We start from the raw sequence: 57,671 nt of genomic DNA on the forward strand, positions 1-57,671 counted from the left end.
GTAAGTATGATCTTCTTCCGTATCCGACATTTGCTGGCGCAGCATGTCACGGGTCACATAATCGCCCTTCTCTTCACAAAGTTTGACCCCTTGAGCCAGCTTTTCACGGACATGATACTCAAGCTTCAGGTCAGCTTTCAGGCAGGTCACCACATCTTCACCAACTTCGATGTCATCACGCTGCATATTTGGCGTACCTTCAAGAAAAAGGACACGACGGATCAGGGCATCTGCATGCTGTGCTTCTTCCTGCATTTCATGGTCGATGCGTTCAAAGATTTTCGTCAGACCCCAATCTTCATACATACGAGAGTGAATCAGGTATTGATCACGAGCAGCCAGTTCGCCACCGATCAGCATATTTAAATAATCTACGACTTCTGGATTACCGCGCATTTGAATTACTCCCTGCTTTTATCATCTTATTATGGAGAAAAGATGTTTGATTTGCAAAAGCAAAATTATGGTAAATGTCTGATTTTTATATAATTAAAATGAGAAGCACTTGCATTTACGCTCTCTGTTCGGCCAAATCCCATTTATAAAACAACATCTTGCATTTTTCGTTCCGTTTTTATTCATTCTAGCAAGCTGGAATATTCAAACGTTAATTTTTGTAAATATTAATAAGCACTTATCTTGTTGCTTATTTTTATCTTGGACTCACCTGTTTGGCCTGGTTCATGCATAATTGTGCCTACGATGAAAGAAGTCAAAACAACAACGGTTTAAATATGACATTACAACATAGCACAGCACCTGTTCTGGTCACCGGCGCATCTGGCTATATCGCCAGTTGGGTGATCCAGAAACTTTTAAAACAAGGTTATACCGTACACGCCACTGTACGTGACCTGAATAAAACCCAGAGTTATACACACCTTGAACAAATTGCAGACAGCAGCCCGGGGACCTTAAAGCTGTTTGAAGCTAACCTGCTCAAGCCCGGTTCTTTTGATGCGGCCATGGAAGGTTGTGAAATTGTCTTTCATATGGCCTCGCCTTTTGTGGTCACCAATTATAAAGATGCGCTCAAAGACATTATTGAACCGGCAATTCTGGGTACGCAAAATGTGCTGAATAGCGTCAATAAAACTGAATCTGTCAAACGTGTGATTGTCACCTCAAGTATTGCCTCAACGTATGGCGATGCGATTGATATTTTGCAAACCGAGCACACCAGTTTTGATGAATCTCACTGGAATACCACCAGTTCAGAAACCCATCAGCCTTATCCATATTCCAAAGTCATGGCAGAACGCAAAGCTTGGGAAATGGCGGAAGCGCAGGATCGCTGGGATCTGATCTGTATCAATCCGGCACTGGTCTTTGGGGAATCCTTAACGCCTAATACTCAATCAGGCAGTGTGGAAGTTCTGCAACAGTTTGCCAATGGCATGACCTTGCTGGGTGTTCCACCAATGTGGAATGGTGTGGTGGATGTTCAAGATGTTGCGGAAGCCCATATCCGTGCTGCATTTAATCCGGAAGCGCATGGCCGTTATATTATCTGTAGTGAGACTTTGAGCCTGCTAGAAATGGGTAAAATCCTGCGTGAAGCGTTTGGTCCTAAATTCCCGTTTCCACGCAACCAGTTGCCAAAAACGGCCTTCAAGATTTTTGGTCCTCTGGCAGGCTTTAGCCGTAAATTTGTTGAACTCAATATGGGTTATCCAATTTTCTTTAATGCCCAAAAAAGTAAGGATGAACTCGGTCTGGAATATCGTCCAGTAAAAGAAAGCTTGGTCGAACATTTCCAGCAATTGCTGGATGACGGTGTGGTGAAGAAATATATTCCTTAATTGTACGAGCTCAAACCTGATCTGACAGTGACCGATTTTTTATGGTGTCTGTCAGATTAAATTTGAGCTACTACACCGACTTATGCGCCCACAAGCTCACTATTCCTGCATAAAAACAAGCTAAGCAGAAGTCCAACGCGCATTTTTCCACGCTTGCTGTTGCTTTGTATCTAGAAAAGTCCAAGCCACAAAACGACTCTCTTTTTGCCCCTGCGTCATTTTAATAGTTTTTACATCCACTGCACCGCACTTACGCAAGGTATTTAACAGCATAGGCAATGTGGTTTTCTTAGAAACCAGTGTACTAAACCAAAGACATTGCTCAGCAAACTGTGTGCTCTCTTGTACCATTTGGCAAACAAAGCGTTCTTCTCCACCGTCACACCACAGCTCGTTCTTTTGTCCACCAAAGTTTAACACCACTTTAGACCGATCAACCGGTTTGCCAAGTTTGCGTAATTTTTGCGTTGCTGTGGCATTTGCCTCATCTTGTGAAGCATGAAATGGTGGGTTACACAGGGTCAAATCAAAACGATCTGAAGGTTTAATCACACCTTTGAAAATATTGCTCGGTGTCTTTTGCAATCGAATCTGAATCCCCTTCCTGAGATTTGGATTTGCCTCCACAATAAATTGAGCACTTTTAACCGATGCCGAATGAATGTCTGAGCCAACAAATTTCCAACCATAACTACGATGCCCAATGATCGGATAAATACAGTTCGCCCCTACCCCAATATCTAATACGTGAACGGCGTGTCCTGTTGGAATCTGACCGTTATTATTGAGACTTAACAGGTCAGCCAAATAGTGAATATAGTCGGCTCTACCCGGAATCGGTGGGCAAAGATAATCTTGAGGAATATCCCAATATTGAATGCCGTAAAAATGCTTGAGCAATGCTTTATTGAGCATTTTCACAGCCAGTGGATCAGAAAAATTGACTGAAAGATCGTTGTATTGATTCGGGCTGACAAAAGGTGCTAGTTCCGGACAACTCAGGATGAGCTGAGGAAAATCGTAACGACTGCGATGCAGATTTCGTGCATGTAATTGCGATTTTTGTTGCGGAAAAGATTTCTTTGCTTGCGCCATGTGTATGCCAATCATCAAAGGGAGAACAGAATCAATCAGGCAGGATCTATACCTGCAAATGAATCTATTGTACGTGAATTCAACTTACATTACCGAACCCGTCCTTGTATTTGTCTATCCTCCCCTCTCATTCACCTATAGTTTTGAACTAGCAATAAAAAAGACACCTTAAGATTCATCATCCTGGGTGTCTTTTTTATTTGAGTCATTGTTTAGAGCTAATTATTCTTCGATTTGCCCATGCTCCTTCATCAAAGCAATAAATTGCGCTTCATTGATCACGGGCACACCGAGTTTTTCTGCTTTATCGAGCTTAGAACCGGCTTTTTCACCCGCCACCACGCATTTGGTCTTGCTAGAGACACTGCCACTGACCCGTGCACCTAATGCTTGCAGTAATTGCGTCGCTTCATCACGTCCCATAGAACTTAAAGTTCCAGTCACTACCCAGCTTTCACCATTCAGTGGTTGGCGCGTTGGTGCAATTGGCGCATCCCAATGAATACCGGCAGCCAACAAGCGATCCAATACTTCCAGGTTATGCGGTGCCTGGAAGAAATCAACAATCCATTCTGCGGTAATATCACCAACATCCGGTGTTTTTTTTAAAGCGTCTACATCAGCACTACGTAAAGCGTCGAGAGTCTGGAAAGTATTGGCCAGCATACGTGCTGTCGTTTCACCTACGCCACGAATCCCGAGCGCATAAATAAACGCTGCCAATGTAGTTTTCTTGCTGTTCTCAATCGAATCAATGAGATTTTGAACGGACTTTTCACCCATTTTTTCGATTTGCAGTAATTGCTCACGATGCTCATGCAAGTGATAAATATCCGACACATCTTTCAAAAGATTGAGATGTAACAGTGACTCCACCCAGCGATCGCCCAGACCTTCGATATCCATAGCCTTACGCGAAACAAAGTGACGGATGGTCTCGATACGCTGCGCCGCACAATACAGTTCACCTGAACAGCGTGCCAAGGCTTCACCTTCTGGCATAACGACTGGAGAACCGCACACCGGACAATTCTCAGGTAAATGCACTTCTACCGCATTGGCAGGACGGAATTCTGGCCAGACTTTTTCTACCTTAGGAATCACGTCACCACTACGATAGACACTGACGGTATCCCCAATTCTTACATCCAGACGGTGAATTTCACCAATATTATGCAGCGTTACATTGGAAACGGTTACACCACCCACTGCAACCGGATTCAACCGTGCTACAGGCGTTAGAGTCCCGGTACGACCCACTTGCCAGTCAATATTTTCAACAGTGGTCAATGCAGCCACTGCCGGGAATTTATAAGCCGTTGCCCAACGTGGTTCACGGCTCAAGAAACCCAGTTTTTGTTGCTGTTTAAGGTCATTGACCTTAATGACCATACCATCGATTTCGACACTAAGCTTTGAACGTTCTTCAATGATCTGCTCGTAAACCTTTTGCACTTCCTGGATGCTACTGCAGATAAAATGCCGCTCACCAACAGCAAAGCCAAACTGCTGTAGCCATTCCAGACTGCCTGACATTGTGGTTTGACCATGATGAGGAACACACTGGGCAATTCCATAAGCATAAAAAGCCAAAGGTCGAGAAGCTGCAATATTCGGATCAAGCTGGCGTAAACTGCCGGCCGCGGCGTTACGTGGATTGGCAAAGGTTTTTTCACCTTTCGCTGCATTGGCCGCATTCAGGCGTTCAAAGCCGGATTTCGGCATTAGCACTTCGCCACGCACTTCCAGTAATTCTGGAATCACGCCATTCACTGGAGACAGAAATTTCGGCAGGTTACGGATGGTTTTGACATTCTGGGTAATATCTTCTCCAGTTTCCCCATCACCACGGGTGACACCACGAACCAGTACGCCATGTTCATACCAGAGGGAAATTGCCAGACCGTCAAATTTCAGCTCAACATCGTATTCGATCTTTTGATTGGGTAAGCGTTCTTCAATACGGCGTGCGAAAGCAAACAGGTCATCCTGATTGAACACGTTGCCCAAAGACAGCATTGGCACTGCATGCGTTACAGTCAGAAATTTGGAAAGTGCCTGACCGCCTACTTTAACTGTCGGCGTGTCTGGCTGTTGTAAATGTGGATATTGTTCTTCTAAGGCTTTGAGCTGATGAAAGAGCTGATCATATTCACTGTCTTCAATCGTAGGTTGATCCATCACATAATAAGCATGATTATGCTTAGCAAGCAGTTGAATCAATTGACGCATTTGCGCAATGACAGTGGCATCTTGGGTCATAATTTCACCATAAAAAAGGGCGGAAAATCCGCCCTATACAATATTCAGCTTTTCGCTATTATAAAAATCGGATTTTGCAGATTCAATATTGGAATATTAAACTTCTGCAGTCTGTCCAGCACGATAGTCAATCGCCTGATGACGCCAGAATTCACGTAATTGCGGGGTCATTTCCTGCTGGTTCTGATCATAGACCAGACCATCCACTTCACGCGCAATCAGACGTGAAATGCTGTCCATGGTATCGAAGGCATTCTGTACATCGCTATGCGGTAAAGCCAAGAAGAACGCCAGACCTTTGACTTCTTCAGTCGACAAAGTTTCTAGGTCAAAACCTTCCATACCGGTATCCGCCATACGCAACACCGAAAATAGCAGTTTCGAGCCATCTTCACTATAACGATGGAAACATGCCAACTCACCATAACGCAGGCCATATTTCAGTAAAACTTTCAAGGTTTTTTCACCTGACAGTGCACGGCCTTGTGGATAAACATGCAATGAAATAATCGTTTCAGCATTGGCTAGCGAACATTCTTCATCCACAATTTTTTGCTCATGGAGATGTGCATCCAGAATACTGCTTTCATCATTAAAGTCAGAAATTTCAGCTTTTTCAATATTACTATTCAGGCTAAATTCAGCGGCTTTAGGCTCTTTTTCTTCTTCTGCTACTTCTACTGTTTCAGGCTTGTTTTCTTGTTCAGCTGACGTAGTGTTTTCTTCTGTTTTGGCTGCTTCCTCTGCAACCACCTGTGTATCGAGCGGACTTGCTGCTTTGGTTTCTGGCTGGGCGGTTTCAGTCAAAGTTGGCTCTACTTTGACTGCTTCTTTTTGTTCTGTCTCAGGTGCAATGTTGTCTACCACTTCTTCATTCAGACTCGGTTCAACACGTGCAGCTGCCGGACTTTCGGTTTTAGACAGTTGAGAACGTACATGCCTCGGAATAACCGGAGTCTGGCTGTCAGGATCAATATGAAGATCCGCATCCAGTGACGGTACAGCCTCCGCAGGTTTTTTCAAGATCAGTCTTATGCCGAATAGCATAATCACAATTGCAATAACAATCCCGATAATTGTGGTGATTTCCATGTTATACCTCCGCAGCTAAGCCGTATTCTTTTGCCTGTTCCAAATTTACTGTCACTAATTTTGAGGTTCCCGGTTCAGGCATGGTTACACCTAAAAGATCAGTCGCCATCATCATTGCAAGTTTGTTATGGGTAATATAAATAAATTGCACTTGTTCAGAAAGCTCTTTGACTAAATTACAAAAACGTCCCACATTGGCATCGTCCAGCGGTGCATCCACTTCGTCCAATACACAGAACGGTGCCGGATTTAGTCGGAAAATTGCAAAGACCAGTGCTAATGCGGTTAAAGCCTTTTCACCACCAGAAAGCAATGCCAGTGAGCTATTGCGCTTCCCTGGTGGGCGTGCCATCAGTTTTACACCCGATTGCCATCCATCTTCAAGACTTAAACTCGCTTCACCGCCCTCAAATACTTTCGGGAACAGGTTTTGTAGCTCGGCATTGACCTGATCGAAGGTATTCATAAACAGCTTACGGGTTTCCTGATCAATACTTTTCATTGCTGCCTGCAGCTGTTCAACGGTATTTTCCAGATCCTGAATCTGATGGCTGAGTTCGTCATAACGTTTCGAAACTTCTTCATACTCTTCAGAAGCTGCCAGATTCACCGCACCCAGTTTATCGAATTGAGCCTGGGCTTTTTCTAGTTTGGCCTGATGTACTTTTACATCAATATTCAGCCCTGAAATTACTTCACTATTCAACTCTTTCAGTTGTTCTGAATAATGCTGTAAATCAGATCTGGCAGCTTGCCAAGCCAGACGTTTGGCTTCAAGTTCAGTACGCAGTTGTTCATCCTGCTGCTGGAAAGTATGGCGCTGCTCAGTCAGGTGCTGCTGCTTGCTCTGGATCTGATTCAGCTCGATCTGCCAGTCTGCCCAGGTTTTTTGCAGTTTTTCCGTAATCAGCGCCTGTTCATTAAACTGGCTCTGTAAAGCAGGCAATTCCAGCTGTACCGGATCAACAAACTTTTTAGCCTGTTCTATTTGCGCAATAATCTGCTGATATTGTTCTTTTAAAAACAGCTGGTCTTTTTCTAGCAGTTCAGCCTGCTGCTGGCTTTGTACTGTTTGACGGCGCAGTACTTCTAATTCCTGCTGCGCCTGCTGAGTGACTAGCTGTGAGTCTTCAAGTTGAGCATTGAGTTCTTCCAACTGAAATTGCAAGGTCTTGTAGTTGGGCAGTGCCTGTTCCAGTTTCAGATTCAGTGCATGCAGATCAATTTCCAGATCATCTTTCTGCATCGCATCTTCTTCCAGCTGCTCATCCAGTTGCTGTAACTGGTTCTGCAATTGCTGTTTCTGTACCGCAAAGGCCTGCGTCGCACTCTGAACTTTGGCAATGTTCAGATCAAGCTGTTGTAACTGCTTTTGTGCCTGCTTCTGCTGCTCATTGATGCTTTGAATCTGGCTTTGCAAAGCTTTTACTTGAGCAGTGAGTTCAGGAAGCTGTTGCTCTAGATCTGCGAATTTCGGTTCAAGCTGAGCCAGTTGCTGCTCGATTTCATCCAGACGGATACGATGACTCAGTGCCCCTTGTCCCGCCTGACTGGCTTCATCATAATCCAGTGCAATCATCCAGTCGGGACCGACATGATAGCCATCCAGACTTAAGATCGACTGGCCTGTATGCAACTGCGTTTGTAAACCAAGCGCCTGTTTAAAGTTCTCAGCTACGGCCACCTGTTGCCAGAGCGAATATTGAGGTGCTTCAATCCAGTCTGCTAAACAAGGGAGTCCATCAAGCTGAATATTATCCTGTGTCGTCTGAGCTTTGAGCTGGCGTGCACTATTTTCCAGAAAATGCTCAGTTTCTTCTAATACTTGTGCAGAAAGCCATTTCGCCAGGAACTTTTCAATCAAACTGGCATAAGCTTTGGCCTGTGGATTCAGCTTCAGCACTTGCATTAACTGCACCGCATCCGCTTTGGCGTTTGGATTGGCTTTGGTCAGTAACTGGCTCAGGTTTTTGCGTTCTGATTGCAGCACCTGAATTTCTGATTTCAGCTGCATGAGCAATTGCTGCTGGCTTGCCTGTTCTGCCTGTAGCTGCTCAAGCTCAGTTTTCAGTGTTTTGAGCTGAGCCTCAAAGCCAGTGATTTGCTGTTCAGTTTCAGCTCTATCAGTCTGATACTGTTCCAGCTCATCTTGCTGCGCCTGCTGCTGAATTTGTGCTGCCTGCTGTTGCAAGGTTTCTTTTTGCTGTTCAATCCGGACAATATTTTTAGCCAGCTGTTCACTTTGCGCCAGCATTTGCTGTTTACGTTGTTGCTGTTGCTCAACCTGGGTTTTAATTTGAGCAAACTGGGCAGCAATTGTGCCTTGCTGGGATTTCAGATCAGTCAGACCCTGGTTTTGTTCCTGACTTTGACCTTCCTGCTTCTGCAATTGTGCAGTCTGATCTTCGAGTTGTTGATGCAGGGTGTCCAGTTGCAATTCAATCAGCTGTAAACGTTCTTTGGTTTGTGCTTTTTGTTCTTCCAGCTTCACCAGACTGCTTGAGTTCTGCTGCAATAAGGACTGCTTTTGCTGCAGGGTCATTTCCAGTTCGCTGAGCTTTTTCTCAGCCTGTTGCCATTCAGTTTGTAGCGGTGTGGACTGTTGAATCAAGCGCTGGAACAGTTCACTGGTCGCTCCCAGATCATGCTCAACAGTAGTCAATTCAGAACGTACCAGCTTAAAATTCTCGCCCAGCGTATTCATCTGCACAGTATATTCTTCTTGCAGACGCTGGCTCTGCTCACACTGGAACGACAGGATTTCAATCTTGATGGTACGGATCTGGCCTTCCAGTTCCTTATATTGAATGGCAGTTTCTGACTGGCGTTTCAAGGTTTTAAGCTGAGACTTGAGTTCAGAGGCAATATCTTCCAGACGCGACAGGTTCTGCGTCGTGTGATCCAGATGCAGCATGGTCTCGCGGCGACGTGCCTGATAACGGGAAACCCCGGCAGCTTCTTCAATAAAAACCCGCATTTCTTCCGGCTTGGCATCTACCAGACGGTTAATCATGCCCTGTTCAATAATTGCATAAGAACGCGGCCCCAGACCGGTTCCCAAGAAAATATCGGTAATATCACGACGTCGGCATTTAGTGCCATTCAGGAAATATTCAGACTTGCCATCACGGTTGACCTGACGACGCACTGCCAGCTCATTATAGGCATTATACGCACCGCCCAGCTTGCCATAAGTATTATCAAAACGCAGTTCTACACTGGCGATGCCCACCGGTTTGCGCTTGGCTGTTCCGGTAAAAATCACATCCTGCATGCTGCCACCACGTAGTTGGCGCGCACTGGACTCACCCATCACCCAGCGTATGGCATCAATCACATTTGATTTACCACAACCATTGGGTCCCACCACTGCAGTCCGGTTATCCTTGAAGTGTAAGGTGGTACTGTCAGCAAAAGATTTGAAGCCTGAAAGTTTTAAACTGCTTAAACGCATAGTGTCCTGATTTAACGTCGTGAGCGTCTGGCCCACGCGAGTTCAATTTGTTTCATCCGTGTCAGAGATTCCAACACAAGGTTGCGCAAGTGTCGACAAAAATCTTCCATAAATAACGTCGCCTGATGGGATTTACGAATTAAAATCGCTTCCGTCACCAGTTTAAATAATTCAAAAGATTCCTGTAGCTCACGTCTTGAAATATTCAGGGTCAGAAAATAGCTACGGCGTAAAGATGGTAATAGTTCCTGATAGTAGCGCATCAGGTAAAGATTACCGACCATCTCCTGTTGCTGGGCCATTCCCTGAAAGATCAAATCATAAAACTTTTCGGTATGGCCTTGGCGGGTTTCGGCTTCCAATTGTTCTAATAGTAGCTGAATGCGCTCTGCCTCATGACTGCGCCAGGTCTCTGCCATGCGATGTACCATCTGCCCCAGCAATAAAGAGGTCAGGTCAAACAGGGCACGAACCTGCATGGCCGACATTTCCGAAACAATGGCGCCACGACGCGGGAAGATTTCAATCAGCTGGGTACGTTCAAGCAAGAGCAAGGCTTCACGGACTGATCCCCGACTGACGTCAAGTTCCGATGCAATTCTGAGTTCCTGGATGCGTTCGCCTTCAACCAGTTCACCCCGGATAATCTGTTCACTGATATGCTTGGCAATCTGTTCAGACAAACTGTGTGCTTCTTGTTGTTGCATACTGTTCCTGTCTTATTTTTATTGATGCAAGTGCAGTCATTCTGGATGACTTTTCAGTTATTAAACGGCTTTTTTGCAGAAAATACTTTGACATTGTCAGACAATCTTGTGTCTATACAGCCAACCCAGTCAAAGAAAAAGGAGAATAGTGACCCATTCTCCTCAAAAAATTTAGCTGATAAAAAATGAGTAGTTCAGGCAGTAAAGCCTTGATAGATAAAATACAGACCAACTGTAGTCAATAAGGCCGCAAAACATTTTTTTAATAGAACTGGTGATAATAAATGCGCCACTTTTGCACCAAATTTTGCAGTGATAAAACTCATCACACTAATACCAATAAACGCATAAATATGAATATAACCAATCGTATTTGGTACTTCGACTTCAGCTTTCTGACCAAACCAGATAAAACCTAAGGCACCAGCCACTGCGATCGGCAAACCGCAGGCAGCAGAAGTGGCTACTGCTTTCTGGATGACGACACCACAACGATTCAGGAAAGGCACAGTCAAACTGCCGCCACCAATCCCGAATATGGCCGATGCCACGCCAATGCCACCACCCGCTGCCAACTGTAATGCGGCTGAAGGCAATTTCTGATTCGGATCAACCTGATAATGCACGCCTCTAAACATTCTGAATGCAATCCAGACTGCAAAGAAGCCAATCAGCAATTGCAGACCTTGGCCCGATAAATAATCTGCAATACCAGCTCCCAAGAATGAGCCAATGACCAGGCCAGGTGCCAGATTACGCACTACATCCCATAACACTGCTCCTCTTTGGTGATGTGCCATCACCGAACTGATTGAGGTCACAATAATTGTGGCCAGAGAAGTTCCGACTGCCATATGCATAATCACGCTTGGATCGTACTGGAGCTGGGTAAAAACAATGTACAGAATTGGCACGATAATCAGGCCACCACCCACGCCAAACAGGCCTGCGGCAAATCCTGCAATTGCACCAATCAATAAATATATGATTAACTCCATAACGACATTTACCACGTTTAGATTCAAATGGATGTAGAAACTCGCGAACTGCAGCAACGTTTAAGTCAAGCAGGCCAGCTTCCTGAAGTGTTGCTGATCAAGCCCATTACCACATCGACCAATGACGATGTCCGGGAACTGGCAACCAAAGGGGTACAACAGGTACTGGTGTGTAGCCGCGTGCAAACCCAAGGACGTGGACAGCGTCAACGTCAGTGGATTTCTCCTGAGGGGAACATCTATTTAAGCACATTGCTGCATACACAAAAAGCAATCGATGGTCGTCTGGCGCTGGAAATTGCGTTAAATATCCTGCAAATGCCAAGTCTAAAAGGACTGGACTTGCAAGTGAAATGGCCCAATGACCTGTACAGCCTGCAGGGGAAATGGGGCGGCATTCTGATTGAACCGATTTCGACCCAACAGGTGGTGGTTGGTGTCGGGATCAATGTCAGTCCACTCACGGAAAGCATTCCAGACCAGCAGGTGACTTCTCTGACTGAATTGGGACTACAGCATGCTTCACGCGTGGATCTGATTGCCGAGTTATATCTGGCTATTCAGCAAGCGGGGGAATGGTTTAATTATGGCAGTCAGAATCTGCCGGCACGGTTTAACCAATATGCTGCATTTTTCCAGCAAACAGTTGAATTTACTGATATTCAGGGCCAATATTCCGGAACTTTCCTCGGCATTCAAGACGATGGTGCAGTCATTATTGAAGCGGATGCAGGTACGCAGACATTTTATCAGGGGCAACTCCGTCTTAAAAACGGCGGCTAATCAGGCATAACTCAATGAAAAAATTATGGTTGGATATCGGCAATACACGACTCAAGTACTGGATTACGGAGCAGAACCAGATCATTGAACATGCTGCGGAAATGCATTTGCAATCCCCTGCCGACTTACTTCTTGGTCTGATTCAGCATTTTAAGAGTTTGGGCTTGCATCAGGTCGGAATTTCTTCCGTGCTAGATAAAGCGAATAATATCCGAATTCAATCGATTCTGACCTGCCTGAACATTCCTGTAGTTTTTGCCAAGGTACAGGCACGCTATGCCGGTCTGATCTGTGGCTATGATGATCCTTCCCAGCTTGGGATCGATCGCTGGTTGCAAGTGCTGGCCGTTGCCAAGTCAACTCAGCAAAATTACTGTGTGATTAGCTGTGGGACTGCCCTGACCATTGATCTTGCCCAAGGTCAAAAACATCTCGGCGGTTATATCCTGCCGAATCTGTATTTACAGCGCGATTCCCTGATCCAGAATACCAAAGGCATTAAAATCCCGGATGCAGCTTTCGAGGAACTCAGTCCTGGGCGCAATACCATTGATGCCGTACATCATGGCATTTTATTCGGTCTGCTCAGTACCATTGAAAAAGTACTGCAAGATTTTCCGGCACAGCTGATCCTGACCGGTGGAGATGCTGCACTCTTTGCCCAGCATCTCGAACGGTTTCAGCCTATTATTGAACCCGATTTATTGCTTAAAGGCCTGCAGCATTTTGCAGATCATTTGCCAAACACAGTTTGAGCAGCTCGAGCAACTTTGAAAAATCTGCATAGCCATCCAGCTTGTTAAAATGCCCTGCATTTTTGATTTCAAAAATCTGTGCATTCAGGCTATGGCCCAAACGCAGTGAAATCGGTGCAGGCACATAAGGATTATTGCTGGAAAGCAGCATTACAAAACGTTTGGCGCCAAGTGATAAATTGTTCAGATCTAGCTTTACTGCCTGCACCATTTTGTTTAGTTCCGACCAGGCCACCAGTGGTGTATCAAAAGCTGCGACCAGCATTAGCCCGCCAATTTTCAACTGTGTACGGTTATAGTGTTCTTCGAGAAACTTTAGAGCACTTAAGCCACCCAAGCCATGCGCAACAATGAAACTATGCTCATCCAGATGTGGAATCTGCAGTTTCAGGTTGTGCTGCCATTCTTCCAGATCGGGTTGAAAAGGATTGGCCAGCATGATCCGTTTGGCCTCGAACCCGGCGTCTTTGATCTGCCGGCTTAACCACGGATACCAGTGGTCATTTGAGGTCGCCTGATAGTCAGGCACGATATAGACTTTCTTCGTTATATTTTTCATAGCATTGTACTTATTATATTGAGAGCAAAATGCTCCGAAAAAAATTAAGTTTTTAATTATTTATTAGCGGATGAAATTCAATATTCCTTATTCAACTTCACCCTGTCATCATTGAACCAATCTGTTCATCATCCTCCCTATTCACTGGAAGATTGGATCAGATAAGGCTGAATCACTCGCCAGACTTCCGGCAGTTCAGTACAGCCTTGCGAATTAATAAAATGCCCTTGATGTTCGGCACAGACTACGATTGCATCCAGACTTTCCGCTTGCTCCAGACTGAAGTCAGGCTGAACCCGATCATCACCTTCCGAATAAATCACTACACGTTCATCAATCTGACGTTTCAGTAAATCAAAATCTACTTCAGCCGCGTCAATGAACGGATTAACTTCTTCCAGACGTCCCAGTCTGCCATTGAAACCGGCCACCAAAACCAGTTGTTTGATTCTCTGATTTTTTAATTCGCGACTTAAATAATGTAATGCAGCCAGACAACCCAGACTATGCGCAATAAAAATACTGTTTTCGTCAATCCCGTCAATCTGTTCACGCATTTGCTGTTCCCAGACCTCCAGTTTTGGTGTAGTGGATGGGTCAAGTCTGAGTACTTTCAAGCTGACATGTTCCTGCTGGGCTTTTTCCTGAATCCATGGAAACCAGTTTTCTTCAGGACTTGCGGTATAGCCATGCACCACAATCACTTGAGTCATTAGATACATCCTTCTGTATTATTTTATTTCGAATGTTTTCGAGTCTGCCTGATTTTTCTAGAAATTTGGGTAAGCAAATGTTGTTTTGTTTAAACTGGATATAAAAGAAAATACAGACAATAAAAAAGGCGCTGTACGCGCCTTTTTTATTTAAAATAGTTATTTTTTGTCGTTGCCGCCGAACAGTGGGCCCATACCACCGCCACCGCCAAACTGTTTTTGCAGACCGCTCAGTGATTTCATCATTTTTGCCATACCCGACGGATTAGCAAATTTCTTCATCATCTTCGCCATTTGCGCATGCTGTTTAATCAGCTTGTTGACTTCTGAGACTTCCATACCGCAACCTGCTGCAATACGCTTTTTACGGCTTGGATTCATCAGGTCAGGGTTACGGCGCTCCTTGATAGTCATCGACTGGATAATCGCTTCCATTTTCTTCACTTGCTTTTCAGGATTCGCCTGCGCAATTGCATCTTGAATACCAGAATTGCTCATGCCTGGAAGTTTGTCCAGGAAGCCCATCATGCCTCCCATCTTGTTCATCTGCTCGAATTGCATCAGCATATCTTCAAAGTTGAAGCTACCGCCTTTTTGCAATTTCTTCGCCATTTTCTCGGCTTTTTCTTTGTCGATTTTGCGTTCAACTTCTTCGACCAAAGAAAGCACGTCACCCATGCCCAGAATACGCTGTGCCACACGTTCCGGATGGAATGGCTCAAGAGCATCCAGTTTTTCGCCCATACCGAGGAACTTGATTGGCTTGCCAGTAATCGCACGAACAGACAGTGCTGCACCACCACGCGCATCACCATCAGTTTTAGTCAGGATCACACCCGTCAAAGGAAGCGCATCGTTAAATGCTTTGGCTGTATTTGCCGCATCCTGACCGGTCATGGCATCAACCACGAACAGGGTTTCAGTCGGATTAATCGCTGCATGCAGCTCTTTAATCTCTTCCATCATATCGTCATCGATATGCAGACGACCTGCAGTATCGACAATCAGTACATCGGCAAACTGGATTTTTGCCTGTTCAATTGCACGATTAACGATACTGATTGGTTTTTCAGTAGCACTCGATTCAAGGAAAATCGCGCCAACTTCGCCAGCCACCGTCTGTAGTTGCTTGATCGCAGCCGGACGATAAACGTCGGCAGACACCATAGCTACTTTTTTCTTTTGACGCTCTTGCAGGAAGCGCGCAAGTTTGGCTGCAGTCGTGGTTTTACCCGCACCCTGCAAACCGGCAAGCAGTACCACCACCGGTGGTTTTGCTGCAAGGTCAAGGCTTTCATTGGCCTCGCCCATCATTTTGGTCAATTCGTCATAGACGATTTTGACGAAGGCTTGCCCTGGTGATAACTGAGTCATCACTTCCTGGCCTAATGCTTCTTCCTTAACTTTCGCGATAAATTCACGAGTTACAGGTAACGCAACGTCGGCTTCAAGAAGTGCCATACGTACTTCACGTAACGTATCTTTAATATTGTCTTCGGTTAGCTGCCCTGAGCCAGTAACATTTCTTAAACTCTGCGTGAGTCGTTCTGTTAAGGTATCAAACATTGCAAAATCCGCTTAAAATAGCCAGTAGCAAAAAATTGTTTCTTAAAATAGAAAATTTATGCATAGAATGCTATAGGATACTGTAGTTCGCACTGAATTTATATAAATGAATATTCATCACCCTTAAAAAGGTTTGACATGCTTAGCCTACCCTTGGTTTACACGATCTTAGCATTAATCGCTTATACCTCCTCTTTTTGGTATCTGTTCATTCATTTAATGACTAAACGTACTCCAAATCAATGGTTTGTCGGCTTAACAGCTTTAGTTGGACTGGTACTGCATGCTTTGGTTTTATCAGGTGACATGTATACCCCAATGGGGATGAATTATGATGTATTTGCCTTACTTTCCTTTACTTCAGGGCTAATGCTGCTGCTAAGCATCATTTACAGTACCTATCGGCCGATTATTGCGCTAAACCTGATTGGTATTCCCGTCGCTGCGACCGGCCTGATTCTCGGTTTCAGTTTCACCCAGCCAGCGAAAGTTATTGCACAAAATTCCCTAGGTCTGGATATTCATATTATCTTGTCCCTATCTGCATACGCTGTGTTATTGATGGCGACGATTCAGGCCGTCATTTTGCGGTTTCAGGATCGTGAACTGAAGAAAAAACAGAAACGTCGGGTTTGGGTGAATCTGTTGCCATCCTATCAGGATATGGAATCTTTATTGTTCGATATGCTGATGACCGGTTTCATTTTACTGACACTGGCATTGGGTTTTGGCTTCTTTACCATCGATAATTTCTTTGCCCAGCATCTGGCCCATAAGACTGCCTTTAGTATTGTGTCCTGGCTAGTTTATGGTGCATTACTGATCGGCCACTGGAAATTTGGCTGGCGTGGTCAGAAAGCAGTGCGCTTTACCCTGCTTGGGTTTGGCCTGCTGGCGCTCGGCTTTATCGGTTCCAAATTTGTGCTAGAAATGCTGTTAAACAAATAAGCTGATTGATCTTCGATCGGTATTATAAAAGCCCAGCTAAGACTGGGCTTTTTATTTAATTATCCATTCCTTTATCTGGATTTATCCTTCCCACTCGTAGCGATAGCGGCCAACTCACCACCCGGGGCAATTCTGGATCTTCCCATTCTGGCAATAAGGCATCTGCCAGTACATTCAGCGGATTATGTCCGAGTGCCTGGGTGGCTGCTTTTACGGCTGACCAGGTACTCATATAGCCTATCAGTTGGTAAAAGTTCCACTCGACTTGTAATACCGGCGGCTGTACAGAAATTTCCTGAAATGGAAATGGCAGATTTTTGTATCCTTCATCGACATGGCGACGTTCAGGTGCCCAATAGGGTGCGATCGTCACTTCATAAAAATGTCTGAAATAATGATTCAGATGTTCTTCATCAATGCTGAATACCCCATAACTAATAAGAGCCAGAATGGCATTGGATTTTGCAATACGGCGAACTTCCGCATAGAACTTGTCCAGATCCAGCCAATGGGCAGCTTGTGCGACTGAAATCAGATCTACACTCTGGTCAACACATGGGATTTCTTCGGCTAAGGCCTGATGATATTGAATTCTCGGATGAGGTTTGGCCTGTGCGATTTGTTCGCTACTCGCATCAATGGCAATGATCTGATCAAAATAATGCGCCAAAACCTCTGAAAACTGTCCTGAGCCACAGCCGACGTCTAAAGCCAATTTGGTACTCGTTGATAGCTCTGCCAGCATCTTCCCCAAAGTGTCCGGATAATGCGGGCGAAACAAGGCATAATCTTGGGACTGCTGGGAGAAATGGTCTTTAAATTCCCGCCTTTCCATCTGCACTTTCCTGACCTGTTTTCTAACAGCTTAACTCGATCCGGAAAGGCGACAATAGGAATTTGGTTTCATTTCCAATAATTTTTAAAACTAAAAAATTAGCGTATTTTAATTATCTAAATTTTTTAAAAATCAGCGAGTTTAACTATTTTGCTTGATTTGATAATCCGCTTTAAAGTTCTGATAACTACGTCGCTCTGCGGAATTTTCGGTTAAAGCTTTTACTTCCTGCATGGTATTCAAGCAACGTGCAGTGAGCTGGATATATTGCTCGGTGCCATGGCTTTTCCAGGCAATTTCTTTTTCCTCTAAGGGACGAACTACTTTCGCCGGACTGCCAAGTACCAGATTATTTGCTGGTACTTTGAATTTAGCCTTGACTGTACTGTTGGCCCCAACAATGACATTCTCCCCGATTTCGGCCTCATCCAGAATCACACTATTCATACCGATCAGGGCATTTTTTCGTACCACGCAGCCATGCAGAATGGCACCATGACCGACATGGCCATATTCTTCAACCAAGGTCACACTGTCCGGAAATCCATGGATGGTACAGGAGTCTTGGACATTGGCATTTTTCTGGATATGAATCCGGCCAAAATCGGCCCGCAGCGAAGCGAACGGACCAATATAAACTCCGGCTTCAATGATCACATCACCGATCAGCACAGCCGTAGGATGGACATAAGCTTCAGGGCTGACGACAGGAATCACCCCATCAATCGCATAACATGGCATAGACTCCTCCTTGAGCTATTACATTCATGATTTTTTTAAATATTAAAAGGTCAATTCCGGCTGCTTTAAACCACCAAAACGTTTATAAAATTGTGGATGTGCCGGTGGCATAAGGCCTTCCGCGGTCCGGGCAGTCTCCAGGAAAAACTCATCTCCTGCTGCAAATACCGCCTGATATAGATTGGTACTTAAGTTACGTGCAATCAGTGACAACCAGTCTGTTGGCAATAGTTCAAATGGCAGATTCGGGTCTTTCAATAAAATACGGCGATACTGGTGGATCAGCAGGATACGGATCTGAAAGGCTTGTACCGGATCTAGTTCCTCTTCATTTTCCACCAGATAGAAAAACTCGCGGAAATCGCTAATAAATTTTTCATAACGCTGATGCAGTTCCGGGATTGGCCAATTGGTTTCGACCATGCGTTTAATGGTTGGATAAGATTCCTGCCAAAGCTGTAAAGTTTCAGCACGAAACACTACGACCTGATCGGTCATCTTGTTATTCAGTAAGAGGTTTTGCAGTTTCTGCTGATCACACCCCGGATAGGCCATGACATTGGTCGCGATATTGGCAAAGCCTAACCATTCCAGTTCTTTTTTCAGTGTCTGTTTATTTTCCAGTTCAACTGAACTGAGTAGAACCAGATCCCATTTCTGGTCCCATTCATTATGCTGGAAGCTGTAAATCTTTTGGTCTGCGGTAATAAAACGCTGACGGCTGCTTTCGGTAATACGGTAATAACTGGTGCGGCCAATTTTTTCAGAACTCAGCCAGCCATTTTGTACCAGACGGAATACGGCGGTACGCACAGAACGCTCATTGAAGCCGAATACATCCATCAGCTGAATCAGGCTGGCAAGACTAATGACTCCCCCGCGGTGATAAATACTGTCACCAAAAATCGTCATTACCAATGAGGTTCCACTGAGGGTCTCATTCTGAATGAAATCATCAATTACTTGTTTTAATTTCGGATTCATTACGTTCAATTTACCTTGTTAAAGCCGGATGACAGACCTGAGCCTGTCATCCAGACGTATTTAAGCGGACTTTCGGATATCAAACACCCGCTGAGCCTTACCTTCAGAACGTGGCAAGCTACCTTCCGGTAACACTTCCACACTGACACTAATCCCGACCATGGTCTTGATTTGTACTTTCAGCTGATTTGCCAATTGGTGTGTCATATTTATAGCACTATCTTTACGCATTTCGGTACGAATATGCAATGTATCCAGATGACCCTGTTTACAAATCTGAATCTGATAATTTGGAATAAGCTGCGGAATATGCAGGATTTGCTCTTCAATTTGTGATGGGAACACATTCACGCCACGAATAATCATCATGTCATCACTGCGACCGACAATCTTGTCCATACGACGCATGGTACGCGCTGTACCTGGCAATAAGCGTGTCAGATCACGGGTACGGTAACGAATTACCGGCATACCTTCTTTGGTAATGGTGGTAAATACCAGTTCACCCAGCTCACCATCAGGTAATACTTCACCAGTTTCCGGATGGATAATTTCAGGATAGAAGTGATCTTCCCAGATGGTAGGACCATCTTTGGATTCCAGACATTCCATCGCCACACCCGGCCCCATCACTTCAGAAAGGCCATAAATATCCAGTGCATCAATACCCAGACGTTCTTCAATTTCACGGCGCATTTCATTGGTCCATGGCTCTGCACCAAAGATACCTGTCTTGATGGAACAATCATTGGCAGTTCCGAATTTTTTCTCCAGACATTCAATAATGTTCAGACAGTATGATGGAGTGACCATTAAAGCTGTTGGCTTGAAATCATGAATCAGCTGGGCCTGCTTGTCGGTCTGGCCACCTGACATTGGAATTACGGTAGCGCCCAGACGTTCTACACCATAATGTGCACCTAGACCACCAGTAAACAGGCCGTAACCATAAGATACCTGAATCGTATCTTTACTGCTGAGTCCTGCTGCACGTAACGAGCGTGCCACCACATCTGACCAAGTATTAATGTCATTCTGGGTATAACCGACTACAGTCGGCTGACCTGTAGTACCTGAAGAAGCATGTACACGGACAATCTGCTCCTGAGGCACAGCAAACATGCCAAATGGATAGTTTTCGCGAAGATCCTGCTTGGTGGTGAACGGGAATTTTGCCAGGTCTTCCAGTGATTTTAAGTCATCCGGATGGACACCGGCTTCATCAAACTTTTTCTTGTAAACCGTACTGTTCTGATAAGCATGCTGCAGTGTTTTTTTCATACGTTCCAATTGCAGGCTACGTAATTCATCTACTGAAGCGGTTTCAATCTGTTCCATTGCATTGTTATTCATATTCTTGCTCCTGCTGCAGTCATCCTGACTGCTGATGATTTCTCTTTTGATTCAGTCCTTAAGCCACATTTTCCAGAATCAGTGCGACACCCTGTCCAACACCGACACACATGGTACAAAGGGCATATTTTCCTTGCTTGCGCTGTAATTCTTTCATGGCAGTAATCACCAGTCGTGTACCGCTCATTCCGAGTGGATGGCCAAGGGCAATAGCACCCCCGTTTGGATTGACTCGTGGATCATCATCCTGAAGGCCTAGCTCACGTAGCACTGCAAGTGCCTGTGCGGCAAAGGCTTCATTCAGTTCGATCACATCCATCTGTTCCAGACTTAAGTTTGTCTGTTTTAATACTTTCTGTATCGCTGGTACTGGTCCAATCCCCATATAGCGTGGCTCTACACCTGCACTGGCAATTCCTACCACCCGTACTAGCGGTTTCAGTCCATATTGTTCTGCGAAATATCTATTACCCAGTAGCACACAGGCTGCACCGTCATTGACACCAGACGCATTACCCGCAGTTACCGAACCACCTTCCTTGCGAAATGGTGCTTTTAGAGAAGATAACTTTTCTAAAGTAGTATCGGCACGTGGATGTTCATCTTCAGCAATCACCCGAGTAGAACCCTTAGCGCCCTTGATTTCCACTGGCAGGATTTCTGCCTGAAAAATACCATTCTGCTGTGCCTGTGCAGTTTTTTGCTGGCTACGATAAGCAAACAGATCCTGATCTTCACGATTAATCTGATATTTTTCAGCCACATTTTCTGCTGTTTCCGGCATGCTATCTACGCCGAAACCTGCCTTGAATTTTGGATTGATAAAACGCCAGCCAATGGTGGTGTCATAAATTTCCGGAGTACGGCTAAATGCTGTGGTTGGCTTAGATTGTACAAATGGCGCACGGCTCATGGATTCTACCCCACCGGCCACTACAAATTGCGCTTCACCCGATTTAATTGCACGTGCTGCCAGGCCGACCGCATCCAGACCGGAAGCACAGAGACGATTTACAGTAATCGCGGGTACGCTTTCCGGCAGGCCCGCTAAAAGTGCTGCCATACGCGCGACATTACGATTATCTTCACCGGCCTGATTGGCACAGCCTAAAATCACTTCATCAACTTCTGCCCATGGCAGGTTAGGATGCTGCTGTTTTAAATACTGGATCGGCAAAGCAGCAAGGTCATCAATACGAATACTGCTCAAACCACCTGCGTAACGACCAATTGGGGTACGAATACCGTCAAAAATATAAACATGTTCCATCGTTCTTGTTCCTTAGCTCGCCATCCCTTAGTCTGTTGGCGATACTTGTTGCGCCTGTCCTAGCGCTGTCTGCTTAGTTCAATATATACCAGGTTGTATCACTCTTCACCAAAAATACGATACATATTTTTTAATATTTGTAAATTCCTGACATATTAAATTCCACTTATTCATCCAAATCATTTTTTTGAATAAAAAAAATAAAAAATAATTCAAAAATCAACATCTTGAGTAGAAAATAGTGCATAAATCTATATTTTCAGATTTCATTTACTATCAGGGTACTACTACATATAACATAGGACCTAGCTAACCATCAGACCAAATAGGTATCATATTCATACCTGTCAGGAATAATTCAACTCGACCAAGTTGCTAAGCGATAACTGAAAGGAAAAAATCCAACAACTTTGAGCCGAGTCAAATCCATCTCCGGCAGATTTAGCAGCCCTTATATTGTGGTGTGCGTTTTTGCATAAAGGCCTGAACGCCCTCACGATAATCATTAGAACGGCCCGCCAGACGTTGCAGATCCCGCTCCAGAATCAGTTGCTCATCCAGATTATTGTCTGCAGCGGCATGAATCGCTTTCTTGATCAGGGATAGACCATAAGTCGGCTGAGTCGCCAGATGTTCAGCCATTTTTTCAGCTTCTGCTTTTAACTGATCATCTTCAACTACCTGCCAGATCATGCCGAGTTGCAGTGCACGTTCAGCCGAGATTTTGTCACCCAGCATCGCCAGACCCATCGCTTGGGCACGGCCAACCAGGCGTGGTAGGAACCAGGTACCCCCTGAATCTGGCACCAGACCGAGACGGCAGAAGGCCTGAATAAATGAAGCAGATTTCGCTGCTACCACGATGTCACAAGCCAGAGCAATATTGGCACCTGCACCCGCTGCTACACCATTTACGGCACAGATCACCGGTTTTGGCATTTCAGTAATCAGTTTAATCAGCGGGTTGTAGTATTTTTCAATGGATAAACCTAAATCTGGCGCATCAGCATTTGGATCTACTACACGGTCGTTCAGGTCCTGACCAGCGCAGAAACCACGACCTTCTGCAGAAATCACCACTGCGCGAATTGCTGAATCTTGCGCCCAGCGTTTTACGACAGAAGATACTTCCTGATGCATGGTTTCATTAAAACTGTTGAGCTGTTTAGGACGATTAAAAGTCAGGTAGCCCACTGCATTTTTTTCTTCAACAATAATTGTTTGGTAATCCATTACACACCTTTTAAGTTTCTATTTCGTTCATGCATTTATCTGCATGGTGCTTAATTTAAAATCTTTACTCGTCGAAACTGAGACGAACATTTTGAGTAGTTGGACGCGCCTGACAGCTCAGCACATAACCTTTCTGGATTTCTTCTTCTTCCAGGCTATAGTTGATTGCCATTTCCACTTCACCTTGCAGCACCTTACATTTACAGGTTGCGCATACCCCGCCCTTGCAGGCATATGGCAGATCTGCACCAGCACGTAAAGCCGCATCCAGAATGCTGTCATCCTGTTTGGACACTTCAATGATCAGCTCACGACCATCCAGAATGATGTTGACCTTTTCCTCGGTACGGCTTTCGATCTGCTGTGTAGAGGCTTTTGGTGCAGTACCGGTATTAAAGCGTTCGGTGTGAATTTTGCTGCGTTCGATCCCAAGGGTTGGCAATACGGTTTCTACCGCATTCATCATTTCTTCAGGACCACAAGCAAAGCAGTGATCGGTTTCTGCTGGAATCAGGCCCGCCTGGAACAGCTGTTGCAATTTTTCTGCATCAATACGGCCATTGAAAATCTCGCTGTCATTCAGTTCACGCGAGAAAATATTGATCAGTTGTAGGCGTTCCTTAAAACGGTCTTTCAGGTCCATGATCTGTTCAGAGAACATGGTCTGTTTCCAGGAACGGTTGCCATAAACCAGAGTAAAAGTGGCATCTTGCTTACGGCTCAACACTGCTTTGACAATAGACAAAATTGGTGTAATGCCACTACCTGCAGCAAAACCCAGATAATGTTTACCACCAGTCTTGGCCGCTTTCTGGAAAAACACACCTTGTGGTGGCATCACTTCCAGTACATCGCCCACTTTCAGGTTTTCATTGGCCCAGGTTGAGAACTGGCCTTGATCAATTTTCTTGATCGCAATACTCATGTCTTCATCACTATCGCTACAGATCGAATAGCAACGGCGCAATTCTTCCTGTTCTGTCATATGACGGATGGTCAGGTGTTGGCCCGGCTGATACTGAAAATTTTCGGCATGTTCCGGACTCAGTTCAAAAGCAATGCAAATTGCCTGTTCAGTCTGAGGCTGAATCGATTTAATGGTTAACGGAATAAACTGGCTCATTTCAAAATCCTTCTTAAGCTGTGGCGATCTCACGCTTTATTGTTATGGCTTGTGCGCTTAAGCCCTTAAATACATTTAAAATAGTCAAACGGCTCCAGGCATTCCTGACATTTGTACAGCGCCTTGCAAGCGGTTGAACTGAATTCACTGAGTAATCGGGTGTGGTGGCTATGACAATGTGGACACTGAATACCATCACTAAGTGCGACATGGGTACCGCAGCTGTTTGAACCACCTTTGGGTGGGGCAATACCATATTGCTGCAGTTTCTGTTTGCCTTCTTCACTCATCCAGTCAGTGGTCCATGCTTCTGACAGATCGACCACGACTTTGACCGGCGTCAGCTCATGTGCTGCAAATGCCTGGATGATTTCCGCCTTGAGCAGATCAGTTGCCGGACAGCCACTATAAGTGGGGGTCAATCGAACCACGATTTCATCCTGTGGGTTGATCTCCACTCCACGAATCATGCCCAGGTCAAGGACTGACAGGACTGGAATTTCCGGATCGGAAACCTGTGCCAGGACCTCCCAGCATTGATCTTCTACATGTCTAATCAAGTTCATGCCACTCACTCCCTGTGATGTGCTGGATTTACCAGTTCATGCCTGGATAGCTGCGCTGCATATATTGCAGTTCCGCCAGTACATAACCCAGATGTTCGGTATGTAGTCCCTGCTTGGCGCCACTACGGTAAGCACCACTTTCTGGCAAGCTCAGTTCAAAACGTTGCAACTCAGCAGATATAGTTTCCAACCATTTCGGTTTCAGCAGTTCCAGATCCGGAATCAGGTTAGCATCAACCAGCTGACGTTCATCTGCAGTCAGGCTGAACAGCTCTTCAGTAAAGCGCCATAGCTGGTTCAGACCATTCTGGATCTTTTCATGTGCTTCTGCAGTACCTAAGCTCAGACGTTCCATCCATGAGGTTGAAAAACGCAAATGGTATTTCACTTCTTTCAGCGACTTGATGGCGAATGAGGAAATCTCTTCATTCCTGCTATTGCTCAGGGCTGCAAACAGCAAAGCATGGTAATGATCCATCAACCACTGACGTACGATAGTTTGACCGAAGTCATTATTTGGCTGTTCGCATAGCAGTAAGTTACGGTATTCACGCTCGGTACGGAAATAGGCCAGTTTGTCTTCATCACGGCCCAGTCCTTCAATTTCACCGGCTAGACTCAACGCGGTACGTGCCTGACCCAGCAGGTCCAAACCGATATTTGCCAATGCAATATCCAGCTCTAGCTCCGGTGCGTGACCGCACCACTCTGCCAGACGGTGTGAAAGGATGAGTTGGCTGTCGCCAACATGCAGTAAAAATTGTGCCAATACCTGATTCGTCATTGCTCTTTCCTCCACCTTACATGTGTTCGATGCCATCTGGAATATGATAGAAGGTCGGATGACGGTAGACCTTGTTCAATGAAGGATCAAAAAACTCTGATTTTTCATCTGGTTGAGATGAGGTAATCAGTTCAGATTTCACGACCCAGATGCTTATCCCTTCATTGCGGCGGGTATAGACGTCACGGGCATTTTGCAGGGCAATTTCATCATCAGGGGCGCGCAGGCTGCCGACATGGCGGTGGCTCAGACCCTGTTTGCTGCGAATAAATACTTCGTATAAAGACCAGTTATTCTTGTTCATTTGCATATCCTTGTGCTATTCCGTTGCCTTAGGCGATTTTTCGTTGATCTGACTGCTGCTGTTTCTTGCTGGCATAAACTGCCGCCGAATCACGTACCCATTTGCCCTCTTCCCAAGCCTTGCGACGTGCTTCGATACGTTCATGGTTACATGGACCTTTGCCTGCCAGTACATCGAAGAACTCATCCCAGTTCACCTGACCAAATTCATAGTGGCCTGTTTCTTCATTAAACTTCAGGTCTGGGTCCGGCACAGTCAGGCCAAGCTGCAATACTTGCGGCACGGTGTTGTCGACAAATTTCTGACGCAATGCATCATTACTGAATAATTTGATTTTCCACTGCATGCTTTGTGCACTGTTTGGAGAATTGTCATCACTTGGACCAAACATCATTAATGCCGGCCACCAGAAACGATTCACTGCATCCTGTGCCATTTGTTTCTGTTCTGGCGTGCCTTGTGCCAGTTGCATCATGGCCTCAAAGCCCTGACGCTGGTGGAAACTTTCTTCTTTACAGATACGCACCATGGCACGTGCATAAGGACCATAAGAGGTACGACACAACGCCACCTGATTGACGATTGCAGCACCATCTACCAGCCAGCCAATCGCCGCTACATCTGCCCAGGTCAAAGTTGGATAGTTAAAAATGGATGAGTATTTCATGCGGCCAGCAATCAGCTTTTCCATCATGTCATCACGGTCTGCACCAAGCGTTTCTGCTGCACTGTACAGGTACAGGCCATGTCCTGCTTCATCTTGTACTTTAGCCAGCAATACCGCTTTGCGTTTCAAAGTCGGTGCACGGGTAATCCAGTTGCCTTCTGGCAGCATGCCAATTACTTCTGAATGTCCATGCTGGCCAATCTGGCGGATCAGGGTCTTTCTATAGGCATCCGGCATCCAGTCCTTCGCTTCAATAGAAATGTCCTGCTCTATCTTCTGATCGAATGTTTGTTGTTGCTTATTCATGTTTGTCTCACTTATCCCAAGTGCTGATACACTCAAATTAAAACGATACAAATATAAAATCAATACTATTTTTTAAGTATCATATATTTTTTAAAAGCATTTTTTATTAAGTTATTGTTTTTATTATTTTTAAATTTTTAATTACATCAAAGTTACTTTTTTTTTTGCGGATTATGATTGACATTTAAGCTTTTTGATTGCAATTTATGAAACATCAAAAGTAAAAATAAACTCAATAACGTATCATAAATGGAGTTATACAATGTTGGAACTGGACAGCACTACCCAGAGCACGGATCTTCAGGACGACACACAGGCGCATTACGCAGCTAAAGTTAAAGTATTGAGTTCACTGGTTTTAGGTGGTGAACATAGCGCACAAAATGACTTGCGTACGGTCTATCACGCCATTAGCGGTGAAGCGATTTATCAAGTCAGCAGTCACGGCATCGACATGCATAACGTAGTGCAATATGCCAAACAGAAAGGTGCTGCCATTGCCCACTGGACCTTCCACCAGCGTGCCAACGCCCTGAAACAGGTGGCACAATATTTACTGAAACGTAAGGAAGATTATTACCGCCTGGCAGCCGCAACCGGCTGTACCCGCAAAGATGCCTGGATTGATATTGAAGGTGGGATTGGCACCCTGTTTGCCTATTCAAGTCTGGTTCGCCGTGAACTCAGCGATGAAACGGCACTGGTTGAAGATGCCTGGATTCCATTGTCCAAACAGGGCAGCTTTGGTGCCAAACATATTCTGAGCCCGAAAGCCGGTGTAGCAGTGCATATCAATGCATTTAATTTCCCGATCTGGGGTATGCTGGAAAAAATTGCACCGACTTTACTAGCCGGCGTGCCGTGTATTGTGAAGCCGGCAACAGAAGGCGCAGAACTGACACATGCAGTCGTTAAAGACATTTTAGCCAGCAATTTACTGCCAGAAGGCACCCTTCAGCTGATCTGCGGGCAGACTTATGACCTGTTTGATCACCTGAATGCACAGGATACGGTAACCTTCACAGGTTCGGCTGCTACCGGCCAGAAACTGCGTGCGCATCCACACCTGAATGCCCACTCCATTCCATTCAGCATGGAAGCCGATTCGGTGAACAGCGCCATCCTGACCCAGCAAGCCAACGATGAAACCATTGACCTGTTTGTGCGTGAAGTCTTCCGTGAAATGACAACCAAGGCCGGACAAAAATGTACTGCAATTCGTCGTGCCTTTGTGCCAGCAGCATTGCTCGATACCGTACAGCAACGCCTGACTGAAAAACTACAGAAAGTAGTCATCGGTGATCCTGCACAGGACGGCGTAACCATGAGTGCTCTGGCCAGCGTTAAACAGAAGCATGATGTTGCTGCCAAGGTAGAACAGCTGGCACAGGAAGCTGAAATCATCATAGGTAGCCACCTGCGCCAGGACTTTGCCATCCAGGTCGCACATCCGGAAAAATCTGCTTTCTATCCACCAACAGTATTGTTATGTAAAGATCCGGTACAGGCCCAACAGATTCATAATATCGAAGCCTTTGGCCCAGTGGTTACATTGATGCCCTATAGTGACCTACCACAACTGGCAACATTAGTAGCTCGTGGTGAAGGCAGTCTGGTCGCTTCAATCGTGCGTAACCATGATGAAAATATTGAACAGCTACTCAGCAAGATCGCGCCTTGGCATGGTCGTGTGCATATTCTGGATCGTGAAAGCGCTAAGGAAAGTACCGGTCATGGTTCACCACTGCCATTGTTAGTGCATGGTGGTCCGGGGCGTGCTGGCGGTGGTGAGGAACTCGGTGGTCTGCGTGCAGTGAAACACTATATGCAGCGTACTGCTATTCAAGGCTCACCAAATGTGCTGACTCAGGTCGGTCATAGCTGGACCGCGGGTGCGGAGGTATTTGAAGACCGCGTGCATCCATTCAAGAAATCCTTTGATGAACTGCGGATCGGTGAACGCCTGCTGACTGCACGCCGTACCATTACTGAAGCTGATATTGTCAACTTTGGTGGTTTAAGTGGTGATTACTTCTATGCACATATGGATAAGATTGCGGCTGCGGAATCCCTGTTCGGTGAACGCGTCGCACATGGTTACTTCATTGTCTCTGCCGCTGCTGGTCTGTTTGTTGATGCCGCTCCGGGTCCTGTCATTGCTAACTACGGTATGGATAACCTTCGCTTCGTAGAACCGGTGAAAATTGGCGATACCATTCAGGTAGAACTGACCTGCAAGCAGAAAACCCCTAAACCACTGCGTGATGAGCAAAAACCGCATGGTGTCGTGGTTTGGGACATCAAAGTGAAAAACCAGCACAATGAACTGGTCGCGACCTATGACATCCTAACTCTCGTAGAAAAAGCCGCTTAAGCACTATTTTCAAGCACTTAAAGCAAAAGGGAATCTATTTGATTCCCTCTTTTTATTCTTTTAAAAATAATTGTATCTTTTTAATCCAGACATATTGACGGCTATGCAAATTACTCCTAGATTAGATTAATTGATACATATTAAAAATAAAAATAATTAAATTTGTATCAAATAAACCAATCACTATAACTTGCACAGGATGTTGCATGATGAATGAAAAAACATTGGTCATAGACAAGGTTGACAATGACGTCCAGCCACTCGATTCTCATCTAAAAATTACTACGCCTATCCCTGAACAGGTAGCTACAGAAATTCCACCAGCAGCTCCAGAACGTAGCAGCTATCAATGGTATGTGGTAATCATCTGTATGGTGGCCTACATTCTGTCTTTCGTAGACCGTCAGATTTTATCCCTGATGATTGAGCCGATTAAGGCCGACTTGATGCTCAGTGATACCCAGTTCAGCCTATTGCAGGGGCTGGCCTTTTCGCTGTTTTATGCCTTTATGGGCGTACCGATCGCCGCACTGGCCGACAAGAAATCACGTGTGAAAATTATTTCGGTTGGGATCGCTTTCTGGAGTCTGGCCACTGCAGCCTGTGGCCTCAGTAAAAACTTTATCCAGATGTTCCTGGCTCGCCTTAGTGTCGGTGCAGGTGAAGCAGCCCTATCTCCTGCTTTTTACTCAATCGTGGCGGATCTGTTTCCTAAACATAAACTAGGCCGTGCGCTGGGTGTTTATGCCATTGGTGCTTTTATCGGTTCAGGACTGGCTTTCCTGATCGGCGGTTATGTCATCGGTCTGCTCAAGGATGTTAGTTTCGTTACTTTACCGGTAATTGGTGAGATCAAGACTTGGCAACTGACCTTTATGATTGTCGGTTTACCGGGTGTATTGCTGGCGCTGCTCATGATTTTGACCGTACGGGAACCCGAGCGTAAAGGCCTCAAAATGGATGCGAATGGTGTCGCCGTTCAAGCATCTTTTAAGAATTCCATCGGTTTTATTAAAACCCATAAAAAGACTTTCTTCTGTCATTTTATTGGCTTCTCTTTCTATACTATGATGCTGTATTCCCTGCTCGGCTGGGCACCGGCCTACTACATGCGTCACTTTGGCCTGGATGCAAGCCAGACCGGATATATCCTTGGAAGTATTATTCTTGTTGCAAATACTTCAGGTGCCTTATTCTGTGGCTGGCTCATCGACTTCTTTTCTAAACGTGGCTATAGCGATGCAGCAATCCGTGCCGGTGCAATTGGCTGTGCTGCCCTGATCATTCCAAGCGTGCTGTTTACCCAAGTCGACAATATGCAGCTTTCATTCGCACTGATCTTTGTCGCGATGTTCTTCTCCACCTTCCCGATTCCAGCATCAGCCGCTGCTACCCAGATGCTGACACCAAACCAGCTGCGCTCCCAAGTATCAGCCAAATTCCTGTTGATTTCTAACCTGATTGCACTCGGTGTGGGTACAACTGCGGTGGCGCTGATTACTGACCTTTATTATGAAAATACCTTAATGGTGGGGAATTCAATTTCTATCGTCAATGCGATAGCCGGCCTGATTGGTGTATTCCTACTGTATAAAGGCTGTCAGTATTATCGTGAAAGTATGAAAGTCGAAAAACTAATCGATTAAGACAATATTAGATTTTTAAGACTTAAATCCAAACCTTAAATCAGTCGATTTAAGGTTTTTTTATTTCGATAGCAAAAGATCAATAGGTACTCATTCACACTCAATCTTTTTCTGCAATTCATATGAAAATTAAACTGCCTGGACATTCCCACCAAAAAGCCGTATAACACCGTTTTTCGAATTAACAGGTGTTGACCGTTGAAACTTGTTCTTGCACCCATGGAAGGCTTAACTGACCCGATTATGCGTGATGTACTGACATCCGTCGGGAGCTTCGACTGGTGTGTCACCGAGTTTATTCGTGTCACGGATTCGGTGCTGCCGGATCATATCTATCACACCTACTGCCCTGAACTGTTAAATGAGGGCAAAACTGTTGCCGGTACACCGGTGCATGTACAGTTTCTGGGAAATAACCCGGAAATGCTGGCAGCCAATGCAGTGAAAGTCGCTGCTATGGGCGCCCCTGCAATTGACATGAATTTCGGCTGTCCAGCCAAAACCGTAAACCGTCATCGTGGTGGTTCAGTACTGCTAGATGAACCTGAAGTCGTTTATGAACTGGTCAAAGCTGTTCGTGATGCAGTGCCCGCACATATCCCGGTTTCGGCGAAAATGCGTCTGGGTTATATGGATCGCAACTTCATGATGGAAAATGCCCATGCCATTGAAGATGCTGGAGCGGCCTGGGTCACCGTCCACGCGCGGACCAAGGCCGATGGCTATACTCCGCCAGCCTTCTGGGACCAACTGCAACCAATTCGTGAAGCCTTAAAGATTAATGTGATTGCCAATGGTGAAATCTGGACCAATGCCGATGCCAAGCAATGTCAGCTAGAATCAGGCTGTGAAGACCTGATGATTGGCCGTGGTGCGGTCACTACACCTGATCTGACCCAATGTATTCGCCAGAATTCTGATGAGCCGCTCATCACCTGGAATGAACTACTGAAACTGCAAATCCGTTTCCTGAATGGTTCCTATAAAAAGGAAATGAATATGGTCGGCCGTTATAAGCAATGGCTGGGTATGATGTCCAAGCATTATCCTGAGGCCAAAACACTTTGGGATGAGGTCAAACGGATTAAACAGCTGGTTGAAATTACTGAAAAGCTAAAAGCCTCGAAAAATTAAGAAAAAGCCTTTGAATGATTCAAAGGCTTTTTTGTTCGGATTCTCGCCTGTTTAAATTTGCAACATGTTCACGGTTGGTTTTCCAGGATTTTTCTAATACTTCCTTCTCCAAGCGAATCTGGATATGTTTAATCTTGGTGTCAGAAATAACTCGCTGATTAAAGCTTTTTACATAATCTGTCCAACCTGCACCTCGAAATACATAATTTGGCATTGGGGTTTTGAATACCGCATCTGGCATAAATACAATCACAGAATGCAGCTGGTCTGGCTCGATAATATCAGCCAGCAACTGCTCCAGAACTTTGATGTGCTTATAATTCTGATGAATCGGATTCTGAAATTTATAGCTATTTTTATAAAGTTTTTGCGTCCAGGTTTTTTGTCGCTCGCTACCAAAGATCCAGCCTTTATAGTTCTTGGTTTCAATCACAAACAGGCCATAAGGACTTAATAAGAGATGATCAATTTGTGTTGTGCTTCCTTCTCCATCTGGAAGAGTCAAATCGTTTAATAAACGATACTCAGGGTCTTTCAGATAAAGTTTGACATGCGTGGCAACAGCGAACTCTCCCAGCTTCCCTTTTAAAAATGGTTTAAATAACTTAAAAATGATTAAACCAATAAAAAGTAGAAGAACCCACCATAAACTGGACCAGAGTTGGCCTAAGATTAGTGTTACGAACTGATCCATATTTTAATTTTCATTAATTTTATGATTTTGATCTTAATGGGTTCGCTCAATATTTAACAGAATTTCTTTTTTATCCAGACCACCCGCAAAGCCTACCAGCTTACCACTACTGCCAATCACCCGATGACAAGGTGCAATAATCGAAATCGGGTTTTTACCATTGGCAGCACCCACGGCACGTACCGCTTTAACATTACCGACCTGTTCAGCGATTTCCCGGTAACTTCGGGTCTGTCCATAAGGAATATTCAGCAAAGCCTGCCAGACTTTTTTTTGAAAATCAGTACCGGAAAAATCCAAAGGCAACTCAAAAACATTGCGCTGACCAGCAAAATATTCCTGAAGCTGACGCCGAGCTTCTATCAATACAGGATGCTGTGGATCTTCAACCAGAGTTGCCAATCTAACCCGATTCGGTTTTTCACAATCCCAGAGTACAGCCACCAATGCCGTTTCATTGGCGACCAGCTGCAACTGTCCTACAGGCGAATCCATATAAATATAACTGAGCTGCATGGCCCTACTCCTACAGAATCAAGCTTGCCAGTTTTTATTTTACTCGAAATCAGAACTGCTCAACAGCTCTTAGGAGGAGGATAATTTCATCAAAACAAGTCCGGAAATAATCAGCACCGCAGCCAGCATACGCATAGCAGAAGCAGGTTCACCTAAAACTATAACACCGACCAGAAATGAGCCGACTGCACCAATGCCCGTCCAGATGGTATAGGCAGTTCCTAGAGGCAAAGTACGCATGGCATAGGCCAGCAATACAAAACTGAGCACCATAAAAACAATCGTAAAAATACTCGGTGTGAGTTTGCTAAAACCCTCTGAGAGCTTCATGGAATAGGCCCAGACAATCTCAAATAGTCCAGCGAATACAAGTATAATCCAGGCCATATTGCCTTCCTCCTAATTAACAGAGTCAGGCCGTCCTGACGATTTTTCTTGTTGAATTTTATAAATTTAATCAACAAGGGAGGTCGTTCCCCCTAAAAAAATAAACATCTTATAAAACAGATGACAAAACCAAACTGCCATTTACAAAATTTGACTGAATGAGAATTAACTTAACCATGTCTTACTCAAATGCTCAGGACAACCTGAAGATTTCAGCCTATCTTAAGGAACGCCAACACGGGACATCGTGTTATGACATTACAGAGACTTGAATAAGAAAAACAAACAAGGAATAAGTCCGTATTATTAAGTTATGCACATGAATTAAATTTAAAAATAGCGTGGAGATATTACACAATGAAACACAAAACCAAGACCTATTGATCACTTTTTGTTTGGCTTGATTATTAACCTTTGATGAATAAACGATCACTAAAATCAAGGGCTGACATATCTAAAAAGAACCCAAATTGAGTTCTTTTTATACAAATTTTGTCTAAGATGCAATCAATCAGGCTACAAACGATTACAAAATATGCAACATATCCATATGGTTATCAACATAGATATCTACACACTTATCCATAAAGTTATCCACAGATTTATACACCTTAAACATTTTAGAGATTAAAGTTGAATTTGACCGACTTTAGCCAGCTCACTACGCATTTCATCAATCACAGCTTTATAATCTGGCTTGCCAAAAATCGCTGAACCGGCCACAAACATATCTGCACCAGCTTCTGCAATTTCACGAATATTTGCTGGTCCCACACCGCCATCTACTTCTAAGCGGATATCACGACCTGAAGCATCAATAATCTTGCGCGCCTGACGTAATTTATCCAAAGTCATTGGAATGAATTTCTGTCCGCCAAAGCCAGGGTTCACACTCATTAGCAATACCTGATCAACCTTATCCAGTACATAATCCAGATAATGCAATGGTGTCGCTGGATTAAATACCAGACCGGCTTTAGCACCACCCGATTTGATCAACTGTAAAGAACGGTCAATATGATCAGATGCTTCCGGATGAAACGTAATAATATCTGCACCTGCTTCCAGAAAGTCACCAATCATGCGATCTACAGGTTTCACCATAAGATGTACATCAATAGGTGCCTGAATACCATATTTTTTCAATGCCTTACATACACCTGCGCCAAAGGTTAAATTGGGTACATAGTGATTATCCATAACATCGAAATGCACAACGTCTGCACCAGCCTGAAGTACATTTTCAACTTCTTCACCTAAACGGGCAAAGTCGGCAGACAAAATAGAAGGTGCAATTAAATAAGGCTTGGACATGAAAGGACCTGGCTAACTGAAATTGGATTTTTCTCATTATACCAAATCCAGTCCTGCTACTGTGACTTGGATGTTATGTGAATACAATGCTATGTAACGCTGGACAGTATTTATGCTTAATATCACTTGGCCTGGATGAAAATGATTGATTAAGACAGGAAAACTCGCATATCCATCAATAAAAAATCGAGGCTAAACACGCCTCGATCCTCAGGATATAGAGATATGAATTTTTATACTCAATATCAGGGCTAAACAGGTTGGCTCATTTTTTCTTCGAATGCATGAATCCGTTCAATTCTTTTGTCCAGCTCGGGATGCGATTCCAGATATTTTTTGAGTTTTCCAATCAAACGCAACCATTTCAGCTCAGACTCGGTAATTTGCCGTTCTTTTCCATCAATATTCAGGGTAAAGTTTTTCATTTTTATCGTTTTACTCTGCTCTGCCAAGATTCTAGCGTTTTCAACCCGCTGCAAAAAGTTCGACAAATGAATACTGGAGATCTGCTGTTGATGTAAATGTTGCATGGCATAATCATCCGCAGCAAGTTCAAGCGCCTGTGAATATCCCGCATCGGCGAGTACCGCTATAGATGCCGCCACGACATCACTTAAGTCTCCCGTTACCAAGGCAAATAATCCTGCTGCACCCAGGTTGGAAATCACTTTTTGCATGCTATGTTTTTGTACCAGATGACCTTGTTCATGCGCCAGTACTGCAAGGACTTCTTCATCTGCACCACTAAGCTTGACCAGTTCATCGGTGACAATAATGGTATTGTTCGGAATCGCAGCGGCATTAAGTCCCATGATTTCTCCGCCTTGACGGAAAATAATCTTTGCAGGTTGTCCTACCGCAATTTTCTGTTCATACAGTTTTTTTAGACGTGCTTGATGCTCTGCGGAGAGCTTGGATGGCTCAGTTTGCTCAATTAATTTCTGCTCAGTTTGATTTCCTACCTCGATCAAGGTCTGTTCGGGAAGTAATTGAGCGAGCTGCTGGGCCGTATATGGAATTCCCCATTTAAGAATAAAAATTACCGCACATATCACGATAATCATCGAGAAGAAAATCAGGAGTGGAGAACGTTCAAATTTCCATATGGCATGATAGATTTCTTTGGATTTAATCTTCAGCCAATGCGGTGCTTTGGTCAAAAATTCAATCCGACGATCTTCAGGTAATTCGATAATCGGTTTACGTCCCCCGACCCCGCCAATATACGCCATATCGGGATAAGTAAAATAAAAGTCAGCCTCGCTCACTTGCTTGGGTGTTTCTTCACTGAGTTTCAAGGCAATCCCGCGTTGCTGATCAGGGACAATCCATGCACGCTGGGCTTCGGCCAAAACCCCATCATAAAATCTGACTTCAACAGGTCGCTTCATCCTACTTGCCTCTATAACGATGCATCGAAATCAAAGATATCCAGTACTTCATTGGCTATAGTATTTGGATCACGCTGCAAGATATTTTTTAGATTAGTTTCGTCCTCTGCTAGATAGAGTTCTAGGTTAGCCAGTTGATATTCATATAAACGGATGCTCGCCCAAGGGGTCATGAGTCCCAAACTGAGTGCACGCACAATCCAGTTACTCAGTACAATCCAGCTATAACGCCATGTCGTTACCCGGGTTTTAAAGTAGCTTTGACCAAGCTCTACATGATTCCAGGTATACATATATAAGCGTGCAGATATCATCGGCCAGACCAAGGCCAGACAAAACAGATAGCTCAATACAACACCCAAGGTAAACAGGTTTGTACCGATCAAATCGACCCAGTAAACGATTGCTGCGCTCCATGCGATACCAATTAGCAGACACAGACATAAGGGGATATAAACTGCCGACATAAATTTAGACCACTGAATCCCCAGCCTAAACTGAAGTTGTCCGATCGATAAATGATTAAAGCAGTAACGTTTGTATAGCCAGATCACCACTGGGCTGAAAAGAAACAGGGTGAAAATATTGACCAATATCGCGAGCCATAAAACCCTATAGGCTTCCCGATTGCTTCCACTAAAATGAAACCGGACATTGCCATATTTACTATTCCGGGCCTTAAATTTCAGGGTCATCCGAATTAACCAAGGTAGAGAGATCGCAGCAATCAGAAATAATGAACTGGTGACAAGAATGGAGTAATTGGTCAAGATCAGTGTCACCACATACAACTCCAATGCCAATAGACGACCTAGCAGAATTCGGCTTGGCATGGCGATGAAGTCAAAGCGATGTTTTAACAATTGGGTATTACCGTAGAAATAGCGGATACGGCGTGCCTTTGCCCAAGGGCTATACAAAGTAAGCGTAATGATGGTTAACATCAAATTCACCATCCAGATTCCAAAATATTCCGTGGCACTGCCATGAAATCGGAAGCTGTGTTTTTCTAGTGAAGTTGATGGCTGGTCAATCTCTGGTTCAGGCTTATTGTGCATCGTGTTCTTAACTGCAACTGGTTCTACCTGATTTCTGAATAGCAACATATATACCATTTTTATTATATTTATTTGATATTCATATAAAAAACTCCAAAAATATGACCTATTTTTGGAGTTTCATTGTGCTTTTAAATTTGCTTCGCTTGTGTTGCTTGGCTTATGGATTTAATTGCACGGCATGGAATTGTAGATGGTCATCTACAAAGCTTTGAATAAAATAGTAACCATGATCATAACCCTGATGTTCACGTAAGGTTAATTTCTGGTTCACGGCATCACAAGCTTGCTGAAATAAAGCCGGATTCAGCTGGCTATAGAACTGGTCAGAAAAGCCCTGATCAATCAGGATATCGCTAAACAGTGCACCTTTTTCCTGAACCAGCGCAGTTGCATCATGCTTCAACCATTCTTTGCGGTTTTCGCCCAGATAATTTGAGAATGCTTTTTCACCCCATGGACATTGGCTTGGTGCACAAATCGGTGCAAATGCCGAAACTGAACAGAATTTTTCCGGATATTTAAAAGCCAAAGTTAAAGCGCCATGTCCACCCATGGAATGACCGAAAATCCCGATCTTATCTGCCTGAACTACGAACTCTTCACACACCAGTTCATACAACTCATCGACAATAAAGCTTTCCATCTGATAATGTTCAGCCCACGGTGCTTGAGTGGCATTAATATAGAATCCGGCACCTTGCCCAATATCCCAGTGATCCCCTTTGGCAACATCATCTCCACGCGGAGAAGTGTCTGGTGTAATCAGAATAAGACCAAGCTGGGCCGCCAGACGCTGGGCATGTGCCTTGATTGCAAAAGTTTCTTCAGTACAGGTCAGGCCAGCTAAATAGAACAAAGCAGGACAACTTTGGCCTTCCAGAGCTTGTGGCGGCAGGAAGATGCCAAATCTGGTTGGTTTTTTTAATATTTTAGACTCAAAGCTATAAATCCGCTGTTCACCCTCAAAGCTTCGATTATTCTGTACCAGTTCCATCATCATTCCTTTTTCTATTTTCTAAAGTTGTAGATTGGTTTATGGAGTCAAAGCGACAGACGGAGATGCTGAAGTGGTCGTCGCTGGAGGGAAAAGACGCTGTTCCAGTTGTGGCAACATCAATTCCATGTTTTTGCCAATCACCCATTGTGGTTCTGACGGTTCAAATCCCTGAGCTGCTTCCCATTTAGCCACTGTAGTCTTGGCCTGCTCAAAAGAGGCTTTCAGGCTGTTATTTTCACGCATGGCCTCATCAAAGAAAGCACGACCGAAATAAGTATAGTCAGCTTCGTTCGAACAACCGAATGACTGACGGTCAGCAGCAGAAGCAGTAATGATCAAGGTATTATCATTCTGCAAAGCCGAAGCGAAACTACCTGAGAAACAGGCAGAAATAACAATCACTCGCCAGCGCACACCTGAGGCATCCAGAGTATCACGCAACCATTTTGGATCAACTGATGCCAGATCTAGCGGTGCATTTTCCATTTCAAATTCATTTGGCAAGCCATGTGAGGTCATATACAGGAACAGTACATCACTTTCCCGGTTCATCTGCTGGCCAATACGGCGCAAGGCCAATTCCATGCTGGTTTTGGAAGCAAGTGGAATCTCAGTCCGTGTTGCCGGATGATTGACTAGCATAATCGAACGGCCAAAAGTCCCAAACCGGGTATCAAACTGCTTTTTAATCCGCTCTATTTCTGAATAGAACACATCCTGATAACTCGCGCCAGCCACACCCATAAAGTACCAATGCGACTGTGCAAATTCACCATATTCAATTGCATCCAGCGCCTTATTCAGCAAGATCGGCTGAGCATAGAAAGCATCTTCAGCAAAACTTGGTGGAATTTCTTCAACTTTCCAGATGGGCTGATCTTTCACCGAAATCTGCCACACCACCAAGGTAAACAAGGTGGCCAGCATAATCAGTGCCCGTTCCCACCACGGCCATTTTAATTCACGTGAAATCACCCAGACCACAGCCAGACTTTGCCAGACAAACAGCATGACAAACAGGGTCGGAATATAGGCATAGAAAATATAGGGTAGATAATCCAGATCACCCAGATACTGGATCAAGCTCTGGAACAGCATGATATGCGTATCCAGCACCAGCCAGAGCAATGCGGGTACCAGCATCAGACGAGGATTATTCACCCGTTGGGACAAAAAGATCCCGACAATCAAGGCAATAAAGGGCCAAAGCGCATAACTGATCAGACCCTGAGAGTTGAAATCTCCCATACGACCAGAACTGAGCCAGCTAAAGAGACTGTTAGCACAGCCGCCCAAAATCCCCCAGAATACCAGTTGCAGAATAGAGGGACGCACCAGTTGCAGCGAACGCCGAGATCCCAGAAATAACCACATCCCGGCAATTTGGTTGCTTTTAAAATCGTGCCAAAAATTGATGGAGGGTTTAAAGTCGATCATATGATTTCAGGGAGATGAGTGGCTCGCTAATGTGCCCAATAAGTTTATGCTTGATATAAGTTTTATCAATGCCAATTTTTAAATATATAACAAATCCTTGATCTATTTTGAAGCAATTCTCATATTAAGTAACCAGTTCATGCTGAAAATAGGCATCAAAACGGCAAGCATCACCAGACCATTGATGATTTGGCTCTTTTCCAGCTAAAAATACGGCCAGACGAGGACGTTTCACCACCACCCGCTTGCCAATTTTTTGTGCTAATTCTAAGAGATTATCCCCCAGATCCATTTCACCATCTTCCGGTAAAAGCAAATGTAATAACTGCATTTGTTTTTTCACCTGTGCCTGCTTTTTCGGTGCCTGCTGATTCTGGTCACGTTGTGGAAACATCGGGTCCAGATAAACCACATCGACGACCGCATTCTGCTCAGCCTGTGATTTCAGATAGTCTGCAGAATCTGAAAAAACCAGATGAATCCGGTTAACCACCGAACTTAGAAAAGTATCCTTTTTCGCTCGGTGATGACTGTCTTCAAGCAGGGTAAATAAAATAGGATGTCGTTCGACCAAGGTCACCTGAGCACCCAAATGTGCCATCAACAGACTGTCATGACCTAGCCCAGCTGTCGCATCGATAAGAGTCGGCTTTTCTCCGAGGTTACAAGCACGAGCAATCATTTCCGATTTTAAAGAGGCACGTTTTAAACGCCCTACTTCTGCTTGCCAATCTGGTTGCATTTTCATGCCATTGGCACAGAGCCATAGGCCGTCAGCATCAACACACAGGGCCAGTTCGGGATGTAAACGCAAGAAACGTGCATTCAGCTTTTCAATAACCTCAATACTAACCTCTACACCACGAGAAGAAAGCACAGCCTCGAAGTGCTGTGCTTTCTCTTGATACTCAGATTCGGTATATAAGCGAATCGTGCTTACCATAATCTCCAACCTGTAAAGGCAAATAATAAAATCAGTAAACCTGAGGCTATGCGATACCAGGCAAAAACCATGAAATCACGTTTTGCCACATAGGCTACCAAGGCACGGATTAATAAAAGCGCTGAGATGAACGATACGATGATACCGACTGCCAGAACCGTCCAGTCTTCTGTGGTACTGTAAACATCATAGCTTTGATACAGATCGAGCAGGCCTGCACCGATAATAACCGGAATCCCCAAGAAGAATGAAAATTCAGTTGCAGCCTTACGTGATACGCCAAGGAACATCGCCCCGATAATGGTCGCACCTGAACGTGAAGTTCCCGGTATCAGGGATAAGACCTGAATCAGACCAATCCAGATCGCATCTTTTACGGTTAGATCTTCAACTTCCTGGGCACGTACCTTAGGTGGATTCTTTTCAATCCAGATAATGATCAGACCACCGACGATCAAGCCAATGGCAATTGCAATATTATTGAATAGCAGTTCTTTTACAGTTTGCCCTAGGGTCAGACCAATCAGCACAATGGGAATAGAGGCCAGAATCAGGCCAATCCCTAAACGGCGTCCTTGCGGTTCACCACTTACGATCCCGGTTGCTGCACCCCAAAGCCGTGCCCAATATTCATAAATAACCGCGGCAATTGCCCCCATCTGAATTGCGACGACAAAAACATCGCTTTTTTGTTTAGTCCAGAAATTCATTAATTCTGAAGCCAAAATCAGATGCCCAGTACTGGAAATAGGCAAAAACTCAGTAATACCTTCAACAATACCCATAATTGCTGCTTTCAGCAGCAGTAAAAGATCCATGCTTAATCCTGATTAATTATGCTTTGCCTTGTTCTGGAATTTTTTTCCATGCGTTATCACGTAAATATACCGGAAGTGCCAATTCTGCACTGACCCAATTTTCTGTTTTTGCTGCTGCACGCGCAATCATGGCAATATCCTGCGCTGTTGCACTGACATTTTTATATTCAGATGCTGTTTCTTGAACTAGATTGGCACCTGAACCCACCACAGTAAATTTTACTGCTTCAGCACTTTGTTCATAACTCAAAAGCTGTTCTTCATCAACAGCCTGCATAACCCCTTGAGCATCTAACTGATAACTGGCCACGTAGACTTCATTCATCCGTGCATCCAGTACGGCAGTTACTGTAGTTAAACCATGCAAACGATATGCCGCTTGCGCCAAAGCTTGTAAAGTGGATACCGGAATTACAGGCAGATCATTTGACCAAGCCAAAGCTTGGGTCACAGCCGCATTGATGCGAACACCACTAAACGATCCCGGGCCACGACTAAAGGCAATTGCTGTCAGATCAGATACAGCCAAGCCCAGATCATTGAGGCCTTGTTCAATCATTGGGAGAATGGTTTGCGTTTGTGCCTTGGCGCGCGCATCAAGCTGAAAAAATAGTTCTTGAGTATCATCGATCACAGAGACGGAACACTGCTCATTGGCAGTCTCCAATGCCAGCACTTTCATGCACAACCTTAATTCAGAGAATATAAAAAACGTCGAATATAATACTCCACTCATATCTTCTAGGCGAGATTTTCCCAAGCCAGATACAAAAATGCCTAGAAAATTCTAGGCTTAACTGAGGACATTATTCAGATAACAGCCTAAAGCTGTACTTCTTCCAGGTCCTGAAATTTCTGGAAATGCTCAGCATAGTGCATGGCACTCATTTTCAGTTTCTGAATACTGGCTTCATCTAAAGTTTTCACGACTTTGCCTGGTGAGCCCATTACCACCGAATTATCAGGAATCACCTTCCCTTCTGGAATCAGGGCATTGGCACCAATAATACAATTCTTGCCAATCACGGCATGATTCAAGATCACTGCCTGAATTCCAATCAGGCTATTATCGCCAATGGTACAGCCATGCAGCATGGCTTGATGACCAATGGTCACATAATTCCCGATGTTCATTTCAATTCCAGCATCGGTATGTAGCACCGCATTTTCCTGAACATTGGTGAAGTCACCTAAACGGATTTTACTGTTATCGGCACGAATAACGGCGCCAAACCAGACACTCACCTGCTTACCTAATTCAACCTGTCCAATGACCGTCGCTGTAGGTGCCACCCAACCATCCCATGGCTGATGCGTTACTTTTGGTGAATGTCCCTGAAATTGATATAACATGGCTGAAATCCTGTTCAACGGTTAAAAAATTTTGAGCGTTTAAACGCAGGTGAATTAAGTAAAAATGGCCAGTCTTTTTTATAGTCAAGCCCGTACTGAAATAATGAAATTAGCATACGTGCGGTCAGTCCCCAGACAATCTCATTTTCCACCCGCATACTTGGAAAATATAAAGACTGCTGGGCAAACCGCACTTCATAAGGCATCGGCTGGGCTTCCAGCAAATGCTGCAAGGAAGCAAAGAAAATCCGGTCAATTTCCGTCGGCTGAGGAATAAGTTGAATGGTAGGCGGAATTAAACCGACCACAGGCTTAACCAGCATCCCGTTACGTGCCTTTTGCATCGGGAGATCCCCGATCAGATGCACATCAAATGGGTTAAGCGCCGTTTCCTCATACGCCTCTCTCAAAGCCACTACAATATTACTGGTATCTTGCGGGTCGCGTTTACCCCCTGGAAAAGAGACTTCCCCTGCATGATTATTCATATAAGCTGAACGACGTGTCAGCAAAACTTTGGGATCAGCTTCATCTGTGATCGCAATTAATACAGCAGCCTGTGCAGTTTGAATCCGTTTGGAAAATCGTAAATGTTTCTGCAAGCGTTGTATTAATCCCAGCTCATCCATTCATTCAGCTCCCTATGCGACTATAATTTCATCATAGCTGATTTTTGATTTGGCGGGATAGAAATGATGCCAAATTTTGATTTTTCAGTTATCCTGACCTTACTGTTATCATTGATGATGAATATGAACTTCTGTGTGAACTGTGGACATAAAACAACAGAGAAAATTCCTTTAGGCGATCAGAAGGTTCGCAAGGTTTGTACTACATGCGGATATATTCATTACATTAATCCAAAAGTGATTTGCGGTGCATTGGTGCTCTGGGAAGATAAAGTTCTGCTCTGCCGCCGTGCGATTGAACCACGTTATGGACTGTGGACCCTCCCTGCCGGTTATATGGAACTGTTTGAAACCATGGAACAGGGCGCAGCACGTGAAACCCGTGAAGAAGCCGAAGCTGAAGTAGATATTGAACAGCTGTACTGCATGTACAATATTCCGCGGATTGGCCAGATTTATGTCCTGTTTAAATCTCAACTGATTGATGGAAAATTTGGTGCAGGTGAAGAAACCATTGAAGCACGTTTATTTGATGAAGATGAAATTCCCTGGAGTGAACTGGCTTTCCCGAGTGTAGAACATACACTCCGTCATTATTTTGAAGACCGTAAAACCAATAACTTCCCGATGCATCTTGAGACCTTGGGAACTCGTTTGGATCACACAGGTTAAAATGTCTTTTTATAAAAAAGCCCATCATTTGATGGGCTTTTTTCATTATTTGGTTTTGATGCTATAACAATCCGCTAATTTAAATGAAACACTTCCGCCACTTAGCTTGGCCAGATTGGTCTCTTCTGTCGTTTCATCAGTATTATTGTTGTTATAGACTTTCTGGAAGCTGGCATAAGTATTTGCCCAGCCTACACTTTCTCCAGCTGAGTTGGTAAAGCCCACACGACTGGTTCCATTCAGTACATTAGATAAGTTGAGTAATGCCCCACCAATCACAATCTTATCATCTGTATTGGTTGAAGCCTGAATAGTGGAGTTCATACCTACCAAGGCACCATTTAATGAACCAAATACAGGATCAGCGAAGACCAGTCGCATAGATACTGTTTTTTCATCTATAAATGCACGGCCTAAGGTACCGAGACGATATTGTTGAACGCCGTTATTGTCTTTAAGTCCAGCCGGTAAGATATCTCCCTGGCAACCATTAATGCTATCAGTTGCAAGATTGCTCGCGGACTGCATATTGGTACGCACATCACCATTACTATCAATCACAACACCCACTGTAACAGGGCTAATTGAGTTTTCGCTAAATTTAAACTCCATGTTGCCATACATTGGGAAAATATATTCTTCACCTGGCTCTACATTTTCAGCTGTTCTAAAGACTTGACGATCCAGATAGCTGATCGGGAAAATTTTATAAAGATCAATTGAGCCACTATAGTTGTCATCATCGGCATTAAAACGCCATAAGCCAAGACTGGCACGATCAGCATCGCTGAGTTCAGTCTTACCTGTGGCCATCTTATAAAATGCTTCTTTACCGGCAATCACATAATCGCTCAGCAAACGACCTTGGTAAATTTCTAATGGATTGCTGTTGTTAGCCACATTCATTTTATATGGTGCATTTGATGAAAGCATTCTCGTTGCAGGGCTAATCCAACTGGTTTGCGGTACTGCCGTAATTTGCTGTGGTTTGACTTTACGGATCAATTCCGCATTAATGCCACCCAGAGATCCCAGATTATTGGAGCCCAGTTTTAGCTGAGTGTCACGCCATTGTAGTCCACTGCCAAAGGTATAACCTTGGCGGTCTGTAATCAGGATAAAATGTCCAAATAAATATTTAGTCGTTTTATCTTTAATGTCACATACAGATTTATTACAACCTGCCAGACCATCAGAACCAGTCAAGTTACTGCTAATAATGCCTGAAGTTGAGAACAGAGAAAATTCCGGTTGATATACTGCTGCGCTGGCAATATTGGCCAGTTTTTTTACGACTTCAAAGGCCTGATCATCACTAATCTGGCTAATATCAATAAAAGGTTTAAGGGTTTCTGCCAAATTTGCATCTGTCAGGCTGATATCTTTATTAATTTTGCCCAGATTCTTTCGCATATCTTCTGTGATATACAAGGGCTGTACATCCGTCGGATTATAGATACGGCCTTTTTCCAGTGCCAAGGTCTGCCAGATTTTGACCAGTTTCATCGCCACCTGTACGGTTGGATCTGTCTGTTCGATTCTGGCAATATTACGGCCGGTAATTCCCTTGGCAATATCAAGTACACTGAGTCGGGGTAATTGGCTCGATGTACTGAGGTTCATATATTCAGAAAGCTTCACAGTACCCAATTTGATTTTGGTATCACTAAAACTTTTTAGATAAAATTCAATACTATCTGCTTTTTGACAAGTGCCTGAGGCAACACCATCATTTTGGTCAAATAAAGTAATAAAGGTATTTTCTTTATCACCACTACAATTAAAATTAAGACCATCAATTGGATATTCAAGCCCCCATTCCAGACAATTCGTTGCAGTAGCAGAGCAGGAACCATTTGTGGTGGCTTCATCATTTGGTTCTGGTATAACATTCGCACTTTCACCTCCGCATCCGCTGAGGGCGGCAAATAAAGCAGTGAAAGCAAATGGATATAATATTTTATTTTTCATCTTATTCTACTCGAATCGTCCTTATCGAATGGCGACTAGTTTTAGTTGTCCATAATTTGTCAGCATCTTGTCTTCAACATCTATGGCTGAAGCGAGTGGGGTCATTAATACATATTGGCTTTGCGCAGGAATCTGAATAATTCCCTGTATCTTCTCATGTTGAATAATATTGGCTTGTGCTTCCTGATTTTTGAAACCGCCTGCTCCTTCTAAAACACAGCCTCGTTTATCCAGAAATACAACAAATGGCCAGTAATAGGCAGGATTATTCTGACGGGAAGCATAAGACTGAATCTGAATATTTTTAATATCAGATTTTAGCTTCACAATTTCATAATCAAACTCATCTGATTTCAGCGGTGCCCGTGGCCACAGATTAATGGATTTACCTGCACTAATCTCTTTCGCATTCTTAACTTTTTTATCTTTAAAACACTGCTTACCTAAGCTTTCTACAGATTCAGGCTGAGAAATACGATAGTAGGTTTGAGCCAGTACAATAGGACCAGAATCTACGACAGGTTGTTGAAACAAGGATTTTATAATCGACTGTCCAACTCCTTTTTCACGCTCAATCGTCTGTACACGTGTTGACCCAATATTTTTATCAACTATCCCTTCAGGCATACTATAGAAACGTTTTTTACCTTCCAGATTAAATTCTTTATTTTCCAGATATTCACTATCCACATATTCCACCCCTTCAACCTGACTGAAACCCTGTTTTTGAACAGGATCAGGTACTGCCTGAATGACAGGTTCAGGGGGTTGAAGCTGTGTCACTGGTGGTAAGTGCTGCGGTAATCTAGACTCAACGTGTTTAGTTGGTTGTACTGGTTGTACTGGTTGTACTGGTTGTACTGGTTGTACTGGTTGTACTGGTTGTACTGGTTGTACTGGTTGTACTGGTTGTACTGGTTGTACAACCATATTATTTTTTTGCTCACCTGTTGTCACACTTTTTTCCACCGCCTTTGGCTCGGATTTTTTCAGATCCTGTGCAGTAGATGTAACGGGCGTAGTCAATTTTTTCGGAGTAGTGGCCGCTTGGTTTTTTGTTGTTTCTTTCTGCTCATTATTTTGACGTGGCACAACTAATGGTCGCCCATCGGGCCCAATGATCGTAATAAACTCTCTGGCATTTGTATAAAAAGACCATGGTACCAGACTTAATGCCAGTACCATTTTTATCCCTAAGTTCCCTGTTCTGATCATTTCTTCCTTACCAACGGGTGCGATAGTTCAAACCTAAAATTGTGATCTTGGTATCTGTTTTGACATTCAAGCCTGCATATGGATTCAGTAACAGGTTATTTACCCCGGTCTGGTTCGCTAGGCTACTGGTATTTGCTGGAATATTATCTTTACTGCGTAAGAAACCAATAGATAGATCCAGATCCGTATCTGCGTCAAAACGGTAGCCCACTCCTAAACCAAATAGCTGTGCACCATTAATCGGTACCATAGTATTGCGTTTATCTTTTGGAATGGCACTGGTACGTGGTTCATAGCCAGCACGAAGTTTCAGTCGGTCAGTTGCTGAATACTCTACTCCGATCCCGAAGTTCCATGGCGACTCAAACCTAAGCGGTAATGCAAGTGAAGAATCCGTTACATTGGCAGATAACAGTTTGGCAATCTTCAAGGCAGACAGGGTACGGTCGAACTCAAACTTGAATTGGTCCCAAGCAGCATAATCTGTCCAGCCAATATCAAAATTGACTTGTAGATCTGGCATTACCTTATATTTGATCCCCGCCTGGAAGTGAGCTGGATATTCGAAATCCATGGAAACCAGACCTGATTCACTCGAAGGGATATAATTTGGAAAACCAAGAATTGCAGCCAAAATCTGGCCAGTTGGAGAGGTCATCAGACCTTTAATCATTTCCTGTGGCGCTTTGGCATTATCGATATGATATTTACCTTTTAAGCGCATTTTGGCCGCACTCTGGTAAACCATACCAAAACTGAAATCTTCAGTAGGCTCCCATAGAACACCCAGGTTATAGCTTGGACTTAAATTTTGTTCTAATGAAAGTTGCATTTGGCCAAATTTACCAAATGGGTTCATTCCTTCATCAGCATTACAGATCCCGAGTAACAAGATGTCAGTGATGATGTCAGAATTTTCTTTAAATGGTGTACATACGACTTCATCAATCATACGTAACATGCCAATCAGCTCATTGGGAAAACGTAAATCTGTTTTCATGGCAATGGCTTGATAAGACATCCCGATTGAAGCACCAATCGAAAGCTGGTCGTTGACTTCATAACCAATTGATGGAGATAAATATGTAATCCGCTCTAAAGCAACCTGTTGTCCCATAAAATTGGCCGGATTACCATCCTCATGACCAAAACCTGCCACTAGTGGTGCATAAACGGCAGTTGCATAAGTTGCTTTAGAACCTGGTGGTTTATAAGAGACCCCCATGGTAGGTGCTGCCATCGGGAGGCCTTCACCTAAATCCACCATTTTTTTCAGAATAGGTACGTAGAGACTGACATACTCTACATCACCCTTTACTGGGCCTTTAAAATCTGTACATAAATCAGAAGACACTTCAGGCCCATCATTACAGACCATTGGATCATCTGAATAACCAAAAACGTTATATCCAGCAGGAACAGTAAATTCACGCTGAATATCAAAGTTCGCAACAATAATTTGCTGTTCTGTTTGTAAGCCTTCAATTTTAGCCAATGCAGCCGGGTTAAAGTGAATTGCATTCACTCCTGGCGGATCTGCAGTAACTGCGTTCCCCATAGACAATGCACGCAGGTCAACAGAAAGGTTGGTCCCTAATTGTGCAAAGGTATAACTTGAACAGCCCGCAAGAATAATTCCTGTTAATAACGGGCTAAGTCGAATGTTTTTCATACGACACCCCTATTAACTGAATTTCTTACCGAAACCTAAAATATCAAGTGGGAATGAGAGTCCCAGTGAAACATCTGGTGCATCTTCGGTCAGCCCTAATCCGACCGTACCATTTACAATGGTTTCTGGGGATACACGCACTCCTAAAGAAATCGCAAAAGTCGAGCTAGTCTGATCAGCGGCTGAATAGCTTTCACCCGTGTGATACTTAAATTCGGCACCAGTATTAAAGCTTTGCTGATATGACATGGTCATGGAAACATCATAGTTAAATGAATAAGCGAAACCGAAAGCGAAACCACCACTAATTCCTGGTTCAAATTCTTCAATAATTCGTGTACCACGACGCTGATCTAAGCCAGATTCCTTAAACCCATAATTTGCAGAAACAGAGGCAAATAGTACCACTGGGTCAATATATTTACGTGTACTCGCCCCCACACCGGCTGAGTAATATCCCTTGCCTGCAGCCAGATCTTTTGCTGCATTAATTTCATATGGGCTATCACCTGTTTTAGTCGATAAATTAGCAAATAAAATAAGTGGTAAACGACCTGCTTTTAAAGGGAATGGCTCCCAACGTGCACCTAAACTAATATCCCCTAATCCTGCTGTAGAGGTATCTTTTAATAGATCTGTTTTAGCGACTAAAGGTAAAGAAGCTGTTAAGGTCAGGTTATCTTTCACCCCATACTGAAAAGTGAAAGTATTGGTCAAGCTATGTGTTGCATTTTCCTGAACACGGAGTTGATACAACTGGCCCTGTGCCATTTCCATATCGAGTTGTGTATCTCGATAATAGGTATAATCGATATCATAATAGGATGAAATCTCACCTTGTTTAATAAGTGAGTATTGACGCTCATTTGAAGTAAATACTTCTTCTAGACTCGCTTCCTGAGTAGCATCTCCTTCTTTTTTCTGTAAGGCTTGAGATGCATCTACTGCTTGAGTGGCTGGAGCTTCAACAGGTGCAGCTGTTTCAACAACAGCTTCTTCCTGAACTGTTTCATATCCTCCCAGTTCAGGCTCTGCTACAGCTTCCTCCTGAACTGTTTCATACCCCCCAAGTTCAGGTTCTTCTACAGCCTGAGTTGCTGCTGGTTCAGGCTGAATATCAACGGATGCGGCAGTCTCGACTACTTCTTCCTCAACCGTTTCATACTCACCCAGTTCAGGCTCATCCGCAGCCCATGCCACTCCCATGACCATCTGAATGCTGAGCGCCAAGAATGTCTTGTTCATCCATTTACTGTTCATATCCATTTCACCATTTTTAATTTTTCTATAGCCATCTTTTCGTTTTATTTATTCTTGTAATAAAGTCTGAGAAAATTATATTGATATTCCCCAAATTTTTCTGAATCTACATTACGGTTACGATCCATACGGATAGTCGATGCTTTATCGGCAATTTTATCCATATAGAACTGTGGATACTGCATATCAACTAAAGCATAACGGTTAATGGTTGCATCTTCGACATGACGCATATCCGACTCTTTTAATGCCAAAAAGTTTTTTCGATATTGTTCAGGGACATTAATTAAATATAAAGTATTGTTTTCCCAAATTTCCTTAAATCGCTGTTCATCAAAACTGATATTACCTAGCGCAGGATCTGCAACATACACCCGTCCATTTTTATAAGCTTTGTACACGACAAAATGTTTAAATCCTGCATAGGAAATAGGAACAATGGCGGGCTGCCCCTGTTTAACCAGATCTTCAAATTCTCCACGATAGCCACCACTTTCCAGACCTAAGGCAGCAACAAAACGTTTCATATCAAGAAGGGAAAAGCTACGACGTTCGATGATTTTATCCGTTTCACCAAATTTCATTAGGCCATTCATGACTTGCTGCTCATCCAGCCGGGTACCTACATAGCCATTTAATAAAGTCGTAAGTGCTGCCGAACCACAACTATAATCATAAGCCTGACGCACAATTCCCTGAAACTGGTCTAACAGTGCAGGTTTGACTTCCACATGTTCGCGGTGCATACGTACGAAAGAATCATTTCTTGAATCAAGAACTTCAGTATAGTGAACAGCGCCTGGTGGCTGTTTTTTAATATCCAGAGCTTCTTTGGCAGCGTAATACATCAATGCCGAGCCCAATGCAATCTCTAACATATTCTTTTACTTTTCTTATCATTGGCATGATGTGCCTAATTTTTCTTTTTATAGAGTCTTCACTCTACTTCCCTGTAACTAGAAAGATACCTTCTTTTTCAAAAAAATACAGTCTTTTTTTATTTTTTTAGATAGATGTTGTAGTCATAAAAAAAAGCGCGTGTAAACACGCGCTTTTTTAAGGTAAAAATTAGTGACCAGAGATCGTAATAATAGCGCCTGGAACATAAGTACCTTGTGCTGGACTAAAGTAAGTTTGCAGACCTTGAATTTCCATGTCACCAATTGAAGCTGCAGTACGGCTACCTAAGTGAATACCTTTCACATAGTTATCATGTGCACCACTTGAGCTCACAATACGAATATATCCATCATTCGTACCTTCTGCACCAAAGACACTGATTGACTGATTCAATGCAAGATCTCTAGAGTCAGCATCTGTTAACTTAATGCTTTCAATGAAGATTTCACCTGCTTCACGAGTTGCAGTCGCTGTCGAGTTATCCAAAATACCAAGATCTAAAATTTCTAAGCCACCAATCATATCTGCTTCTAATTTGATCATTGCACCTTGTGGAGCTGCACCTAATTGAATGTTTGCAGACATAGGTCCTGTTTTAACTGATAGGCCAGATAAGATATAATTAGTTGCACCTTGACCGCCACGACGAATGCTAGTTGCTGTATCTGCTGGTTCATCACCTGATGCTACTACCCCGATTTTACCGATATTGATATCTAAGCCTGAAACTTCAGCTGCAATGTTGATGAACGGGTTACCAGCACCAGCATCTGAGTCAATGGTTAAATCTGCAAGGTTACGTGACTCTAGTAAATACGCACCATTGTTATCATAGTTTGCGCCAACTACAATACCATGTGCTGTAGTAGCGCCTGTACCGTTTGCTTCAATAACAATTGCACCCGCCTCACCTGTACCACCAGTACCACTGTAACCATCATTATCATGGATAAATAGTTTTTCAATTTCAATTTTTGAAATACCGATACCGATTTTCAAACCGTCCTGACCTGTAGTCGCGCTTAGAGATGCATCGTCCAGTGATTGCATCGCCATTGCGTTTGCACTAAAAGCAACTGAAGCAGCTAAAGCCAATTTTGTGAATTTTTTCATTGTTTACTCTCCCAAGAGTACTATTTTTTTTGGTTGTGAATCACTCAGTGCTGACGTTGTGTTTTTTATTTTCTGACAACGCAAAGCATCTTTCCTTGAGTAATTTTGCTCGCCCACTTAACTTAACGTCGAGTCATATTTTGATCAACTGTTGTTGGTCGCAATATTGAGCTTACCGACAAACGGTATTTGATGATTTAGAAATATTTTTTCCTATTCTTGATATAAAATACCGGGTCATATCGAAATATGCGCTACTGAATGAACGAAGCTCCTTACCATTGTCCTTTAAGTTTTGCATCTCTTCAGCTTAAAGATCTATTGCATGCATTAAGCCCCTTAGATCACCTGATATATTTAAATAATAATGGGCAGCCTTTTATTGCCTGCTGTGCACAGAAATATTTTATGGTGCAGGATGGACAAATTCAGTCATTTAAGAGAGTGGATATCGAGCAATATCAGGCTGATATAGCTGAACTCAGCTTAGAGCTTGAGCAAACTCCAGATATTAAAGCAAATGAATTTTCTGGAGGTTATGTTGGGTTTATTGGCTATGATTACGCTGCTCAACAGCACACCCAATACCCGGTGCGAGCTCAACCTAGCCTATTTATTGGTCAGTTTGATTCTTATATTAAGTTTGAAGCTGGTCAATGGGTATTCTATAGTCATGATCCGCAAGCAGAAGATATTTTCAATCATCTTCAAAATCTATTAAATCAAGCCTCTATACCATCACAATTTCAATTAAAAACCCTTTGCAGCCCACGTTGGGACAAATCTCGCTATGCACAGGCATTTCAGGATATTCAGGATTATATTCTAGCCGGTGATTGTTACCAGATTAACTTAACCCAAGAATTTACAGCACTTGCTGAAGGTTCATTATTAGGAACTGCACATACTTTCTGGACATTAACCAATGCTCCATATGCGGGCTATCTTCGTATTGGTAATTTTGAATTATTGAGCTGTTCACCTGAACTGTTTATTGACTTTGAAGCACATCGAAAAATTGTCACCAAACCGATTAAAGGTACCATGCCACGTTTTGCCGATCCGGTGCTTGATGAGCAATCCAAACAACGATTAAAAGACTCAAGGAAGGATCAGGCTGAAAATGTCATGATTGTAGATTTGTTACGCAATGACCTCAGTATTTATGCAGAAACAGGTTCAGTCAAGACACCTAAACTATTCAATATTGAATCATTTAATCAGGTACATCATATGGTTAGCGAAGTCGAAGCGACCTTAAAAGAAGGTGTGCATCCTTTTGAGGTATTGCTGTCTGCACTTCCAGGTGGATCAATTACCGGTGCACCAAAGATTCGTGCCATGCAAATTATTGAAGAGTTAGAAGGTGCTCCACGTGGAGCGTATTGTGGTTCATTAGGTTATTTTAATTTTGATGGAACAGGAAGCTGGAATATTCTGATTCGCTCAATTCAGAAATATCAGGATGAGGTTTCGCTTTGGGCCGGTGGTGGAATTACGATTTCTTCTGACCGTGATGCAGAGTATCAGGAGTGTTTTGATAAAGTCGAGGCTATGCTGGATTTACTCAATACCTGGTATAAACCCGAATAAATAAAAAAGCGGCTCAACCGAGTCGCATTTTTAATCCCTCCTAACCTCCCTTTAAAAAGGGAGGAATAGAGTTCTTCTTTATTAAATAGGAGGTTGGAGATTACGCCAAAATATCGGTTTTCAATGTATCCACTAAACGCTGATTTTGCTCATCTGTACCAATGGTAATACGTAAAAATTGATTGATACGAGGTTTATTAAAGTAACGTACGATAATGCCACGTTCCCGTAATTCAGCCGCTAACTCACCTGCATCTTTTGATGGTAGTGAAGCAAAAATAAAGTTCGCACTTGACGGCAAGACTTTGAAACCGAGCTCATTCAACTGATTAACCAGTTTTTCACGACTGGCAATGACTTTGGCATTTTGTGCTTCAAAGTATTCCTGATCTTCGAATGAAGCGACCGCAGCCGCAATCGCAAAACGATCCATTGGATAAGAGTTAAAGCTGTTTTTTACCGCTTCAAGTGCTGCAATTAAATGCGATTGGGCAATCGCAAAACCGACACGTAAGCCTGCTAAAGAGCGGGATTTTGAAGTCGTCTGACAGACTACTAGATTCTCGTATTTATCAATCAAACTCACTGCTGATTCAGCACCAAAATCTACATAGGCTTCATCAATGACGACTACTGAATCTGGATTCGCTTGCAGGATTTCTTCAATGCCAGACAAACCAAGTGCAATACTGGTTGGCGCATTTGGATTAGTGATGATAATACCGCCATTTGGCTGTTTATAATCATCTACTACAATTTCAAAATTTTCATTGAGTGGCAAGATTTTGGTTTTGACACCAAAGAACTGACTATAAACCGGATAGAAGCTATAGGTAATATCTGGATAAAGCAGTGGCTGTTCCTGAATAAAGAAGGCTTTAAAAATATGTGCCAAGACTTCATCAGAACCATTTCCTACAAAGACATTTTCAACAGTAACATTTTGCTGTCTAGCTATGGCATGTTTCAATTCAGATGCATCTGGATCTGGATAAAGACGTAAAACATCTGCGCCATTGGCTAAAACTTTTTGCACCGCTTCCACGACTTTCGGTGATGGTGGATACGGATTTTCATTGGTATTTAATTTTAAAAGGTTTTGAATTTTGGGCTGTTCGCCTGGAACGTAAGGCTCTAGCTCACGGACTTCAGGGCTCCAAAAACGCATTTGCTCTATGGTGATATTCGACATTTTCTATTCTCAAATTCCCTCTCCTTTTAGGAGAGGGTTAGGGAGAGGTCAAATAATTCCCCTTACCTAACCTCTCCCGAAGGGAAAGAAATATCTTTTATTCAATATAAGTATTTAATTACTGATAACGGTAGCGTGCTGAACGGGCATGCGCATCCAGATTTTCCTGCTGTGCCAGAACATCTGCAGTTTTCGCAAGGGTTTTCACACCATCTTCAGAACACATAATCAGGCTTGAACGTTTCTGGAAATCATACACACCCAGTGGTGATGAGAAACGTGCTGTACCCGATGTCGGTAATACATGGTTTGGACCTGCACAATAGTCACCAATCGCTTCAGGCGTATAACGTCCCATGAAGATCGCACCGGCATGGCGAATCTCTTCAGCCATTTCTTGAGCTTCATCCAAACACAGCATTAAATGTTCAGGTGCTACTTGGTTAATCAGCTCAATACCTTCAGCACGATCTTTCACAAGCACTAATGCACCACGATTGGCAATTGAAGTGCGGGCAATTTCTGCTTTTGGTAGAGCTAGCAAATGCTCTTCAATTGCTTGTTCTACTTCATTGAGAAGCTGTTCATCAGGCGTAATAAATACAGCTTGAGCAACATTGTCATGCTCAGCTTGAGATAACAAATCCATCGCTAACCATTTGGCATTGTTCTGCCCTTCTGCATAGATCAGAATTTCTGAAGGACCAGCAATCATGTCGATACCAACCTGACCAAATACTGCACGTTTTGCCGCAGCCACAAAACGGTTACCTGGACCAGTGATTTTATCGACACGTGGAATGGTTTCTGTACCATAGGCCAATGCAGCAACCGCTTGTGCGCCACCAATGGTAAATACACGGTGTACGCCAGCCAGATAGGCAGCAGCCAAGACTAATGGGTTCAGTTCACCATTTGGAGCAGGCACCACCATAACAATTTCACCTACACCTGCCACATGTGCAGGAACAGCATTCATTAACACCGAAGATGGATATGAAGCCAAGCCACCTGGTACATAGATCCCTACGCGATCCAATGGCGTCACTTTCTGACCCAAGGTATTACCTAGAGCGTCGACATACGTCCAACCATCCTGTTTTTGTGCCTGATGGAATTCACGAATGCGGTTTGCAGCCAATTCTAAAGCTTCACGCACTTCCGTCGTCAAGCCTTCAAAGGCTGCTTTAAGTTGCTCTTGAGTCAGTTCCAAATCTGAAAATTGATGCGCTGGATGTCGATCGAACTGCCGAGTCAATTTAAGAACATGAGCATCACCATGCTGACGCACGTCAGCAATAATTTGGTCTACAGTTTTTAAAAGTTCAGGATCATTCACGGTTTCAAAAGCCAACAAGTCAGCAAATGCTTGCTTGAAGTTTTGATCTTGTGTCGATAAACGTCGCATCAATTTACCCATAAGGTTTGAATTCGAAGGCTTTAGTTTACCTGTTTTCAAAGACTTTGTCGGTAGCTAGAACAGACTTGTGCTATGAGTTTTATTGGAAATAGCTTTAGATAAAATTGATGAAAGCATTAGGCTTCTTATCTTTTTGAGCACAAATAAAAAACCGCCCAAAGTGGACGGTCTTTAATACAGCGTAAATTTAAGCTTTTTTCGCCTGTTCGCGTGCTTCAACCGCTTGTTCAAGCTGGGCAAGAATTGGATTCAGCAATGCTTGCTTACGTTTAAAGCTGGCTTTGTTCACAATCAGACGTGAAGAGACTTTGCAGATTTCTTCAAGTGGCTCAAGACCATTGGCACGCAGTGTATTGCCTGTATCGACCACGTCAACAATGTAATCACCTAAACCCACCAATGGTGCAAGTTCCATTGAACCATAAAGCTTGATCACATCAACCTGTTCACCGAGGCTCGCGTAGTATTGACGGGTCAGATTCACGTATTTAGTCGCAATTTTTAAACGGCCTTTCGGACGCTCCATGCCGACTTTACCTGCTGTCATCAATTTGCAGTTGGCAATTTTAAGATCTAATGGTTCATAGACATTTTGCGCGCCATGTTCCATCAACACATCTTTACCTGCTACACCGATATCTGCCGCACCATTCTCAACATAAGTCGGCACATCAGAGGCACGTAAAATCAGGATACGCACCTGTTTATGCGTGGTTGGAAAAATCAGCTTACGTGATTTATCCGGATCTTCCAGCAGGTTAATCCCTGCTGTTTCAAGCAGAGGTAAAGTTTCTTTTAAGATACGGCCCTTGCTTAATGCTAACGTTAAACCATGATCAAAATTGCCCATTACGTCAAAGTTTGGATCATCGTTTCTCATATCACTCATTAACTTACTCGCTTAATTTGGGCACCTAAACCTTGTAACTTTGCTTCGACATCTTCATAACCGCGGTCAATATGATAAATACGGTCAATCAATGTTTCTCCTTCGGCTGCAAGTGCTGCAAGAACTAAAGAGAATGAAGCACGTAAATCTGTTGCCATCACAGGTGCTGCAGAAAGTTTT

53 protein-coding genes (2 of these 53 cut by a window edge) are annotated in these 57,671 nt (G+C 43.7%); 9 read left to right on the forward strand and 44 right to left on the reverse strand.

Features of this window, described 5'->3' with window-relative positions; translation table 11 throughout:
* A protein-coding gene (gene bfr, locus FTU01_RS06675) for a bacterioferritin (RefSeq protein WP_004783337.1) crosses the window boundary here: on the reverse strand, positions 1-396 show its 5' portion. It extends 69 nt beyond the left edge of the window; 396 of the gene's 465 nt are visible here — the first part of the coding sequence; it begins with the start codon at positions 394-396; the stop codon falls past the left edge of the window.
* A 338-nt stretch (positions 397-734) separates the two neighbouring features.
* Between bfr and FTU01_RS06680 the strand changes: the two genes are divergently transcribed.
* A complete protein-coding gene (locus FTU01_RS06680) occupies positions 735-1,802 on the forward strand; it encodes an aldehyde reductase (RefSeq protein WP_034170652.1) in 1,068 nt (355 codons plus the stop codon).
* A 120-nt stretch (positions 1,803-1,922) separates the two neighbouring features.
* Here the strand turns inward: FTU01_RS06680 and rlmF are convergent, their stop codons facing one another.
* The 6 genes from rlmF to FTU01_RS06710 all read right to left on the reverse strand — a co-directional run bounded on the left by rlmF (position 1,923) and on the right by FTU01_RS06710 (position 11,410).
* Positions 1,923-2,897, reverse strand: a complete 975-nt coding sequence (gene rlmF / locus FTU01_RS06685) for a 23S rRNA (adenine(1618)-N(6))-methyltransferase RlmF (protein WP_180031807.1) — start codon at positions 2,895-2,897, stop codon at positions 1,923-1,925.
* Positions 2,898-3,119: 222 nt separating this feature from the next.
* A complete protein-coding gene (ligA, locus tag FTU01_RS06690) occupies positions 3,120-5,159 on the reverse strand; it encodes an NAD-dependent DNA ligase LigA (RefSeq protein ID WP_180017063.1) in 2,040 nt (679 codons plus the stop codon).
* Between the two features lie 96 nt (positions 5,160-5,255).
* Complete coding sequence (locus FTU01_RS06695; protein ID WP_004783344.1) at positions 5,256-6,251, reverse strand: cell division protein ZipA C-terminal FtsZ-binding domain-containing protein; 996 nt, start codon at positions 6,249-6,251, stop codon at positions 5,256-5,258.
* 1 nt (position 6,252) lies between these two features.
* Positions 6,253-9,705 carry a chromosome segregation protein SMC gene (smc, locus tag FTU01_RS06700; protein ID WP_180031843.1) on the reverse strand — a complete coding sequence of 1,151 codons (3,453 nt, stop codon included), beginning with the start codon at positions 9,703-9,705 and terminating at the stop codon, positions 6,253-6,255.
* An 11-nt stretch (positions 9,706-9,716) separates the two neighbouring features.
* The gene (locus FTU01_RS06705) at positions 9,717-10,412 is read right to left on the reverse strand and encodes a GntR family transcriptional regulator (RefSeq protein WP_005234246.1); all 696 of its coding nucleotides are present in this window, start codon (positions 10,410-10,412) and stop codon (positions 9,717-9,719) included.
* Positions 10,413-10,606: 194 nt separating this feature from the next.
* On the reverse strand, positions 10,607-11,410 hold the full coding sequence (locus tag FTU01_RS06710; protein WP_180138565.1) for a sulfite exporter TauE/SafE family protein: 804 nt from the start codon (positions 11,408-11,410) through the stop codon (positions 10,607-10,609).
* 27 nt (positions 11,411-11,437) lie between these two features.
* Between FTU01_RS06710 and FTU01_RS06715 the strand changes: the two genes are divergently transcribed.
* The gene (locus FTU01_RS06715) at positions 11,438-12,193 is read left to right on the forward strand and encodes a biotin--[acetyl-CoA-carboxylase] ligase (RefSeq protein WP_180138567.1); all 756 of its coding nucleotides are present in this window, start codon (positions 11,438-11,440) and stop codon (positions 12,191-12,193) included.
* Between the two features lie 14 nt (positions 12,194-12,207).
* Positions 12,208-12,948: a type III pantothenate kinase gene (locus FTU01_RS06720; RefSeq protein ID WP_180138569.1), complete on the forward strand. Its 741-nt coding sequence runs from the start codon at positions 12,208-12,210 to the stop codon at positions 12,946-12,948.
* Here the strand turns inward: FTU01_RS06720 and FTU01_RS06725 are convergent.
* The 3 genes from FTU01_RS06725 to ffh all read right to left on the reverse strand — a co-directional run bounded on the left by FTU01_RS06725 (position 12,902) and on the right by ffh (position 15,786).
* A complete protein-coding gene (locus tag FTU01_RS06725; protein WP_179992863.1) occupies positions 12,902-13,507 on the reverse strand; it encodes an alpha/beta hydrolase in 606 nt (201 codons plus the stop codon). The genes FTU01_RS06720 and FTU01_RS06725 overlap by 47 nt on opposite strands.
* Before the next feature lie 137 nt (positions 13,508-13,644).
* A complete protein-coding gene (locus FTU01_RS06730; protein WP_180138571.1) occupies positions 13,645-14,220 on the reverse strand; it encodes an alpha/beta hydrolase in 576 nt (191 codons plus the stop codon).
* Positions 14,221-14,379: 159 nt separating this feature from the next.
* Positions 14,380-15,786 (reverse strand): signal recognition particle protein, encoded by a 1,407-nt coding sequence (gene ffh / locus FTU01_RS06735; protein ID WP_004783356.1) that lies wholly within the window; start codon positions 15,784-15,786, stop codon positions 14,380-14,382.
* A 138-nt stretch (positions 15,787-15,924) separates the two neighbouring features.
* On the opposite strand from ffh, the gene FTU01_RS06740 reads away from it, so the two are divergent.
* On the forward strand, positions 15,925-16,734 hold the full coding sequence (locus tag FTU01_RS06740) for an inner membrane protein YpjD (protein ID WP_004783358.1): 810 nt from the start codon (positions 15,925-15,927) through the stop codon (positions 16,732-16,734).
* Between the two features lie 55 nt (positions 16,735-16,789).
* On the opposite strand, the gene FTU01_RS06745 is transcribed toward FTU01_RS06740, so the two are convergent.
* From FTU01_RS06745 to paaA, 11 genes are all read right to left on the reverse strand, one after another.
* Positions 16,790-17,569 carry a class I SAM-dependent methyltransferase gene (locus tag FTU01_RS06745; protein WP_180138573.1) on the reverse strand — a complete coding sequence of 260 codons (780 nt, stop codon included), beginning with the start codon at positions 17,567-17,569 and terminating at the stop codon, positions 16,790-16,792.
* Positions 17,570-17,710: 141 nt separating this feature from the next.
* The gene (locus FTU01_RS06750) at positions 17,711-18,310 is read right to left on the reverse strand and encodes a gamma carbonic anhydrase family protein (RefSeq protein ID WP_180031818.1); all 600 of its coding nucleotides are present in this window, start codon (positions 18,308-18,310) and stop codon (positions 17,711-17,713) included.
* A 42-nt stretch (positions 18,311-18,352) separates the two neighbouring features.
* Entirely contained in the window at positions 18,353-19,294 is a 942-nt protein-coding gene (gene paaX / locus FTU01_RS06755; protein ID WP_159123525.1) for a phenylacetic acid degradation operon negative regulatory protein PaaX, read from the reverse strand.
* 60 nt (positions 19,295-19,354) lie between these two features.
* Positions 19,355-20,647 (reverse strand): phenylacetate--CoA ligase PaaK, encoded by a 1,293-nt coding sequence (gene paaK / locus FTU01_RS06760; protein WP_180031820.1) that lies wholly within the window; start codon positions 20,645-20,647, stop codon positions 19,355-19,357.
* Positions 20,648-20,705: 58 nt separating this feature from the next.
* Complete coding sequence (gene pcaF, locus FTU01_RS06765) at positions 20,706-21,917, reverse strand: 3-oxoadipyl-CoA thiolase (RefSeq protein ID WP_180031822.1); 1,212 nt, start codon at positions 21,915-21,917, stop codon at positions 20,706-20,708.
* Between the two features lie 441 nt (positions 21,918-22,358).
* Entirely contained in the window at positions 22,359-23,150 is a 792-nt protein-coding gene (paaG, locus tag FTU01_RS06770; protein WP_180031824.1) for a 2-(1,2-epoxy-1,2-dihydrophenyl)acetyl-CoA isomerase PaaG, read from the reverse strand.
* Between the two features lie 64 nt (positions 23,151-23,214).
* On the reverse strand, positions 23,215-24,273 hold the full coding sequence (gene paaE / locus FTU01_RS06775; protein WP_180031826.1) for a 1,2-phenylacetyl-CoA epoxidase subunit PaaE: 1,059 nt from the start codon (positions 24,271-24,273) through the stop codon (positions 23,215-23,217).
* Positions 24,274-24,338: 65 nt separating this feature from the next.
* The gene (paaD, locus tag FTU01_RS06780) at positions 24,339-24,839 is read right to left on the reverse strand and encodes a 1,2-phenylacetyl-CoA epoxidase subunit PaaD (RefSeq protein WP_180031828.1); all 501 of its coding nucleotides are present in this window, start codon (positions 24,837-24,839) and stop codon (positions 24,339-24,341) included.
* Between the two features lie 28 nt (positions 24,840-24,867).
* Positions 24,868-25,623: a 1,2-phenylacetyl-CoA epoxidase subunit PaaC gene (paaC, locus tag FTU01_RS06785; protein WP_180031830.1), complete on the reverse strand. Its 756-nt coding sequence runs from the start codon at positions 25,621-25,623 to the stop codon at positions 24,868-24,870.
* Positions 25,624-25,639: 16 nt separating this feature from the next.
* Complete coding sequence (paaB, locus tag FTU01_RS06790; RefSeq protein ID WP_180031833.1) at positions 25,640-25,927, reverse strand: 1,2-phenylacetyl-CoA epoxidase subunit PaaB; 288 nt, start codon at positions 25,925-25,927, stop codon at positions 25,640-25,642.
* Between the two features lie 28 nt (positions 25,928-25,955).
* On the reverse strand, positions 25,956-26,900 hold the full coding sequence (gene paaA / locus FTU01_RS06795; protein WP_180031835.1) for a 1,2-phenylacetyl-CoA epoxidase subunit PaaA: 945 nt from the start codon (positions 26,898-26,900) through the stop codon (positions 25,956-25,958).
* A gap of 262 nt (positions 26,901-27,162) precedes the next feature.
* Here paaA and paaZ point away from each other — a divergent pair, with 262 nt between their 5' ends.
* The 3 genes from paaZ to FTU01_RS06810 all read left to right on the forward strand — a co-directional run bounded on the left by paaZ (position 27,163) and on the right by FTU01_RS06810 (position 32,054).
* A complete protein-coding gene (paaZ, locus tag FTU01_RS06800) occupies positions 27,163-29,274 on the forward strand; it encodes a phenylacetic acid degradation bifunctional protein PaaZ (protein ID WP_180031837.1) in 2,112 nt (703 codons plus the stop codon).
* Positions 29,275-29,480: 206 nt separating this feature from the next.
* Positions 29,481-30,920 (forward strand): MFS transporter, encoded by a 1,440-nt coding sequence (locus FTU01_RS06805; RefSeq protein WP_180031839.1) that lies wholly within the window; start codon positions 29,481-29,483, stop codon positions 30,918-30,920.
* Positions 30,921-31,118: 198 nt separating this feature from the next.
* On the forward strand, positions 31,119-32,054 hold the full coding sequence (locus FTU01_RS06810) for a tRNA-dihydrouridine synthase (protein WP_180138575.1): 936 nt from the start codon (positions 31,119-31,121) through the stop codon (positions 32,052-32,054).
* Positions 32,055-32,073: 19 nt separating this feature from the next.
* On the opposite strand, the gene FTU01_RS06815 is transcribed toward FTU01_RS06810, so the two are convergent.
* The 13 genes from FTU01_RS06815 to FTU01_RS06875 all read right to left on the reverse strand — a co-directional run bounded on the left by FTU01_RS06815 (position 32,074) and on the right by FTU01_RS06875 (position 43,594).
* Positions 32,074-32,748, reverse strand: coding sequence for a nuclease-related domain-containing protein (locus FTU01_RS06815; RefSeq protein WP_180138577.1), 675 nt, complete (start codon positions 32,746-32,748; stop codon positions 32,074-32,076).
* A gap of 33 nt (positions 32,749-32,781) precedes the next feature.
* Positions 32,782-33,264 carry a methylated-DNA--[protein]-cysteine S-methyltransferase gene (locus FTU01_RS06820; RefSeq protein WP_159124253.1) on the reverse strand — a complete coding sequence of 161 codons (483 nt, stop codon included), beginning with the start codon at positions 33,262-33,264 and terminating at the stop codon, positions 32,782-32,784.
* A 69-nt stretch (positions 33,265-33,333) separates the two neighbouring features.
* Positions 33,334-33,651 carry a quaternary ammonium compound efflux SMR transporter SugE gene (sugE, locus tag FTU01_RS06825; protein ID WP_159124254.1) on the reverse strand — a complete coding sequence of 106 codons (318 nt, stop codon included), beginning with the start codon at positions 33,649-33,651 and terminating at the stop codon, positions 33,334-33,336.
* Between the two features lie 627 nt (positions 33,652-34,278).
* The gene (gene rpe / locus FTU01_RS06830) at positions 34,279-34,965 is read right to left on the reverse strand and encodes a ribulose-phosphate 3-epimerase (protein WP_034170624.1); all 687 of its coding nucleotides are present in this window, start codon (positions 34,963-34,965) and stop codon (positions 34,279-34,281) included.
* A gap of 251 nt (positions 34,966-35,216) precedes the next feature.
* The gene (locus FTU01_RS06835) at positions 35,217-36,356 is read right to left on the reverse strand and encodes a M48 family metallopeptidase (RefSeq protein WP_180138579.1); all 1,140 of its coding nucleotides are present in this window, start codon (positions 36,354-36,356) and stop codon (positions 35,217-35,219) included.
* Positions 36,357-36,367: 11 nt separating this feature from the next.
* Complete coding sequence (locus FTU01_RS06840; protein WP_306670007.1) at positions 36,368-37,414, reverse strand: YjgN family protein; 1,047 nt, start codon at positions 37,412-37,414, stop codon at positions 36,368-36,370.
* 160 nt (positions 37,415-37,574) lie between these two features.
* Entirely contained in the window at positions 37,575-38,411 is an 837-nt protein-coding gene (gene fghA / locus FTU01_RS06845) for an S-formylglutathione hydrolase (protein WP_179993140.1), read from the reverse strand.
* Between the two features lie 39 nt (positions 38,412-38,450).
* Positions 38,451-39,851, reverse strand: coding sequence for a C13 family peptidase (locus FTU01_RS06850; protein ID WP_166136755.1), 1,401 nt, complete (start codon positions 39,849-39,851; stop codon positions 38,451-38,453).
* A 124-nt stretch (positions 39,852-39,975) separates the two neighbouring features.
* The gene (locus tag FTU01_RS06855) at positions 39,976-40,794 is read right to left on the reverse strand and encodes a class I SAM-dependent methyltransferase (protein WP_159124259.1); all 819 of its coding nucleotides are present in this window, start codon (positions 40,792-40,794) and stop codon (positions 39,976-39,978) included.
* Entirely contained in the window at positions 40,788-41,612 is an 825-nt protein-coding gene (locus tag FTU01_RS06860; protein WP_034705726.1) for an undecaprenyl-diphosphate phosphatase, read from the reverse strand. The genes FTU01_RS06855 and FTU01_RS06860 overlap by 7 nt, the downstream gene beginning before the upstream one ends.
* Positions 41,613-41,628: 16 nt before the next feature.
* The gene (tsaB, locus tag FTU01_RS06865) at positions 41,629-42,294 is read right to left on the reverse strand and encodes a tRNA (adenosine(37)-N6)-threonylcarbamoyltransferase complex dimerization subunit type 1 TsaB (protein ID WP_180017104.1); all 666 of its coding nucleotides are present in this window, start codon (positions 42,292-42,294) and stop codon (positions 41,629-41,631) included.
* Positions 42,295-42,434: 140 nt separating this feature from the next.
* Positions 42,435-42,965 carry a gamma carbonic anhydrase family protein gene (locus tag FTU01_RS06870; protein ID WP_180003086.1) on the reverse strand — a complete coding sequence of 177 codons (531 nt, stop codon included), beginning with the start codon at positions 42,963-42,965 and terminating at the stop codon, positions 42,435-42,437.
* Between the two features lie 14 nt (positions 42,966-42,979).
* The gene (locus tag FTU01_RS06875) at positions 42,980-43,594 is read right to left on the reverse strand and encodes a CoA pyrophosphatase (protein ID WP_004783401.1); all 615 of its coding nucleotides are present in this window, start codon (positions 43,592-43,594) and stop codon (positions 42,980-42,982) included.
* Between the two features lie 123 nt (positions 43,595-43,717).
* On the opposite strand from FTU01_RS06875, the gene FTU01_RS06880 reads away from it, so the two are divergent.
* Entirely contained in the window at positions 43,718-44,266 is a 549-nt protein-coding gene (locus FTU01_RS06880; protein ID WP_166136775.1) for an NUDIX hydrolase, read from the forward strand.
* A 45-nt stretch (positions 44,267-44,311) separates the two neighbouring features.
* Here FTU01_RS06880 and FTU01_RS06885 read toward each other — a convergent pair whose 3' ends face one another.
* The 6 genes from FTU01_RS06885 to FTU01_RS06910 form a co-directional block, all read right to left on the reverse strand.
* Positions 44,312-46,237, reverse strand: coding sequence for a hypothetical protein (locus tag FTU01_RS06885; RefSeq protein WP_180032242.1), 1,926 nt, complete (start codon positions 46,235-46,237; stop codon positions 44,312-44,314).
* Positions 46,238-46,258: 21 nt separating this feature from the next.
* A complete protein-coding gene (filE, locus tag FTU01_RS06890; RefSeq protein WP_180138583.1) occupies positions 46,259-47,452 on the reverse strand; it encodes a putative pilus assembly protein FilE in 1,194 nt (397 codons plus the stop codon).
* A gap of 7 nt (positions 47,453-47,459) precedes the next feature.
* On the reverse strand, positions 47,460-49,124 hold the full coding sequence (locus FTU01_RS06895; RefSeq protein ID WP_005234148.1) for an OmpP1/FadL family transporter: 1,665 nt from the start codon (positions 49,122-49,124) through the stop codon (positions 47,460-47,462).
* A 12-nt stretch (positions 49,125-49,136) separates the two neighbouring features.
* On the reverse strand, positions 49,137-50,390 hold the full coding sequence (locus FTU01_RS06900; RefSeq protein WP_171505611.1) for a hypothetical protein: 1,254 nt from the start codon (positions 50,388-50,390) through the stop codon (positions 49,137-49,139).
* 38 nt (positions 50,391-50,428) lie between these two features.
* Complete coding sequence (locus FTU01_RS06905) at positions 50,429-51,262, reverse strand: C39 family peptidase (protein ID WP_180003094.1); 834 nt, start codon at positions 51,260-51,262, stop codon at positions 50,429-50,431.
* 190 nt (positions 51,263-51,452) lie between these two features.
* Entirely contained in the window at positions 51,453-52,397 is a 945-nt protein-coding gene (locus tag FTU01_RS06910) for a DUF6160 family protein (RefSeq protein ID WP_180138585.1), read from the reverse strand.
* 261 nt (positions 52,398-52,658) lie between these two features.
* Here FTU01_RS06910 and FTU01_RS06915 point away from each other — a divergent pair, with 261 nt between their 5' ends.
* Entirely contained in the window at positions 52,659-53,990 is a 1,332-nt protein-coding gene (locus FTU01_RS06915) for an anthranilate synthase component I family protein (protein ID WP_180138587.1), read from the forward strand.
* A 100-nt stretch (positions 53,991-54,090) separates the two neighbouring features.
* Here the strand turns inward: FTU01_RS06915 and hisC are convergent, their stop codons facing one another.
* The 4 genes from hisC to murA all read right to left on the reverse strand — a co-directional run.
* On the reverse strand, positions 54,091-55,182 hold the full coding sequence (hisC, locus tag FTU01_RS06920; protein WP_180138588.1) for a histidinol-phosphate transaminase: 1,092 nt from the start codon (positions 55,180-55,182) through the stop codon (positions 54,091-54,093).
* A 118-nt stretch (positions 55,183-55,300) separates the two neighbouring features.
* Complete coding sequence (gene hisD, locus FTU01_RS06925; protein WP_180138589.1) at positions 55,301-56,602, reverse strand: histidinol dehydrogenase; 1,302 nt, start codon at positions 56,600-56,602, stop codon at positions 55,301-55,303.
* Positions 56,603-56,789: 187 nt separating this feature from the next.
* The gene (gene hisG / locus FTU01_RS06930) at positions 56,790-57,491 is read right to left on the reverse strand and encodes an ATP phosphoribosyltransferase (RefSeq protein ID WP_005234128.1); all 702 of its coding nucleotides are present in this window, start codon (positions 57,489-57,491) and stop codon (positions 56,790-56,792) included.
* Positions 57,491-57,671: the end of a UDP-N-acetylglucosamine 1-carboxyvinyltransferase gene (murA, locus tag FTU01_RS06935; RefSeq protein ID WP_159124271.1), read on the reverse strand. It continues 1,076 nt past the right edge of the window; 181 of the gene's 1,257 nt are visible here — the last part of the coding sequence; its start codon lies beyond the right edge, outside the window; it ends in the stop codon at positions 57,491-57,493. Before murA ends, hisG begins: the two co-directional genes overlap by 1 nt.

It is taken from the genome of Acinetobacter sp. YH12043, assembly GCF_013419915.1.
In the GTDB taxonomy this organism is placed as follows: Bacteria; Pseudomonadota; Gammaproteobacteria; order Pseudomonadales; family Moraxellaceae; genus Acinetobacter.

Coding starts and splice junctions, on each gene's coding strand:
- paaD (WP_180031828.1), bottom strand. CDS start 24,839: ATGAACTTGATTAGACATGTAGAAGATCAATGCTGGGAGGTCCTGGCA.
- FTU01_RS06910 (WP_180138585.1), bottom strand. CDS start 52,397: ATGAAAAAATTCACAAAATTGGCTTTAGCTGCTTCAGTTGCTTTTAGT.
- FTU01_RS06695 (WP_004783344.1), bottom strand. CDS start 6,251: ATGGAAATCACCACAATTATCGGGATTGTTATTGCAATTGTGATTATG.
- FTU01_RS06915 (WP_180138587.1), top strand. CDS start 52,659: ATGAACGAAGCTCCTTACCATTGTCCTTTAAGTTTTGCATCTCTTCAG.
- FTU01_RS06740 (WP_004783358.1), top strand. CDS start 15,925: ATGCTTAGCCTACCCTTGGTTTACACGATCTTAGCATTAATCGCTTAT.
- FTU01_RS06725 (WP_179992863.1), bottom strand. CDS start 13,507: ATGAAAAATATAACGAAGAAAGTCTATATCGTGCCTGACTATCAGGCG.
- FTU01_RS06750 (WP_180031818.1), bottom strand. CDS start 18,310: ATGCCATGTTATGCGATTGATGGGGTGATTCCTGTCGTCAGCCCTGAA.
- FTU01_RS06730 (WP_180138571.1), bottom strand. CDS start 14,220: ATGACTCAAGTGATTGTGGTGCATGGCTATACCGCAAGTCCTGAAGAA.
- paaA (WP_180031835.1), bottom strand. CDS start 26,900: ATGAATAAGCAACAACAAACATTCGATCAGAAGATAGAGCAGGACATT.
- tsaB (WP_180017104.1), bottom strand. CDS start 42,294: ATGAAAGTGCTGGCATTGGAGACTGCCAATGAGCAGTGTTCCGTCTCT.
- paaZ (WP_180031837.1), top strand. CDS start 27,163: ATGTTGGAACTGGACAGCACTACCCAGAGCACGGATCTTCAGGACGAC.
- paaG (WP_180031824.1), bottom strand. CDS start 23,150: ATGGATTACCAAACAATTATTGTTGAAGAAAAAAATGCAGTGGGCTAC.
- FTU01_RS06850 (WP_166136755.1), bottom strand. CDS start 39,851: ATGATCGACTTTAAACCCTCCATCAATTTTTGGCACGATTTTAAAAGC.
- paaB (WP_180031833.1), bottom strand. CDS start 25,927: ATGAACAAGAATAACTGGTCTTTATACGAAGTATTTATTCGCAGCAAA.
- smc (WP_180031843.1), bottom strand. CDS start 9,705: ATGCGTTTAAGCAGTTTAAAACTTTCAGGCTTCAAATCTTTTGCTGAC.
- FTU01_RS06835 (WP_180138579.1), bottom strand. CDS start 36,356: ATGAAGCGACCTGTTGAAGTCAGATTTTATGATGGGGTTTTGGCCGAA.
- FTU01_RS06840 (WP_306670007.1), bottom strand. CDS start 37,414: ATGCACAATAAGCCTGAACCAGAGATTGACCAGCCATCAACTTCACTA.
- filE (WP_180138583.1), bottom strand. CDS start 47,452: ATGATCAGAACAGGGAACTTAGGGATAAAAATGGTACTGGCATTAAGT.
- hisG (WP_005234128.1), bottom strand. CDS start 57,491: ATGAGTGATATGAGAAACGATGATCCAAACTTTGACGTAATGGGCAAT.
- FTU01_RS06870 (WP_180003086.1), bottom strand. CDS start 42,965: ATGTTATATCAATTTCAGGGACATTCACCAAAAGTAACGCATCAGCCA.
- FTU01_RS06875 (WP_004783401.1), bottom strand. CDS start 43,594: ATGGATGAGCTGGGATTAATACAACGCTTGCAGAAACATTTACGATTT.
- FTU01_RS06715 (WP_180138567.1), top strand. CDS start 11,438: ATGGATGTAGAAACTCGCGAACTGCAGCAACGTTTAAGTCAAGCAGGC.
- paaX (WP_159123525.1), bottom strand. CDS start 19,294: ATGAATCCGAAATTAAAACAAGTAATTGATGATTTCATTCAGAATGAG.
- FTU01_RS06705 (WP_005234246.1), bottom strand. CDS start 10,412: ATGCAACAACAAGAAGCACACAGTTTGTCTGAACAGATTGCCAAGCAT.
- FTU01_RS06855 (WP_159124259.1), bottom strand. CDS start 40,794: ATGGTAAGCACGATTCGCTTATATACCGAATCTGAGTATCAAGAGAAA.
- FTU01_RS06885 (WP_180032242.1), bottom strand. CDS start 46,237: ATGAAAAATAAAATATTATATCCATTTGCTTTCACTGCTTTATTTGCC.
- rpe (WP_034170624.1), bottom strand. CDS start 34,965: ATGTCCAAGCCTTATTTAATTGCACCTTCTATTTTGTCTGCCGACTTT.
- ligA (WP_180017063.1), bottom strand. CDS start 5,159: ATGACCCAAGATGCCACTGTCATTGCGCAAATGCGTCAATTGATTCAA.
- ffh (WP_004783356.1), bottom strand. CDS start 15,786: ATGTTTGATACCTTAACAGAACGACTCACGCAGAGTTTAAGAAATGTT.
- paaE (WP_180031826.1), bottom strand. CDS start 24,273: ATGAGCCAGTTTATTCCGTTAACCATTAAATCGATTCAGCCTCAGACT.
- hisC (WP_180138588.1), bottom strand. CDS start 55,182: ATGTCGAATATCACCATAGAGCAAATGCGTTTTTGGAGCCCTGAAGTC.
- FTU01_RS06905 (WP_180003094.1), bottom strand. CDS start 51,262: ATGTTAGAGATTGCATTGGGCTCGGCATTGATGTATTACGCTGCCAAA.
- FTU01_RS06805 (WP_180031839.1), top strand. CDS start 29,481: ATGATGAATGAAAAAACATTGGTCATAGACAAGGTTGACAATGACGTC.
- pcaF (WP_180031822.1), bottom strand. CDS start 21,917: ATGGAACATGTTTATATTTTTGACGGTATTCGTACCCCAATTGGTCGT.
- FTU01_RS06895 (WP_005234148.1), bottom strand. CDS start 49,124: ATGAAAAACATTCGACTTAGCCCGTTATTAACAGGAATTATTCTTGCG.
- FTU01_RS06745 (WP_180138573.1), bottom strand. CDS start 17,569: ATGGAAAGGCGGGAATTTAAAGACCATTTCTCCCAGCAGTCCCAAGAT.
- sugE (WP_159124254.1), bottom strand. CDS start 33,651: ATGGCCTGGATTATACTTGTATTCGCTGGACTATTTGAGATTGTCTGG.
- FTU01_RS06820 (WP_159124253.1), bottom strand. CDS start 33,264: ATGCAGCTCAGTTATATTTATATGGATTCGCCTGTAGGACAGTTGCAG.
- FTU01_RS06815 (WP_180138577.1), bottom strand. CDS start 32,748: ATGGATCAGTTCGTAACACTAATCTTAGGCCAACTCTGGTCCAGTTTA.
- FTU01_RS06860 (WP_034705726.1), bottom strand. CDS start 41,612: ATGGATCTTTTACTGCTGCTGAAAGCAGCAATTATGGGTATTGTTGAA.
- FTU01_RS06720 (WP_180138569.1), top strand. CDS start 12,208: ATGAAAAAATTATGGTTGGATATCGGCAATACACGACTCAAGTACTGG.
- paaC (WP_180031830.1), bottom strand. CDS start 25,623: ATGACGAATCAGGTATTGGCACAATTTTTACTGCATGTTGGCGACAGC.
- rlmF (WP_180031807.1), bottom strand. CDS start 2,897: ATGGCGCAAGCAAAGAAATCTTTTCCGCAACAAAAATCGCAATTACAT.
- FTU01_RS06900 (WP_171505611.1), bottom strand. CDS start 50,390: ATGGATATGAACAGTAAATGGATGAACAAGACATTCTTGGCGCTCAGC.
- FTU01_RS06680 (WP_034170652.1), top strand. CDS start 735: ATGACATTACAACATAGCACAGCACCTGTTCTGGTCACCGGCGCATCT.
- FTU01_RS06880 (WP_166136775.1), top strand. CDS start 43,718: ATGAACTTCTGTGTGAACTGTGGACATAAAACAACAGAGAAAATTCCT.
- fghA (WP_179993140.1), bottom strand. CDS start 38,411: ATGGAACTGGTACAGAATAATCGAAGCTTTGAGGGTGAACAGCGGATT.
- FTU01_RS06710 (WP_180138565.1), bottom strand. CDS start 11,410: ATGGAGTTAATCATATATTTATTGATTGGTGCAATTGCAGGATTTGCC.
- hisD (WP_180138589.1), bottom strand. CDS start 56,602: ATGGGTAAATTGATGCGACGTTTATCGACACAAGATCAAAACTTCAAG.
- paaK (WP_180031820.1), bottom strand. CDS start 20,647: ATGAATAACAATGCAATGGAACAGATTGAAACCGCTTCAGTAGATGAA.